The organism is Ralstonia sp. UNC404CL21Col (genome assembly GCF_000620465.1).
Taxonomy (GTDB): domain Bacteria; phylum Pseudomonadota; class Gammaproteobacteria; order Burkholderiales; family Burkholderiaceae; genus Ralstonia; species Ralstonia flatus.
Genome location: NZ_JIBE01000007.1, coordinates 1 through 55,277, shown reverse-complemented (window position 1 = coordinate 55,277; position 55,277 = coordinate 1). Strand labels below are relative to the sequence as shown.

Annotated in this window: 55 protein-coding genes and 1 tRNA gene (1 of these 56 running past the window's edge); 23 read left to right on the top strand and 33 right to left on the bottom strand. The window is 65.6% G+C overall.

Annotated elements, in window-relative coordinates; all coding sequences use genetic code 11:
* The 3 genes from N511_RS0115850 to N511_RS0115840 all read left to right on the top strand — a co-directional run.
* On the top strand, positions 1 to 169 hold the end of the coding sequence (locus tag N511_RS0115850) for a glutathione S-transferase N-terminal domain-containing protein (protein WP_004634649.1). Its footprint begins 443 nt before the window's first position; only the last 169 of its 612 coding nucleotides appear in the window; its start codon lies beyond the left edge, outside the window; the stop codon is at positions 167 to 169.
* A 72-nt stretch (positions 170 to 241) separates the two neighbouring features.
* Entirely contained in the window at positions 242 to 739 is a 498-nt protein-coding gene (locus N511_RS0115845) for a ClpXP protease specificity-enhancing factor (protein ID WP_027680210.1), read from the top strand.
* Positions 740 to 768: 29 nt separating this feature from the next.
* Positions 769 to 844, top strand: a tRNA-Thr gene (locus tag N511_RS0115840).
* Positions 845 to 917: 73 nt separating this feature from the next.
* Here N511_RS0115840 and N511_RS0115835 read toward each other — a convergent pair.
* Positions 918 to 1,142: a hypothetical protein gene (locus N511_RS0115835; protein ID WP_051530957.1), complete on the bottom strand. Its 225-nt coding sequence runs from the start codon at positions 1,140 to 1,142 to the stop codon at positions 918 to 920.
* A 572-nt stretch (positions 1,143 to 1,714) separates the two neighbouring features.
* On the opposite strand from N511_RS0115835, the gene N511_RS0115830 reads away from it, so the two are divergent.
* From N511_RS0115830 to N511_RS0115800, 7 genes are all read left to right on the top strand, one after another.
* Positions 1,715 to 3,109, top strand: coding sequence for a carbohydrate porin (locus N511_RS0115830; RefSeq protein ID WP_027680208.1), 1,395 nt, complete (start codon positions 1,715 to 1,717; stop codon positions 3,107 to 3,109).
* 224 nt (positions 3,110 to 3,333) lie between these two features.
* The gene (locus N511_RS0115825) at positions 3,334 to 3,540 is read left to right on the top strand and encodes a hypothetical protein (protein ID WP_027680207.1); all 207 of its coding nucleotides are present in this window, start codon (positions 3,334 to 3,336) and stop codon (positions 3,538 to 3,540) included.
* A gap of 31 nt (positions 3,541 to 3,571) precedes the next feature.
* Positions 3,572 to 5,215, top strand: a complete 1,644-nt coding sequence (locus N511_RS0115820) for an Nramp family divalent metal transporter (protein ID WP_027680206.1) — start codon at positions 3,572 to 3,574, stop codon at positions 5,213 to 5,215.
* A gap of 635 nt (positions 5,216 to 5,850) precedes the next feature.
* A complete protein-coding gene (gene cyoA, locus N511_RS0115815) occupies positions 5,851 to 6,804 on the top strand; it encodes a ubiquinol oxidase subunit II (protein ID WP_102067474.1) in 954 nt (317 codons plus the stop codon).
* Positions 6,805 to 6,813: 9 nt separating this feature from the next.
* The gene (gene cyoB, locus N511_RS0115810) at positions 6,814 to 8,793 is read left to right on the top strand and encodes a cytochrome o ubiquinol oxidase subunit I (protein WP_027680204.1); all 1,980 of its coding nucleotides are present in this window, start codon (positions 6,814 to 6,816) and stop codon (positions 8,791 to 8,793) included.
* A 3-nt stretch (positions 8,794 to 8,796) separates the two neighbouring features.
* Positions 8,797 to 9,438: a cytochrome o ubiquinol oxidase subunit III gene (gene cyoC / locus N511_RS0115805; protein WP_027680203.1), complete on the top strand. Its 642-nt coding sequence runs from the start codon at positions 8,797 to 8,799 to the stop codon at positions 9,436 to 9,438.
* A complete protein-coding gene (locus tag N511_RS0115800) occupies positions 9,439 to 9,807 on the top strand; it encodes a cytochrome o ubiquinol oxidase subunit IV (protein ID WP_027680202.1) in 369 nt (122 codons plus the stop codon).
* A 51-nt stretch (positions 9,808 to 9,858) separates the two neighbouring features.
* Here N511_RS0115800 and N511_RS24315 read toward each other — a convergent pair whose 3' ends face one another.
* Positions 9,859 to 10,989: a winged helix DNA-binding domain-containing protein gene (locus tag N511_RS24315; protein WP_197032063.1), complete on the bottom strand. Its 1,131-nt coding sequence runs from the start codon at positions 10,987 to 10,989 to the stop codon at positions 9,859 to 9,861.
* Positions 10,990 to 11,113: 124 nt separating this feature from the next.
* On the opposite strand from N511_RS24315, the gene ettA reads away from it, so the two are divergent.
* The gene (ettA, locus tag N511_RS0115790) at positions 11,114 to 12,781 is read left to right on the top strand and encodes an energy-dependent translational throttle protein EttA (RefSeq protein ID WP_009241971.1); all 1,668 of its coding nucleotides are present in this window, start codon (positions 11,114 to 11,116) and stop codon (positions 12,779 to 12,781) included.
* On the opposite strand, the gene N511_RS0115785 is transcribed toward ettA, so the two are convergent.
* The 5 genes from N511_RS0115785 to N511_RS0115765 form a co-directional block, all read right to left on the bottom strand.
* Complete coding sequence (locus N511_RS0115785; RefSeq protein WP_027680201.1) at positions 12,778 to 13,002, bottom strand: CDGSH iron-sulfur domain-containing protein; 225 nt, start codon at positions 13,000 to 13,002, stop codon at positions 12,778 to 12,780. The genes ettA and N511_RS0115785 overlap by 4 nt on opposite strands.
* Before the next feature lie 9 nt (positions 13,003 to 13,011).
* On the bottom strand, positions 13,012 to 13,500 hold the full coding sequence (locus tag N511_RS0115780) for an aminoacyl-tRNA deacylase (RefSeq protein WP_027680200.1): 489 nt from the start codon (positions 13,498 to 13,500) through the stop codon (positions 13,012 to 13,014).
* A gap of 158 nt (positions 13,501 to 13,658) precedes the next feature.
* Positions 13,659 to 13,970: a hypothetical protein gene (locus N511_RS0115775; protein WP_027680199.1), complete on the bottom strand. Its 312-nt coding sequence runs from the start codon at positions 13,968 to 13,970 to the stop codon at positions 13,659 to 13,661.
* A 189-nt stretch (positions 13,971 to 14,159) separates the two neighbouring features.
* Positions 14,160 to 16,748, bottom strand: a complete 2,589-nt coding sequence (gene mdoH / locus N511_RS0115770; protein ID WP_027680198.1) for a glucans biosynthesis glucosyltransferase MdoH — start codon at positions 16,746 to 16,748, stop codon at positions 14,160 to 14,162.
* Positions 16,721 to 18,307, bottom strand: coding sequence for a glucan biosynthesis protein G (locus N511_RS0115765; RefSeq protein WP_051530959.1), 1,587 nt, complete (start codon positions 18,305 to 18,307; stop codon positions 16,721 to 16,723). The genes mdoH and N511_RS0115765 overlap by 28 nt, the downstream gene beginning before the upstream one ends.
* 311 nt (positions 18,308 to 18,618) lie before the next feature.
* Between N511_RS0115765 and N511_RS0115760 the strand changes: the two genes are divergently transcribed.
* Both N511_RS0115760 and N511_RS25405 read left to right on the top strand, forming a co-directional pair.
* On the top strand, positions 18,619 to 19,359 hold the full coding sequence (locus N511_RS0115760) for a hypothetical protein (protein ID WP_027680196.1): 741 nt from the start codon (positions 18,619 to 18,621) through the stop codon (positions 19,357 to 19,359).
* 121 nt (positions 19,360 to 19,480) lie between these two features.
* Positions 19,481 to 19,651: a hypothetical protein gene (locus N511_RS25405; protein ID WP_180815289.1), complete on the top strand. Its 171-nt coding sequence runs from the start codon at positions 19,481 to 19,483 to the stop codon at positions 19,649 to 19,651.
* A gap of 22 nt (positions 19,652 to 19,673) precedes the next feature.
* On the opposite strand, the gene N511_RS0115755 is transcribed toward N511_RS25405, so the two are convergent.
* The 6 genes from N511_RS0115755 to hemA form a co-directional block, all read right to left on the bottom strand.
* Complete coding sequence (locus N511_RS0115755) at positions 19,674 to 20,297, bottom strand: UbiX family flavin prenyltransferase (protein WP_027680195.1); 624 nt, start codon at positions 20,295 to 20,297, stop codon at positions 19,674 to 19,676.
* 19 nt (positions 20,298 to 20,316) lie between these two features.
* Positions 20,317 to 20,628: a Grx4 family monothiol glutaredoxin gene (gene grxD, locus N511_RS0115750; RefSeq protein WP_009241977.1), complete on the bottom strand. Its 312-nt coding sequence runs from the start codon at positions 20,626 to 20,628 to the stop codon at positions 20,317 to 20,319.
* 68 nt (positions 20,629 to 20,696) lie between these two features.
* Complete coding sequence (prmC, locus tag N511_RS0115745) at positions 20,697 to 21,599, bottom strand: peptide chain release factor N(5)-glutamine methyltransferase (RefSeq protein WP_027680194.1); 903 nt, start codon at positions 21,597 to 21,599, stop codon at positions 20,697 to 20,699.
* A gap of 97 nt (positions 21,600 to 21,696) precedes the next feature.
* Complete coding sequence (locus tag N511_RS0115740) at positions 21,697 to 22,065, bottom strand: hypothetical protein (RefSeq protein WP_009241979.1); 369 nt, start codon at positions 22,063 to 22,065, stop codon at positions 21,697 to 21,699.
* A 179-nt stretch (positions 22,066 to 22,244) separates the two neighbouring features.
* The gene (gene prfA / locus N511_RS0115735) at positions 22,245 to 23,327 is read right to left on the bottom strand and encodes a peptide chain release factor 1 (RefSeq protein WP_027680192.1); all 1,083 of its coding nucleotides are present in this window, start codon (positions 23,325 to 23,327) and stop codon (positions 22,245 to 22,247) included.
* A 111-nt stretch (positions 23,328 to 23,438) separates the two neighbouring features.
* A complete protein-coding gene (gene hemA / locus N511_RS0115730) occupies positions 23,439 to 24,746 on the bottom strand; it encodes a glutamyl-tRNA reductase (protein ID WP_004634699.1) in 1,308 nt (435 codons plus the stop codon).
* Between the two features lie 231 nt (positions 24,747 to 24,977).
* Between hemA and N511_RS0115725 the strand changes: the two genes are divergently transcribed.
* Positions 24,978 to 25,220 carry a GlsB/YeaQ/YmgE family stress response membrane protein gene (locus N511_RS0115725; protein ID WP_027680191.1) on the top strand — a complete coding sequence of 81 codons (243 nt, stop codon included), beginning with the start codon at positions 24,978 to 24,980 and terminating at the stop codon, positions 25,218 to 25,220.
* Positions 25,221 to 25,251: 31 nt separating this feature from the next.
* Here N511_RS0115725 and N511_RS0115720 read toward each other — a convergent pair whose 3' ends face one another.
* From N511_RS0115720 to ychF, 4 genes are all read right to left on the bottom strand, one after another.
* On the bottom strand, positions 25,252 to 27,210 hold the full coding sequence (locus N511_RS0115720) for a hybrid sensor histidine kinase/response regulator (protein WP_027680190.1): 1,959 nt from the start codon (positions 27,208 to 27,210) through the stop codon (positions 25,252 to 25,254).
* A gap of 25 nt (positions 27,211 to 27,235) precedes the next feature.
* Positions 27,236 to 27,703, bottom strand: coding sequence for a response regulator (locus N511_RS0115715; protein ID WP_024972795.1), 468 nt, complete (start codon positions 27,701 to 27,703; stop codon positions 27,236 to 27,238).
* Positions 27,704 to 27,729: 26 nt separating this feature from the next.
* Positions 27,730 to 30,018 carry an ATP-binding protein gene (locus N511_RS0115710; RefSeq protein WP_027680189.1) on the bottom strand — a complete coding sequence of 763 codons (2,289 nt, stop codon included), beginning with the start codon at positions 30,016 to 30,018 and terminating at the stop codon, positions 27,730 to 27,732.
* A 312-nt stretch (positions 30,019 to 30,330) separates the two neighbouring features.
* Positions 30,331 to 31,425 (bottom strand): redox-regulated ATPase YchF, encoded by a 1,095-nt coding sequence (ychF, locus tag N511_RS0115705; RefSeq protein WP_027680188.1) that lies wholly within the window; start codon positions 31,423 to 31,425, stop codon positions 30,331 to 30,333.
* A gap of 411 nt (positions 31,426 to 31,836) precedes the next feature.
* Between ychF and N511_RS0115700 the strand changes: the two genes are divergently transcribed.
* The gene (locus N511_RS0115700; RefSeq protein WP_027680187.1) at positions 31,837 to 32,214 is read left to right on the top strand and encodes a flagellar protein FliT; all 378 of its coding nucleotides are present in this window, start codon (positions 31,837 to 31,839) and stop codon (positions 32,212 to 32,214) included.
* A gap of 31 nt (positions 32,215 to 32,245) precedes the next feature.
* Here N511_RS0115700 and N511_RS0115695 read toward each other — a convergent pair whose 3' ends face one another.
* The 3 genes from N511_RS0115695 to N511_RS0115685 are packed head-to-tail and all read right to left on the bottom strand — an operon-like array spanning position 32,246 to position 33,485.
* A complete protein-coding gene (locus N511_RS0115695; RefSeq protein ID WP_027680186.1) occupies positions 32,246 to 32,719 on the bottom strand; it encodes a lytic transglycosylase domain-containing protein in 474 nt (157 codons plus the stop codon).
* 24 nt (positions 32,720 to 32,743) lie between these two features.
* Positions 32,744 to 33,085 (bottom strand): hypothetical protein, encoded by a 342-nt coding sequence (locus tag N511_RS0115690; protein ID WP_027680185.1) that lies wholly within the window; start codon positions 33,083 to 33,085, stop codon positions 32,744 to 32,746.
* Positions 33,086 to 33,095: 10 nt separating this feature from the next.
* Positions 33,096 to 33,485: a hypothetical protein gene (locus tag N511_RS0115685; RefSeq protein WP_027680184.1), complete on the bottom strand. Its 390-nt coding sequence runs from the start codon at positions 33,483 to 33,485 to the stop codon at positions 33,096 to 33,098.
* Between the two features lie 361 nt (positions 33,486 to 33,846).
* Between N511_RS0115685 and N511_RS0115680 the strand changes: the two genes are divergently transcribed.
* From N511_RS0115680 to N511_RS0115660, 5 genes are all read left to right on the top strand, one after another.
* Positions 33,847 to 35,142, top strand: a complete 1,296-nt coding sequence (locus N511_RS0115680) for a UbiH/UbiF family hydroxylase (RefSeq protein ID WP_027680183.1) — start codon at positions 33,847 to 33,849, stop codon at positions 35,140 to 35,142.
* Positions 35,143 to 35,188: 46 nt separating this feature from the next.
* Positions 35,189 to 35,935, top strand: coding sequence for a DsbC family protein (locus tag N511_RS0115675; RefSeq protein ID WP_009241994.1), 747 nt, complete (start codon positions 35,189 to 35,191; stop codon positions 35,933 to 35,935).
* A gap of 78 nt (positions 35,936 to 36,013) precedes the next feature.
* Positions 36,014 to 37,030 (top strand): acrylyl-CoA reductase (NADPH), encoded by a 1,017-nt coding sequence (gene acuI / locus N511_RS0115670; protein WP_027680182.1) that lies wholly within the window; start codon positions 36,014 to 36,016, stop codon positions 37,028 to 37,030.
* A 68-nt stretch (positions 37,031 to 37,098) separates the two neighbouring features.
* A complete protein-coding gene (locus N511_RS0115665) occupies positions 37,099 to 38,961 on the top strand; it encodes a M61 family metallopeptidase (RefSeq protein WP_027680181.1) in 1,863 nt (620 codons plus the stop codon).
* A gap of 12 nt (positions 38,962 to 38,973) precedes the next feature.
* Positions 38,974 to 41,190, top strand: coding sequence for an FUSC family protein (locus tag N511_RS0115660; protein WP_027680180.1), 2,217 nt, complete (start codon positions 38,974 to 38,976; stop codon positions 41,188 to 41,190).
* Between the two features lie 414 nt (positions 41,191 to 41,604).
* On the opposite strand, the gene N511_RS0115655 is transcribed toward N511_RS0115660, so the two are convergent.
* From N511_RS0115655 to rpe, 9 genes are all read right to left on the bottom strand, one after another.
* Positions 41,605 to 42,396, bottom strand: a complete 792-nt coding sequence (locus N511_RS0115655) for a uracil-DNA glycosylase (protein WP_027680179.1) — start codon at positions 42,394 to 42,396, stop codon at positions 41,605 to 41,607.
* Positions 42,393 to 43,052, bottom strand: a complete 660-nt coding sequence (locus tag N511_RS0115650; protein ID WP_027680178.1) for a CYTH domain-containing protein — start codon at positions 43,050 to 43,052, stop codon at positions 42,393 to 42,395. Before N511_RS0115650 ends, N511_RS0115655 begins: the two co-directional genes overlap by 4 nt.
* Positions 43,053 to 43,062: 10 nt before the next feature.
* Positions 43,063 to 43,866 carry an indole-3-glycerol phosphate synthase TrpC gene (gene trpC / locus N511_RS0115645; protein ID WP_027680177.1) on the bottom strand — a complete coding sequence of 268 codons (804 nt, stop codon included), beginning with the start codon at positions 43,864 to 43,866 and terminating at the stop codon, positions 43,063 to 43,065.
* A gap of 1 nt (position 43,867) precedes the next feature.
* Entirely contained in the window at positions 43,868 to 44,905 is a 1,038-nt protein-coding gene (gene trpD / locus N511_RS0115640) for an anthranilate phosphoribosyltransferase (protein ID WP_027680176.1), read from the bottom strand.
* A gap of 13 nt (positions 44,906 to 44,918) precedes the next feature.
* The gene (locus tag N511_RS0115635) at positions 44,919 to 45,356 is read right to left on the bottom strand and encodes a lysozyme inhibitor LprI family protein (RefSeq protein ID WP_027680175.1); all 438 of its coding nucleotides are present in this window, start codon (positions 45,354 to 45,356) and stop codon (positions 44,919 to 44,921) included.
* Positions 45,356 to 45,925, bottom strand: coding sequence for an aminodeoxychorismate/anthranilate synthase component II (locus N511_RS0115630; RefSeq protein ID WP_027680174.1), 570 nt, complete (start codon positions 45,923 to 45,925; stop codon positions 45,356 to 45,358). Before N511_RS0115630 ends, N511_RS0115635 begins: the two co-directional genes overlap by 1 nt.
* A 16-nt stretch (positions 45,926 to 45,941) precedes the next feature.
* The gene (trpE, locus tag N511_RS0115625) at positions 45,942 to 47,471 is read right to left on the bottom strand and encodes an anthranilate synthase component I (RefSeq protein ID WP_027680173.1); all 1,530 of its coding nucleotides are present in this window, start codon (positions 47,469 to 47,471) and stop codon (positions 45,942 to 45,944) included.
* Between the two features lie 401 nt (positions 47,472 to 47,872).
* A complete protein-coding gene (locus N511_RS0115620; protein ID WP_027680172.1) occupies positions 47,873 to 48,601 on the bottom strand; it encodes a phosphoglycolate phosphatase in 729 nt (242 codons plus the stop codon).
* A complete protein-coding gene (gene rpe / locus N511_RS0115615) occupies positions 48,598 to 49,326 on the bottom strand; it encodes a ribulose-phosphate 3-epimerase (RefSeq protein WP_037027058.1) in 729 nt (242 codons plus the stop codon). Before rpe ends, N511_RS0115620 begins: the two co-directional genes overlap by 4 nt.
* A gap of 130 nt (positions 49,327 to 49,456) precedes the next feature.
* Between rpe and apaG the strand changes: the two genes are divergently transcribed.
* Positions 49,457 to 49,831 (top strand): Co2+/Mg2+ efflux protein ApaG, encoded by a 375-nt coding sequence (gene apaG, locus N511_RS0115610; protein ID WP_012436492.1) that lies wholly within the window; start codon positions 49,457 to 49,459, stop codon positions 49,829 to 49,831.
* A 6-nt stretch (positions 49,832 to 49,837) separates the two neighbouring features.
* Here the strand turns inward: apaG and N511_RS0115605 are convergent, their stop codons facing one another.
* Positions 49,838 to 50,071 carry a hypothetical protein gene (locus N511_RS0115605; RefSeq protein ID WP_027680170.1) on the bottom strand — a complete coding sequence of 78 codons (234 nt, stop codon included), beginning with the start codon at positions 50,069 to 50,071 and terminating at the stop codon, positions 49,838 to 49,840.
* A 74-nt stretch (positions 50,072 to 50,145) separates the two neighbouring features.
* Between N511_RS0115605 and mltA the strand changes: the two genes are divergently transcribed.
* Positions 50,146 to 51,300, top strand: coding sequence for a murein transglycosylase A (mltA, locus tag N511_RS0115600; RefSeq protein ID WP_027680169.1), 1,155 nt, complete (start codon positions 50,146 to 50,148; stop codon positions 51,298 to 51,300).
* Between the two features lie 16 nt (positions 51,301 to 51,316).
* On the opposite strand, the gene paaK is transcribed toward mltA, so the two are convergent.
* From paaK to paaG, 3 genes are all read right to left on the bottom strand, one after another.
* Positions 51,317 to 52,621, bottom strand: coding sequence for a phenylacetate--CoA ligase PaaK (gene paaK / locus N511_RS0115595; RefSeq protein ID WP_027680168.1), 1,305 nt, complete (start codon positions 52,619 to 52,621; stop codon positions 51,317 to 51,319).
* A 204-nt stretch (positions 52,622 to 52,825) separates the two neighbouring features.
* Positions 52,826 to 53,293 (bottom strand): hydroxyphenylacetyl-CoA thioesterase PaaI, encoded by a 468-nt coding sequence (gene paaI, locus N511_RS0115590; RefSeq protein WP_027680167.1) that lies wholly within the window; start codon positions 53,291 to 53,293, stop codon positions 52,826 to 52,828.
* 4 nt (positions 53,294 to 53,297) lie between these two features.
* A complete protein-coding gene (gene paaG, locus N511_RS0115585; protein ID WP_027680166.1) occupies positions 53,298 to 54,086 on the bottom strand; it encodes a 2-(1,2-epoxy-1,2-dihydrophenyl)acetyl-CoA isomerase PaaG in 789 nt (262 codons plus the stop codon).
* Positions 54,087 to 54,169: 83 nt separating this feature from the next.
* On the opposite strand from paaG, the gene N511_RS0115580 reads away from it, so the two are divergent.
* On the top strand, positions 54,170 to 54,946 hold the full coding sequence (locus N511_RS0115580; protein WP_027680165.1) for an enoyl-CoA hydratase: 777 nt from the start codon (positions 54,170 to 54,172) through the stop codon (positions 54,944 to 54,946).
* Positions 54,947 to 55,277 lie beyond the last annotated feature (331 nt).

Below are 55,277 nucleotides of genomic sequence, written 5' to 3'. Positions count from 1 at the left end.
GTTCTCGATGCTGGACGTGGCGATTGCGCCGCTGCTGTGGCGCCTGGACCACTACGGCATTGAAGTGTCCAAGAATGCCGCCCCGCTGATGAAATACGCTGAGCGTATCTTCAGCCGTCCGGCGTATATTGAAGCGCTGACGCCGTCCGAAAAGGTCATGCGCCGCTGATCGCCGCCGGGTCGCTGGCCGTGCCCGGGCTGAGCCTGCGCGCGGCCGCGCCCAACGGTCACTGATTTCATCATGTCGGAAACTTCCACCAAGCCCTATCTGATCCGTGCAATCTACGAATGGTGCACGGACAACGGCTTCACGCCGTACATCGCTGTCTTCGTCGACAACAACACCAACGTGCCGCGCGAGTTCGTCAAGAACGACGAGATTGTGCTGAACGTGAGCTTTGACGCGACCAGCCAGCTCGACATGGGCAACGAGTGGATCACGTTCCACGCACGCTTCTCGGGCGTGTCTCGCAAGATCGAGGTGCCGATCGAGAACGTGCTCGCCGTGTATGCGCGTGAGAACGGTCAAGGTATGGCGTTCCCCGTGGAGCGCAGCACACCGACGACACAGGCCGCGACCGAACGCGAGAACAATCCGCCGCCCAAGCTGGCCGCGGTGGATTCGGAGTCGGCACCTGCGCCGGTCCCCGCCGAAGCGGAAACGGGCCCGGAAGATGAGCCGACACCGCCAAACGTGCCGCGCATCGGTGGAAAGCCCGCGCTAAAGGTCGTCAAGTAACGCGTGTTAGGTTAGAATCGCGTTTCTTTGCCGGCTTAGCTCATCTGGTAGAGCAGTTGATTTGTAATCATCAGGTGGCGGGTTCGAGTCCTGCAGCCGGCACCAGCATCACAAAACGGCCTCCCATGCGGAGGCCGTTTTCTTTTGTCCGCCCGTTCAATTTCGCGGGCTTCACGCTTCACCCGCGCCGAACCCAAATCACCTTGCCGCCCTGGATGCCGAGGTTGCGACGTTCTTCGCGGTAGTCCATGGTGCCGGGCAAGCCCTTGCCATTGCGTTCGCTGATGCGCCAGAGGCAGCCATTCAGCAGGGCCGTGGCGTCCTGTTCGGATTTGCCGACCAGGGCGTTGTCGGAAATGGCGGCCGCCTGACAGGTGGCGGCTTGAGCGGTGTGCTCGGTCATCTTGGATTCCCCTGCGTTTCTGGGTTGCTCTGGGCCTGCTGCCGAGCAGGCCGCCATGCCGAGGGTTGCCGCAATCGTGGTGAGGAGCGTTGCCAAGCGCGTCATAAAACCTCCGTGTGATATCGCAGTGGTGAGCGCCGTCGATCAGGCGCTCGATCGTCGCAGCAGTGTACCGACACAGGCTTGCGAGGCGCCTCATGCCGGGGTGTTGCCGCCGCGCAATGGGCTGTGCGACGCCCCCGAGAAAAGGCTTGCCGCCATCAACAACACTTTGTTACTCTGCGCCCCGTCATAGCTACGGAGTCAATCTCCATGGACAGTTGTTCTAGTCGATCTTCGATCGCACATTGAACGGCTAGACAGTCTCGGCGCACCGTTTTTGCGCCTCACCACTGCCTAGCCGTATTGCACGGCGGGTAGTGGCGCTTGCGTGGGTTCTCTGCGTAAGTCCCTTCCTGAATTCGATTGTTGTATCCGGCACAGCCATGTGGCTGCGTGCGTTTGCGCGCGCCATCGCAAGGCGCGGCCGGCGTTTGCCTACGTCCGTCGGAGAAGCGGGCGGGGGAGGTCTCATGCTGTTCTTCTCGATGCTGCAGTACGTCTGGGTGGCAGCGCGTCCGCTGGTTTGGGTTCGCTTGCTGGCGGGGGCGGCGGCCGTGGTGTCGGCCATGTCGGTGGCGCACGCGGCGGATGACCTTCCGCGCATTGCCGGCGGCGACTTGGATGACCGCTTCGGCTTCCATGGCCAGACCACCTATGTGTGGCAACGCAAACCTGCGTTCGATGCTGCGTACAGCGGCGACAACAGCCTCGGTGCTGCGCGCGCCAAGAGCTATTCCTTCACGGCCACGCTCGACCTAGGGATGCGCTTATGGAAAGGCGCCGAATTTCACGTGAACCCCGAGGTCGCGCAGGGCGTTGCGTTCTCCGAGCTGCACGGCCTGGGCGGATTGCCCAACGGCGAGCTGGCGAAGACGGCCGGGACGAATCCGACGCTGTACCGCGCCCGCGCTTTCCTGCGCCAGACGTGGGGCCTGGGAGGCGACACGGAAAAGATCGACGCCGATTTCAACCAGTTCGCCAACGTCGTCGACAAGCGCCGCGTAGTGCTGACGGCCGGCAATTTTGCGGTGCCCGATGTGTTCGATGCGGTGTCATATGCGCAAGATCCGCGCACGCAGTTCATGAACTGGTCGTTCATGGCGCATCCGTCGTTTGACTATCCCGCCGATGCGCGTGGCTACAACTGGGGCGTGGCGCTGGAGTACATCGACAGCGAGAACGGTTGGGCCGTGCGCGCCGGCCGATTCCTGCAGCCGGAGCAATCGAACGGCTTGCCGCTCGACACGCGGTTCCTCAAGCATTACGGCGACATCCTGGAGCTGGAGAAACGCTACACGGTGTTCGGCCAGGAGGGCACGGTGCGCTTGCTCGGTTGGCGCAACCAGGCGCGCATGGGCCGCTTCGGCGATGCGATGGCGCTGGGGGCGGCTACCGGCGCGGCGCCAGACGTCGGGCTGGTGCGCAAGGAGCACGCCAAGTTGGGCGTGGGCGTTTCGTTCGAACAGAAAGCCGGCGACGACCTCGGCTTGTTCGCGCGCCTGAACTGGTCGGACGACAAGACCGAAACGTATGCCTTTACCGAAGTCGGCCGAAGCGTGTCGTTTGGCGGGTTGCTGAAGGGCACAGCGTGGCGCCGCCCGAACGATGTGCTGGGTGTCGCCGTTGCGGTGAACATGCTGGGGCCTGATCACCGCGCCTATCTTGCCGCGGGCGGCAGCGGCGCGTTTCTTGGCGACGGCGGCTTGAACTATGGCCACGAGCGCGTGCTGGAAGTCTTCTACAGCCTGCAGATGACCAAGGCGCTGGCGATCAGTCCAGATTTCCAGCTTATTCAGAACCCGGGCTACAACCGCGACCGCGGGCCCGCCAAGTTCTTCGGCGTACGCGTCCACGCCGAGTTCTAACCGTAGGAGGACCCATATGGACAGTCCGAGTCGACCTTACCCAACGTCTTTTTCCCACTAGGCGAGTCCGCCGCACGGTTGTTCCCTGCTGCTGACTTGCCGCCCTGGCAAGGCAGCGGTGTCTGCATCGCTCCTTGATCGCTTCGATTCTGCCGCCGCGTGTGTGCAACGCGTGCGGCCATTGCTGCGTGCCACGCGGATGCGCACGCGGCGAGGAGTGTGTCATGCGCAAATTCAATGTTCCCGCCCGCCGTTTTTCGGCGATCGCACTGCCGTTCAGCTCGGTATTCGTGCAGCCGCGCGCTGCTGCACCCGAGCGCGCCGACGCCGTGCCCGCGACCTCCAACCGCCGGGCCGGTGACGGTGGTCAGCCGCTTTCCAACCATGGCTACGCCGCAGCGGCTGTGCGTCTGTCGCGCACGTACTGGTAATCCGACAACACCCAACCCAACGGAGGTCGATATGACCCAATTCGCTTCGGGCATCGACGCACCACCCCGTCATGCCGCACTCGACGACGCTCATGTGGGCGACATTCGCGGCGCGCTCGGCACCATCGCGCATCACGATACGGGCGCCCGTCACAGCTGGCGCGCGCGTCTGCGGACGCTGCTCGCCATCCTCGGGCCTGGGCTGATCGTGATGGTCGGCGACAACGACGCAGGCGCCTTCGGTACCTACACGCAGGCCGGGCAGAACTACGGCACCACGCTACTGTGGACGCTGTTGTTGCTCATCCCCGTGCTGTACGTCAACCAGGAGATGGTGCTGCGCCTTGGCGCCGTCACGCGCGTTGGCCACGCACGGTTGATCTTTGCGCGCTTCGGTAGGTTCTGGGGCAGCTTCTCCGTCATCGACTTGTTCCTGGTGAACGCGCTGACGCTCGTGACGGAGTTCATCGGCATCAGCCTCGCGCTGGAATACCTCGGGATCCCGCGGCACTGGGGCGTGTGCGCTGCCGCAGCGCTGGTCATGCTGGCGGCATCCACCGGCGACTTCCGCCGCTTCGAGCGCTTTGCGCTGGTGCTTGTGGCCGGCAGTCTCACGCTGATCCCCGTGTTTTTGATGGTGCATCCGCCGATGGGGCAGGTGGCGCGCCACTTCTTCGTGCCGGCGCTGCCCGCAGGCGCGCCGCTGGCCGAGGTGGTGCTGCTGATCATCGCCATCGTGGGGACGACGGTGGCGCCGTGGCAGTTGTTCTTCCAGCAAAGCTACGTGATCGACAAGCGCATCACGGCGCGCTTCATCCGCTACGAGCGTGCGGACCTTTGGCTCGGCATCGTCCTCGTGATTGCGGGCGCGGTGGCGATGATCGCCTTCAGCGCCCAGGCGTTTCACGGCACGCCGGAGTTCGGCAACTACACCGACGCGCTCGGCACGGCGCAGGGCCTGGAGCGCCACTCGGGCCGCTGGGCCGGTGTGCTGTTTGCGATTGCGCTGCTGGATGCCAGCATCATCGGCGCCTGTGCGGTGTCGCTGTCGACTGCGTATGCGATTGGCGATGTCTTTGCTGTGCGGCATTCGCTGCATCGCAAGCCGACGGAGGCCAAAGGCTTCTATGCGGTCTACTTCGGCCTGACGTTGTTGGCCGCCGGGCTGGTGCTGACGCCCGGCGTGCCGCTCGGTCTGTTGACCAATGCGGTGCAATCGTTGGCCGGCGTGCTGCTGCCAAGTGCGACAGTGTTCCTGCTGCTGTTGTGCAATGACAAGGCGGTGCTCGGCCCGTGGACGAACGGCCGCGCGATGAACATTTTCACGGGCGGTGTAGTGGCTGTGCTCGTGATGTTGTCCGTCATCCTCACGGCCGCCGTGCTCTTCCCGGGCATCGGCGAATTCGAGATCGGCGCCATCCTGCTCGGCGGGTCGCTGATCGCGGTGGTGATGTCGCTGGTGCTGTGGCGCATCGAGCGGCGCACGCACCGGCCGCCGCATCCGCAGCGTGTGAGCGTGTTGGATCGCGATCACTGGACGATGCCGCCGCTCGACCATCTCACGCCCGCCCGCTGGACACCGCTCAAACGCACATGGATGTTTGTGCTGCGCGGTTATCTCGTGGTGGCGGCCGGGCTGGTGCTGGTGCGCATCGCCGGGCTGCTGACTCAATAACGCCGTAAGGGGAAAGTGGAAGCGGGCCACCTCGGTGGCTCGCCTCCATTCCACGCTAGCGCGCACATTTGGGGACAACGTCGGCTGCGCGCCACTGTGGCTGATTGTCGCAGTGCAACAACAGGCACTTTCGATTTGCTTACCCGCAAAGCCACGTAAACCCTAGCCCTACGGCTCGGACATCACTTGTCAATCGACGTCGCTTTCTATTTGCCTGAGCAGATAGCGCGATCCGAAGCGCCGTCTGGCGGTAAGATCGCGCCCGCATTCCACTTCCAACCGCGCTCCCCAACGGGCGCATGACGTAGTGCCTGCTCCGACCTTTCACGCCCCCGATCTGTCGTCCGCCGCTTTGTGCGACGCGGCGGAGTTCGACCTCGCCCATGCCCGGCATGAGCGAAGTCCGCCTCGCCAACTGAGGGCGTTGGGTTCAGCTTCTCCCTGACCGGCGCCTGATGTGATCGAAGATCCGCTGCCGCACCTCAGCTGTATTCGGGGGCGCCGGTAGTTCGGTCTTCCCTCATTTCCCGCGTTTTTCCCCTTGTGGCCGCTGTCTGGGCTGCTGGGCTCCCGTGATGTCCGGAAGCATCGCCGGCGCAATTGTGCAAGACATGAAGAACACACTCGTTCCACATATGAAGCGGCTCCTCGCCGCAAGCCTCCCGCTCCTGCTGGCGGGCTGCAACCTGACGGTCCTGGACCCGAAGGGGATGATTGCGGCTGAAGAAAAGACGCTGATCCTGGTGGCGACCGGCCTGATGCTGCTGGTGGTCATCCCCGTGATCGTGCTGACGCTGGTGTTCGCGTGGAAATACCGCGCGTCCAACACCAAGGCCCGCTACGAGCCGGACTGGTCGCACTCCAACGCCATCGAAGCCGTGGTGTGGCTGATCCCGTGCCTGATCATCATCGTGCTGGGCGTGATCACCTATAAGTCCACGCACGCGCTCGATCCGTACAAGCCGATCGAATCGGATGTGAAGCCCATCACGGTCGAGGCCGTCTCGCTCGACTGGAAGTGGCTGTTCATCTATCCGGAACTGAAGATCGCGACGGTCAACCAGCTCGCATTCCCGGCCAACACCCCGATCAACTTCAAGATCACGTCCGACACGGTGATGAACGCGTTCTTCATCCCGCAGCTCGGCAGCCAGGTGTACGCCATGGCGGGCATGCAGACCAAGCTGCACCTGATCGCCAACGAGACCGGCGTGTTTGACGGCATGTCGTCGAACTACAGCGGCTCGGGCTTCACGGGCATGAAGTTCAAGGCCACGGCCATGACGAACGAAGAGTTCGACGCCTGGGTCAAGCAGGTCCGCGCCTCGTCGCAGAACCTGACCAAGGAAGGCTACGCCGAGCTGTCCAAGCCGAGCGAGAAGGTGCCGCCGGCGGCGTACGCATCGGTCGACCCGTCGCTGTATCACAGCATCCTGCACAAATACATGGGTGACTCGGACAAGGTTCTGACGCTCGATGAGGCGCTCGAAGGCGCCAACTGCACGACGGCCACGGCTGAGGCGGCAACGCGTCCGCTGCCGGTGCAGTCCGCCCTGCCTGCGCCCAAGAGCGCGGCCAAGAATTCCTAGGAGTTGACGATGTTTGGCAAGTTGAGTCTGGAGGCCATTCCGCTGCACGAGCCCATCGTGGTCGTGACGGTGTCGGCCATTCTGCTGGGTGGCGCGGGCCTGTTCGGCCTGATCACCTATCTCAAGAAGTGGACCTACCTCTGGAATGAGTGGATCACCTCGGTCGATCACAAGAAGATCGGCGTGATGTACTGCATTCTGGCCATCGTGATGCTGCTGCGCGGCTTTGCCGACGCCATCATGATGCGCTCGCAACTGGCGGTTGCCTCGGGCGGCGGTGCCGGCTATCTGCCGCCTGAGCACTACGACCAGATCTTTACCGCGCACGGCGTGATCATGATCTTCTTCATGGCCATGCCGCTGATGACGGGCCTGATCAACCTGATCGTGCCGCTGCAGATCGGCGCGCGCGATGTGGCATTCCCGTTCCTGAACACGCTGTCGTTCTGGCTGGCTGCTGCAGGTGTGGTGCTGATCAACGTGTCGCTGGGCGTGGGCGAATTCGCTCGCACCGGCTGGCTGGCGTACCCGCCGCTGTCGGAGCTGGCCTACAGCCCGGGCGTGGGGGTCGATTACTACATCTGGGCCTTGCAGATATCGGGCCTCGGGACATTGCTGACCGGCGTGAACTTCGTCGCGACCATCTTCAAGATGCGCGCGCCGGGTATGACGCTGATGCGCATGCCGATCTTCACCTGGACCGCCCTGTGCGCCAACATCCTGATCGTGGCTGCGTTCCCGGTGCTGACCGTGGCGCTGGCGCTGTTGGGTGCTGATCGCTACCTGGACATGCACTTCTTCACGAACGATGGCGGTGGTAACGCCATGCTGTACGTGAACCTGATCTGGATCTGGGGCCACCCCGAGGTGTACATCCTGATCCTGCCGGCGTTCGGCATGTTCTCGGAAATCGTCTCGACGTTCTCGCGCAAGAAGCTGTTCGGCTACACGTCGATGGTGTGGGCGACCGCCGGTATCACCGTGCTGTCGTTCCTGGTGTGGCTGCACCACTTCTTCACCATGGGCTCGGGTGCGAACGTCAACGCGTTCTTCGGTATCGCGACGATGATCATCTCGATCCCGACGGGCGTGAAGATCTTCAACTGGCTGTTCACGATGTACCGCGGCCGCGTCGAGCTGAACTCGATGATGCTGTGGACCATCGGCTTCATGATCACCTTCGTGATCGGCGGGATGACCGGCGTGCTGCTGGCTGTGCCGGGCGCCGACTTCCTGCTGCACAACAGCCTGTTCCTGATCGCTCACTTCCACAACACCATCATCGGTGGCGTGGTGTTCGGTTACCTGGCTGGTATCACCTACTGGTTCCCGAAGGCCTTCGGCTTCAAGCTGGACGAGAAGTGGGGCAAGCGCGCCTTCTGGTGCTGGTTCGTGGGCTTCTACACCGCCTTCATGCCGCTGTACGTGCTCGGCTTCATGGGCATGACGCGTCGTCTGAACCATACCGACAACCCGGCATGGCAGCCGTGGCTGATCGTCGCCGTGATCGGCGCCGCGATCATCGCCTGCGGTATCGCTTCGCAGCTCATCCAGATCTTCGTGAGCATCCGCAACCGTCATGCGCTGGCCGATCTGACTGGTGATCCGTGGGGCGGCCGTACGCTGGAGTGGGCGACGTCGTCCCCGCCGGCGCACTACAACTTCGCCCGCGTGCCGGTCATCCGTGACATCGACGCCTTTGCCGACATGAAGGCGCGCGGCGAGGTGCTGACGCAGGTTGCACCGAGCTACGAGAAGATCCACATGCCGAAGAACACCGGCGCAGGCTTCTTCATCGGCATGTTCTCGATCGTGATGGGCTTCGCGCTGATCTGGCACATCTGGTGGATGGCCGTGCTGGGTCTGGTCGGCATGATCGGCAGCTTCATCCTCCGCAGCAACAACGACGACATCGATTACTACGTGCCCGCTCACGAGGTTCACGAGACCGAGTCGGCCTACTTCCAACGTATCGGTTCGCAGGCTTAAACCATGGCTTCCAATGTTCTAGACGGTCACGCCGCGCACGGTCACGCGCACGGCCACGACCACGCGCATGACCATGCGCACCACCACGATGCCGCAGACACCAAGGTCTTCGGCTTCTGGGTGTACCTGATGAGCGACTTGATTATCTTCGCGTCGCTGTTTGCCACGTTCTGCGTCCTGCGCGGTGCGACGGCCGGCGGCCCGACGGGCAAGGAGCTTTTTGATCTGTCGTACGTGGCGATCGAAACCGGCATTCTGCTGGTGTCGTCCATCACCTACGGCATGGTGATGATCAGCCTGCAGAACGGCCGCAAGGATCAAGTGATGCTGTGGCTCGGCATCACCCTGCTGCTGGGCGCCGCGTTCGTCGGCATGGAAATCAACGAGTTCCATCACCTGATCGCAGAAGGTGCGGGCCCAAGCCGCAGCGCATTCCTATCGTCGTTCTTCCTGCTGGTCGGCACGCACGGCCTGCACGTGGCGAGCGGCATGCTGTGGATCATCGTCCTGATGTGGCAGATCAGCCGCAAAGGCCTGACCCCGACGCAATCGACCCGCCTGTCGTGCCTGAGCCTGTTCTGGCACTTCTTGGACGTGGTGTGGATCGGCGTGTTTACCGTCGTGTATCTGCTGGGAGCGATGTAAATGGAACAGACCAACGCAACGACCGCCATCGCCCACGACGATGCGCACGGTCATTCGGCTGGCGGCGCTGGCCATGCCACCGTCAAGGGCTACCTGATCGGCTTCGTGCTGGCGGTGATCCTCACGGCCATCCCGTTCAAGATGGTGATGGACGGCGGCTACTCGCATCAGACGGTGCTGGTGACGGTGATGGCCCTGGCGGTTGTCCAGATCGTCGTGCACCTGATCTATTTCCTGCACCTGGACGGCTCGTCCGCCCAGCGCTGGAACGTGATGGCCTTCCTGTTCACGCTGCTGATCCTGGCGATTGTCGTTGTCGGCTCGCTGTGGGTCATGCATAACATGAACGCCAACATGATGACGATGTAACGAGGCCCAGCCTCCGCAGCATCGGAAGGGCGCCCCATGCGGGCGCCTTTTTTATTGCGCGAAGCGGATGGTGTGCGCAGCGCAATGGGGGGCGGCAAAGGCCAGCAATTGCGCGCCTTCCTCCTCCAATGCCCTCATGTCCGGTTTGGCCGGCTTGGCAAAAGGTGACAGCGTGAGCGTGGCTTGCTCGCGCGCCATCTCCAGCTTCCAGGTGCCGGCGACAAAGCCGTCAATCAGCAGCGTCGGCGGCAGGATGCCGTTCTTCGTGTAGATCGCCCTCCGATGGTTATCGTCGAGAATGCGGGCACGGTCTGCATGTGCCAACAGCGCGCAGTCGAGTTCCGGGAGAAAACGTACCGGCGCTGGCGTGTCGGCATCGGGCCGTGGGGCGCGCGGCAGGTCGAACAACTCGACGCCGTGCTCGTCGACGAAGGCCTTCAGTTGAGGGCGTAATGTCTCGAACGCCGCCGACAGCCGGGTGAGCCCCGACCACGCCTGCATATCGGCCACCGAGGCGGGGCCGTAGCCGGCGAGGTAGCGCAGCACCAAGGCCCCGGCCGTGGCGGCGGGTTCGACGGCCTCGCCCAGCCAGTCGGCGACGGTGGTCTGCGTCGCTTGCCCCGAGCCACGCCACAGGCCGCGTGGTGGTACCTGCACGAGCGGTTCCAGCAACGGAATGGCACGCGCGAGCGCGGTCGCATCATGCCTGGGCCACAGCGGTTGCAGGCGTTCACCTAACTGCACGGCGGTCAGCGGGCCATCCGCCAACGCGGCCCGGCCCGCCGCACGCAATGCTGCGGGGTCGATGTCGGCGATGCTCTTGCCCGCGTTGCTGAAGGCCATGCGCTGCATCTGCGCCTCCAGTAGCGGGCGCAGCGCCTGGCAGTCGCGTGCGCTGGCCAGATGCAGCGTGCAGCGGATCATCGTGCCGCGCACGGCTTGGCGAGTGGTCAACAGCTTGTCGAGCGCCTCGGTGCGAAATCCCTCGAGCCGTGACCACAAACCGTAGTGCGGCGCCTGGGGAATTTGCGATTGCATCGCCACCAGCCGCTCGATCGCCGCCAACGGCGTCATGCGACGGCGACGCAGAAGCAACTGGCGGTCGAGTAGCGCGCGGTTGAGCGCGCGGCGGGTCAGCAGCGGGGCGGGGGGCGATGAGCGAGGCATGCCGTTATCTTGCACCGGATCGCGCCGATTGTGCCGCAAACGCCGCGCCGCCTATCCGCGATTCGCGCCCGGCGCGGGCTGTCCCTTTGCTACACTCCGCGGGTTCCCAATTTCATGCGTTTCCCCCCGCTTCTACGCCATGTCACAGTACGTTTTCACCATGAACCGCGTGGGCAAGATCGTTCCGCCCAAGCGTCAGATCCTCAAGGACATCTCGCTGTCGTTTTTCCCGGGCGCCAAGATCGGTGTGCTCGGCCTGAACGGCTCGGGCAAGTCGACCGTGCTGAAGATCATGGCCGGCCTCGACAAGGACATCGAAGGCGAAGCCACGCCGATGCCCAACCTGAACATCGGCTACCTGCCGCAGGAGCCGCAGCTCGATCCCGCCAAGACCGTGCGTGAAGAGGTCGAGAGCGGCCTGGGCGAAGTGATGGATGCGCAAAAGCAGCTCGAAGCCATCTACGCGGCATACGCCGAGGAAGGCGCCGACTTCGACAAGCTCGCCGAAGAACAGGCGCGCCTCGAAGCCATCATCGCCGCCGGCTCCGGTGACAACGTCGAACTGCAGCTGGAAATTGCCGCCGACGCACTGCGCCTGCCGCCGTGGGATGCCAAGATCGAGCACCTCTCGGGCGGTGAAAAGCGCCGCGTTGCGCTGTGCAAGCTGCTGCTCTCTCGCCCCGACATGCTGCTGCTGGACGAGCCGACCAACCACCTGGATGCGGAATCGGTGGACTGGCTGGAACAGTTCCTCACGCGCTTTCCTGGCACCGTTGTGGCCGTCACCCACGACCGTTACTTCCTCGACAACGCCGCCGAGTGGATTCTCGAACTCGACCGCGGCCATGGCATCCCCTGGAAGGGCAATTACAGCTCCTGGCTCGATCAGAAAGAGACGCGCCTGAAGCAGGAAGAGTCGAGCGAATCGGCGCGCCAGAAGGCGCTGAAGAAAGAACTGGAATGGGTGCGCCAGAACCCGAAGGGCCGCCAGGCCAAGTCGAAGGCGCGTCTGGCCCGCTTTGACGAGCTGAACAGCCAGGAATATCAAAAGCGCAACGAAACGCAGGAAATCTTCATCCCGGCCGGCGAGCGTCTGGGCAATGAAGTCATCGAGTTCCAGAACGTCAGCAAGAGCTATGGCGATCGCTTGCTGATCGACAACCTGAGCTTCACGATTCCGCCGGGCGCGATCGTCGGCATCATTGGCCCGAACGGCGCCGGTAAGTCGACGCTGTTCCGCATGATCACGGGCAAGGAGCAGCCGGATTCGGGCACCATCAAGATCGGCCCGACGGTCAAGCTGGCGTACGTTGACCAAAGCCGCGATGCGCTTTCCGCAGACAAGACCGTCTTCGAAGAGATCTCGAACGGCTCGGACATCCTCACGGTGGGCCGCTATGAAACGCCGTCGCGGGCCTACATCGGCCGCTTCAACTTCAAGGGTGGCGATCAGCAGAAGCACGTCGGCACGCTGTCGGGCGGTGAGCGCGGGCGCCTGCATCTGGCCAAGACGCTCATCTCGGGCGGCAACGTGCTGCTGCTCGATGAGCCGTCGAACGATCTCGACGTCGAAACGCTGCGTGCGCTGGAAGATGCGCTGCTCGAGTTCGCCGGCTGCGTGATGGTGATCTCGCACGATCGCTGGTTCCTCGACCGCATTGCCACGCACATCATCGCGTTCGAAGGCGATTCGCACGTTGAATTCTTCCCGGGCAACTACCAGGAATACGAAGCCGACAAGAAGAAGCGTCTGGGCGAAGAAGGCGCCAAGCCCAAGCGCATCCGCTACAAGCCCGTTACGCGTTAAGCAGGCGCATCGGGCACAGGCGCGTCGAGGTTGCTGTCAAACTCGACGCGCTTGTGCGAGCCGTCACAGAACGGCTTGTTCAACGCGTGCCCGCAGCGGCACAGCCATGCCTGGCCTTCTTCTACGGCCAACTCGCGCCCGCTCTGGGTGGCGATCCGGAAGCTTCCCTTGAGGTGATACGGCCCGTTGTTGCGGACCGTGACGACAACGTCCTCGGCCACGATGTGCCCTCAGAAAAGGATGCCCTGCATGCGGTACGCGAAGTGGGCGGGTTTGGCGTCGCGCATCAGGGCCATGAACTGATCCATGTCCATATGCACCACGTTTTCGTGGTCGCCGGCTTCGAAGTAGACGTCGCCGTGGGTCATCAGGCTGCTGTCGATGTAGGTCGGCATGCCGTACGCCATGCCCACGGGCGGCACGGCGCCGGCATCGCAGTCCCGGAAGACTTCGCGCAACTCCGATTCATCGGCCAGCGTGAGATCCAGGCGGCCCGATTCCTTTTGCAACTCCGCCAGATGCAGGTGATATGTCGATGGCAACACGGCCGCGACATAGCCGAGCTTGTCTTCGAGCAGTAGCGTCTTGGCGAGACGATCGCCGGGAACGTGCGCTGCCCGGGCCGTTTCGGTGCTGGTATGGGTATGCGGATGACGAATCACCTCGTAGAGGCAACCTTTGCTGCGCAGGCAGCCGTCCAGTGTGCTGGAGATCGACATGGCGTCCTCCCTGTGCTGTGCGGCCGGCGGCGGGATTGCAGGGGCCGCTACGTCAGCATAGGTCGGTTTGCAGATTGCGCAGGCATTCGAGCGCGCAAAAGCAACGGGCCGCTCAGTGAGCGGCCCGTGTGCCAATCAGCGTCTAATCGCGCGAGGCGTTAGCGGTCCCAGCCGCGATGCCAGCCGTGATCGTGGCGCCATTCGCGTTCACGCCACTCGTGACGGCGCCATTCACGCTCACGCCAGTAGTCGCGGTCGCGGTAATAGCCGCCATAAACAACCGGGGCAGGCGCATAGACCGGGGCCGGGCGATACACCACCGGCGGCGGTGCATAAACCGGTGCCGGGGCCACATACACCGGCGCGGCAGGTACGCCGATCGCCACGCCGACGTCCACATGCGCCAGCGCCGCCGTCGAGGCGCACAGCGCGGCGCCACCCAAAACGAATGCGAGCAGTGTGCGTTTCATGATGCTTCTCCTTACGGTTGCGAGGCCGGGGCTGCGGTGCCGTCGACTTCGTGTATCAAGTTCGTGATGCCATTCTATGAACCGCCGGGCGCTTCAGGTGATACGTAAATCCTACGGATGTAACGGGAAGTAAAACGCCCCACCGGCAAGATGCGGGTGGGGCGCGGTATTTCCGTCAGGCGGCGTTGTTCAGCCTTCTGCAGCCGCCCAGGCCGCACGCTGTTCCGGGGACGACCACACCGCCAGGTGCAGCGCCGACAGCGAGAACGGATCCGACAGCAACACCAGCTTTTGCTTGCCGGTGAGCTTGTCAGGGCCGACCTCCAGCGCGTGACGCACATGGGCTTCGCGCACGGCCACGAGGCGCTTGTCTTGCGGGAAGCGCGCCGTACCAATGGCGCACATCAGCGCGTTGGTGACGGGGTCGACCACGGCTTGGCGGAAGTCCGGCATGGGCGGGGCATTGCGCAGGTGCTTGCGCGTGGCACGCAGCTCGCGCGGCGGGCGCACTTCCTCGGGGATCATGAACAGGCGCAGCCGCCGCATGCGGCGTCCCAGGCTCACGCGGCTGGAGAACACCGACAGCGGGATCGACACGATCAGCGCACCCACAACCGGCGACAGCCACCACAGGAAGCTCGGGTTCAGCCAATACACGATCGCAGCCCAGACGATGCCGATGACGGTGTGCAGGCCGTGGCGGCGCACGGCGTCGCCCCAGTGCGTTTGCGCGTCTTCGCGCGGGGGCGATTTCCAGTGCACCTTCCAGCCGAGGAACGCCGCCGTCACAAAGCGCGTGTGGAACAGCATGCGTACCGGCGCGGCCAGTACCGAGAATGCCGCTTCGATCGCCATCGACAACGCCAGGTGCACCGCCCCGCCAAAGCGCTTTGGCCCCTGAGCCCACAGCACAAGCACGCTGAGGATCTTCGGCAGGAACAGCACGGTGGCCGTGGCGGAAAACAGCGCGGCGGCCTTTTCCGGATGCCACTCCGGCCAGATCGGGAAGAGCTGGCGGGGCTGCGTGAAGTATTCCGGGGCGATCAGCGTGTGCTTGGCCAGCAGGGCTGTCGACAGGAGCAGGAACAGGAACCACAGCGGCGCCGAGAGATACGCCATCACCCCGGTGATGAAGACCGCGCGGTGCACACGGTGGAAGCCCGGCGCGCCAAACAGGCGGAAGTTCATCAGGTTGCCGTGGCACCAGCGGCGGTCGCGGCCCAGCTCGTCGAGCAGGTTGGGCGGCATCTCTTCGTAGCTGCCGTCGAGGTCGTAGGCGATCCACACGGCCCAGCCGGCGCGGCGCATCAGCGCAGCTTCGACAAAATCGTGCGACATGATCTCGCCGGAAAGCGAGCCCTTGCCCGGAATCGGCGCCAGCGCGCAGTGCTTGATGAACGGGTCCAGCCGGATGATGGCGTTGTGGCCCCAGTAGTGCGATTCGCCGAGCTGCCAGTAGTGCAGGCCGGCGGTGAACAGCGGCCCGTACACGCGCGTGGCGAATTGCTGGATACGCGCGTACAGCGTGTCGCGGCCGGCCGCGCGCGGGGCGGTCTGAATGATGCCCGCGCTGGGCGCACCTTCCATCAACTGCACGAGGCGCGTCAGGCAATCGCCGCTCATCACGCTGTCGGCGTCGAGCACGATCATGTAGCGGTACCGGCCGCCCCAGCGTCGGCAGAAATCGTCGATGTTGCCGCTCTTGCGCTTCACGCGGTGGCGGCGCCAGCGGTAGAAGATGCGACCGAAACCATCGAGCGCGCGGCAGATGTGCAGCCAGGCGTCGGCTTCGGCCGTGCGGATGTCCGGATCGCCGGAGTCCGACAGCACGAAGAAGTCGAAGTGCTCAAGGTGCCCCGTGCGCTGCAACGATTCGTACGTCGCGCGCAGCCCCGCGAAGACGCGCTGCACATCTTCATTGCAGATCGGCATGACGATGGCCGTGCGCGCATCGTCCGGAATCGTGGCGTCGGGCGTGGCACGGCGCGAGATGACGAAGCGGTCGCCGTGGAAGGCCAGCAGCAGGAAGCCCGTAATGGCCGTCCAGAAGCCCGCCGATACCCAGCAGAACAGCACCGCAAACAGCACGATGATGATGGCTTCGAGCCAGTCTGCACCGTGATACGGCAGCACCGTGCTCATCGCCCAGGTGGCGGCGACGGTCTGCGCGATCATCAGCGCCAGCAGCGTCAGGCGGCGGCGCGCACCGACGAAGCGCCAGATGCCTTTCGGGTCCGGCGAGTCGGGCGCTTCATAGGGCACCGGCTTCTTGCCGCCGTGCATCCAGCGGTCGATGGCCTTGCGCGCGCGCCAGATCGGGCCGAGCACCCATGGCCACGGCACCATCGAACGGCGCGCGGGGGTGGGGCCGGTATCCAGATGGATGCGGCCCTCGCTGTCGTGCTCAACGGGTGGAGCAGGTTGGGCGGAGGGCTCCGTCGATGCGGCATCGGCGCGCGTGGCGCCATACGCAGCATCCAGGCGCGAACCTACGGAGGCGTAGGCCGGTGCGTCGGTGTCGAGCGAAGTCGTCTGCGCGGGGTCGAGCCGGGCCAGCGCCCGATGCAGCTTGGCAAGCGCCGCTGCATCGTCGTCACCGGCTGCGATGCCCGCGTTGCGCAGCAGCGCAGCCCGCGCGTCGGCAGCCAGCGGCAGCGCCTCAAGGTAATGGTCGGCCACAGACTGCGCTGTGGCAGGGCTGGTGGAGGGGGCTGTGCCGGCAGCACCGGCAGTCTGGGCTGTCGTCACGTTCAGCCCGGAGGTAACAGGTAGCTCCACGTCTCGGAGAGTCCGGTGCCGCCGCTGCGCAGGTAGCCACGCAGTTCAACGGGTTTATCGTCGTCGACACGCTTGAGGCGCACGGTCACGCGCCAGCCGCCGGTCGCGGTGTTGGGTTGGCCGAAGATCGACTCGATCTTGCCGTTGGCATCTGCCGAAAACACCGGCTCAACCGGAGCGTTCGGCGCGAGCTTGGCCAGCGCCGGGCCTTCAAAGTCCACCACAAAGGCGATCGTATCGTCGGGCTTGCGCTCGTCGGGGCGCTTGGTCGTCCAGCCGTGCGAGCGGCGCGTCTGCGCAACCCACGCCAGCGCCGGCTTCTTGTCGGCGTCCTTCTGCCACAGCAGGCGGTATTCGAGATTGAACGGCTGCTGCGGCTTGGGCGGGTTCTCGGGCACCCAGTACGCGACCACGTTGTCATTGGTCTCGTCGGGCGTCGGAATCTGCACAAGCTCCACGCGGCCCGCGCCCCATTTGCCGACGGGCTCGACCCACGCGCTCGGGCGCAGTTCGTAGCGGTCGCCGATTTCCTGGTAGCTGGAGAACGCGCGGTCACGCTGCATCAGGCCGAAGCCGCCGGGGTTGGTCGTCCCGAACGAGCTGACCAACAGGCGCTTGGGGTTCGTCAGCGGACGCCAGATCCATTCGCCCGTGCCGGACAGCACCGACAGGCCGTCGGAGTCGTGCACCTCGGGGCGGAAATCTAGCGCAGGCGCCGGTTGGTTCTCGCCAAAGAAGAACATGCTGGTGAGCGGCGCGATGGCCAGCTTGCTCACGTTCTCGCGCATGTACAGCTGCGCCTTCACCTCGACTGCCGTGTCGCTGCCCGGCTTGATGACGAAGCGGTAGGCACCCGTCGCGCGGCGGGAATTGAGCAGCGCGTAGATCGTCAAGTCCTTGGCGTTGGAGGTGGGGCGTTCGATCCAGAAATCGGTGAAGCGGGGGAATTCCTCGCCCGAATTGAGCGCGGTGTCGATGGCCAGCCCGCGCGCGGAAAGGCCGTAGACCTGCCCCTTGCCGATGCCGCGGAAGTACGACGCGCCCAGGAACACGATGACCTCGTCCTTGTACTTGGGCGTGTTCATCGGATAGTGCACGCGGAAACCGGCAAAGCCGAGCTTCTGCAACTGCTTCGGGTCGAGCTTGACCGGGCCGTAGTCGAACAGGCGCGGATCGAAACGGATTTCGCGCACACCGGCGGGCGACACCTCGTTGATCTTCACGGGCTGGTCGTAGTACGAACCCTCGTGGAAGAAGCCGAGTTCGAACGGCAGCTTGTCGCGGCGCCAGTACGCCTGGTCGGACTTGAAGCGGATTTCGCGGTACTGGTCGTAGCGCAGCTCGCGCAATTCGCGCGGCAGGGTGTCGGCGGGCGCCTGATACGGCTTTGCGGCCAGTTGCTTGGCGCGCGCGGCCACATCGTTGAAGCCAAAGGCCAGCGCGGCATGCGCCGAAGCCAACGCCAACAGGCCGACGGCCAGTCGCGCATAGCCGGCTACCGAACGGGTGCGTGCCGCACGAGCGGCCCCCGGCGTGCGGGAGGAAACAGCGGAGGGAATGTTCAAAATGAGATCGCGTCTATGCGGCGGGCCGAGGAACGTGACGCTTCGGTCCTGCCGGTCATTCGTCTGTGCCGCCGAGATTTTACCCGCCGGACCTTTACGAGATCAAAACCGGCAACATTTTGATAATGTTTCCAGCCGGCATCGGGCCAGTATCCGCGTCAAATGGCGTGTAACCAGGCGGTTTCGAGCGGCTCAGCCATTCGGTTGACGGGAACGCAGGCCGCCTGCCGGCAGTCAGACCCGCTTTCCCGTGCGCCGGGATTCCCGCGTGGCACACTTTCGGCTCTTTTCTCAATGGAGTTCGCATGACCTGCTGGACGCGACGCGCCACTGCAACTGCTGCGCTTGCCATCTCGACCTCGTTGCTCGCGCCCGTGGCGTTTGCCGCACCCGCAGCCAAGGCGGCCCCCAAGGCCGCGGCACCCGCCAAGGCGGTGCGCGACCCTGGCGACGTGGCGGTGCTGCTCGATGCCTTTCCGCTCGGCAAGCCGCTGCGCAAGCTGCCGTCATGCGAAGACGTACGCGCCAATGGCGGCAAGGACGTCGCCGAATACTGCTCCGACGCGCTGGAATCGCATGGCCGCACCCGATCGCTCGGGATACCGCAGACATCGCGCCCGGAGCTGATGGATGGCCCGCAGGCCGTCGTGCTGATCGACCAAGACGGCAACATCGCCGGCATGTTCGTGCCCACGCGCGGCGTGGAGACCGAGCAGCGCGTCTTCCAGGCCCTGTCCGACCGCTACGGCAAGCCCGCGCAGGAGGGCAAGGCGCCGCTCAAGCTGAAGTCCGGCAAGACGGTCGATTCACTGCGCGCGCGCTGGGCGGCCCATCAGACGGTCATCACCATGTATGCGATTCCGGAAGAGCCGCAGAACGGCACCGTGGAATTCCTCTGGGCGCCGCGCGCGGGGGCCGTCATGGACCAAATGCGTGCCGAAGTCGACCCGAACGCATCCAAACCGGCTTCGGCATCTGGTGTGTCGGCTTCGGCTCCGGCCGCGGCAGCGCAGCCACCCGCCGGCAAACCAACGCCTAAGCAGTGAACTTACGGACACGCGTTCGTAGTGTTCGGTTACACGGCTTACACCCGCATGACGCCGGCGTCGCCCGCACCGGCTTATAACGTCCCCATGGCCTCACTCGCGGGGCCGAAGGACGCTAATCATGAAAATCGTGGCTCTGGCCTTGTTGGCCGCGACGCTTGGGGGTTGTGCCGTGTATCCGGCACCGGTGGCTGTGGCGCCTGCGCCGGTCTATGCGGCACCGGCTTATCCCGCCTACTACGGCGGCTATTGGGGTGGACCGTCGGTGTACTTCAATTACCACCGTCGCTGACCGGCGGTCGGCTGATCGGCGTTTAGTCCGTTGAACGCAAGCCCGGCCAGCCGGGCGCCAACGTCTGCGGCAGGCCCAGCAGGTCCAATACGCGCCCGACGGTGTGGTCGACAAGGTCGTCGATCGTCTTGGGGCGCTGGTAAAAGCCCGGCACGGGCGGGAACACGATTCCGCCCATCTCCGTGACCGCCGTCATGTTGCGCAGGTGCGCCAGATTCAACGGCGTTTCGCGCACCATCAGGATGAGGCGGCGGCGCTCCTTGAGCGTGACGTCGGCCGCGCGGGCGATGAGGTTGTCCGACAGGCCGTGCGCGACGGCCGCCAGCGTCTTCATCGAGCAGGGCGCTACCACCATCGCTTCGGCAGCAAAGGAACCGCTCGCGATGGTGGCGCCGATATCGCGGACGTTATGCACGACGTGCGCCAGCGCTTCCACTTCTTCGCGGGCCATGTGCAGCTCGTGCTGCACGTTCATCAGCCCTGCGGGCGACATCAGCAGGTGCGATTCCACGCCCGCTGATTCACGCAGGCCCTGCAGAACCTGCAGCAGCCGCACCCCGTAAATCGCGCCCGACGCGCCCGTGATCGCCACGATGATGCGGCGCACGGGTGGCGTTTGCGCGGTGGCGTTCGGGGTCTGGGTCACGCTGAAACGAGAACGCAGCTCATGCAGCCAGCAGCGGTTGCAGTTCGCCGCTCTGGTACATCTCCATCATGATGTCCGAGCCGCCGATGAACTCGCCCTTGATATACAGCTGAGGAATGGTCGGCCAGTTGGCGTAGTCCTTGATGCCCTGGCGGATTTCGTCGTCTTCCAGCACGTTGACGGTGTGCGGACGGTCCACGCCGCAGGCCTTCAGGATCTGGATGGCGCGGCCCGAAAAGCCGCACATCGGGAATTGCGCGGTGCCCTTCATGAAGAGGACGACGGGGTGGCCTTTGACGATCTGGTCGATCTTTTCGTGCGTGGTGCTCATGGGGAGACTCGATTGGGTGAGGGGCGGCAGCTGGGTTGCGGCGCTGCCATCCACATTGGAAAACCCGTCTATTTTAGCGAGGAACTCGCCCCGGCGTTTTGCCCCAGCCATTGCCCGCCGCTGCAGCGGTCGTGGCCGGCCAGATCCTGCGCGGTAAAGACGTTGGCGAAGCCGGCGCCGTTCAGTAGCGCACGCACCGGCTCGCCCTGGTCGTAGCCGTGCTCGAGCAGCAGCCAGCCCCCAGACACCAGCCGTGCAGGCGCTCCGGCGACGATGCTGCGCAGGTGGCGCAGGCCGTCATCGTGGTCGGTGAGGGCGCTGGCGGGTTCGAAACGCAGGTCGCCCTGATCGAGATGCGCGTCAGTGGCGGCGATGTACGGCGGATTGCTGGCGATCAGGTCGAAGGCGGAAGGCGCATCGGCATCGGCCAGGGCGCCATACCAGTCACCCAGCGCAGTCCGGACGTTGCTGGCGCCGAGCGCCTTGGCGTTGTCGATCGCCACGGCCAGTGCATCGGCGGAGGCATCGGTGGCCCATACGCGCGCGTCGCGCCGCGCCAGCGCAATCGTGATGGCGATGATGCCGCTGCCTGTGCCCATGTCCAGCACTGCCGGCGCATCGCGTTCTTCCAGGCGGTCCAGCGCTTGTTCGACCAGCAATTCGGTGTCGGGGCGCGGGATCAGCACGGCGGGCGTCACCTTGAAGGCGCGCCCGAAGAATTCGCGTTCACCCAGCAGATACGCCATCGGCTCGCCGGCCAGGCGCCGCGCCGCAAGTTCGCTGATGCGCGCGCGCGCAGCCACGTCGATGGCGCAGGTGTCTTGCGTGATGAGTTGCACGCGCGACAGGCCCGTCACGTGCGAGACCAGCATGCGTGCTTCCAGTGCGGGCAGGCCGGCACGGGCCAGCGCTGTCAGCGCATCGGCCACGCGAGCAAGGGTTTCGGGCGGAATGACGGGGGAAGACGACACGGCAACAGACCAGCAGCGAAGATCGGGCGCACAAAATAACACGGGCCCGGCCGATGTGGCGCGGGCCCGCGGGCGGGTCGGTGAGGTGGAGCAGCGCTTACTGCTTGGTCGCGTCCTTGACCTTGTTGGCCGCTTCCTTGGTGGCGTCAGCCGTCTTGTCTGCCGCAACCTTCGCCGCGTCGGCCGTCTTGTCGGCCGCGGTCTTGGCGGCCTCCTTGGCCTGCGCCAGCGCGCCCGAAGCGGAGACCTGCGCGTCCGAAGCCGCTTGCGACAGTTCCACCTTGGCGGCGTCCGCGGCCTTGGTCACGGCGGTGCCGGCGTTGTCGAGCGCCTGTTTGGCGGCGTCCTTCGATTGTTCCATCGCGCTCTTGGCGGCCTGGTCGGTGGCGTCGTCTTTCTTGCCGCAGGCAGCCAGGCCCAGTGCGAGGGTGGTAGCGACGGTAATGGCCAGCAGTTGGGTACGCATTGCGATTCTCCTAATCGTGATGTTGCCGCGCTTGTTGGTGAGTGCGCCGGATGCGACCGGCGATGCACTCGGCGTGATCGAGATCGATTATAGGAACGCGAGGCCGGCCCGCCATCGCGCAAAGCTGTATCAAACGCAAGTGAATGTTACGGAGAGGGCGCTTTTTAACGATTGGGCGCTCAGGCGTCTTCACCCAGGGCCGCAAGCTGCTCGGCTTGGTGCTCAGCGGCCAACGCACCGACAAGTTCGTCGATGTCGCCGTCCATGATCGCGTCGATCTTGTACAGCGTCAGGTTGATGCGGTGATCGGTCACGCGGCCTTGCGGGAAGTTGTACGTGCGGATGCGATCGGAGCGGTCGCCCGAGCCGATCAGGCTCTTGCGCGCGCTGGCCTCCTTGGCTTGCGCCTCACGCTCCTGGCGATCCTTCAGGCGCGCGGCCAGGACTTGCATGGCGCGGTCCTTGTTGCGGTGCTGGCTGCGGTCGTCCTGGCACTCCACCACCAGGCCGGTCGGCAGGTGCGTGATGCGCACGGCCGAATCCGTCTTGTTGATGTGCTGGCCGCCCGCGCCCGACGCGCGGAACGTATCGATGCGCAGATCCGCCGGATTGATCTGGATGTCGGCCAGTGCGTCGGCCTCGGGCATGATCGCCACGGTGCAGGCCGACGTGTGGATGCGTCCCTGCGCCTCGGTGGCCGGCACGCGCTGCACGCGGTGGCCGCCAGACTCGAACTTCAGGCGCGAGTACGCACCTTCGCCCACCAGCCGCGCGATCACTTCCTTGTAGCCGCCCAGGTCCGACGGCGATTCGCTCACGATCTCCACCTGCCAGCGCTGCCGTTCGGCGTAGCGCGTGTACATGCGCAGCAGGTCGCCGGCAAAGAGCGCGGATTCATCGCCGCCTGTGCCGGCGCGGATTTCCACGAAGATGTTGCGATGGTCGTTCGGGTCTTTGGGCAGCAGCAGGCGTTGCAGCTCGCCTTCGAGGGATTCCATCCGCTCGCGCGCCGCGCGGAGTTCGTCCTCCGCAAACGCCTTCATGTCCGGATCGGACGCCAGCTCCTGCGCGGTGGCGATGTCTTCCTCGGCCTGCTTCCACGCGGCAAACTGCGCGACCACGGGCTCCAGCTCGGCGTGTTCGCGCGTGAGCTTGCGGTATTGGTCGAGATTGGCGGTGGCGTCTTCACGCGCAAGCAGCGCGTTGATTTCGACGATGCGCTCGGCCAGTTGGTCGAGCTTGGACAGCATGCTGGGCTTCATTCGGGCAGTCGCGGAGGGAAACGCTGGAAGCGAAGGCGGCGCATGATACCGCGCCAGACGTTGCGCGCCCGTCGTGAAAAAACATGCGGCGCGCGTGCGATGCGCTGGCCGCTAGCGCTCGGAGTGGCTGGACTGGCGGAACAGCGCCGGCAGCAGGTCGATGAGTTGTTCGCGGCCTTCGCCCTGCGCGTGGTTGAGCGCATGCGTCGGGCCGTGGAGGAATTTCTTGGTCAGCGCCTGCGACAGCGCTTCGAGCACCAGCGCCGGATCGTCGCCACGCGCGAGCATGCGCTGAGCGCGTTCCAGTTCACCTTGGCGCAGCGTTTCAGCCTGCGCGTGCAGATCGCGGATGATCGGCACCACGCTGCGCGCATCGAGCCAGTGCATGAAGTTCAGCACGCGCGTTTCGATGATGGCCTCGGCCTGGGCCACGGCAGCCTGCCGCAGCGCGTTGCCTTCGCGCACGATGGCGCCCAGGTCGTCCACGGTGTAGAGGAACACGTCGGACAGGCGTGCGACTTCAGGTTCGATGTCGCGCGGCACGGCCAGGTCGACCATGAACATCGGGCGGTGGCGGCGCTGCTTGATGGCGCGCTCCACGGCGCCCAGGCCGATGATGGGCAGCGTGCTGGCGGTGCACGAGACGACGATGTCGAACTCGGCAAGCTTGGTCGGCAGTTCAGCCAGACGCACGGCGCGGGCATTCAGACCCTGGTTCGACAGCGATTCGGCGAGCTTTTCGCCGCGTTCCAGCGTGCGGTTGGCGATCACCACCTCGCGCGGCGTCTGCGCGGCGAAGTGCGTGGCGCACAGCTCGATCATCTCGCCGGCGCCGATGAACAGGACGCGCTGATCCGCAATCGATTCGAAGATGCGTTGCGCCAGGCGCACGGCGGCGGCGGCCATCGACACGGAATGCGCGCCGATCTCCGTCGTGCCGCGCACTTCCTTGGCCACGGCAAAGGTGCGCTGGAACAGCTGATTCAGGTACGTGCCGAGGGCGCCCGCCTCGGTGGCGGTGCGCACGGCGTCTTTCATCTGGCCGAGGATCTGCGTCTCGCCCAGCACCATCGAATCGAGCCCGCTGGCCACGCGAAACGCGTGACGTACCGCCAGCGACTGGCCGAGCGAATACACATGGGGCGCGAGTTCGCCGGCGTCGATGTTGTGGTGCTGCGCCAGCCAGCGAATCGCATGCTCGTGCGCGGTCTGCTCAGGCAGGTTGCCGTCGGTCGCGCAGTAGATTTCGGTGCGATTGCAGGTGGACAGAATGGCGGCTTCGGCCGTGCTGCGGAGGTGCGGCAGATGCTGGCGCAGCGTGCCCAGTGCGGGCTTCAGCTGCTCGAGCGGAAACGCCACCTTCTCGCGCAGGGAAAGCGGCGCAGTGTGGTGGTTGATTCCGAGGGTCAGCAACTGCATGTGGGGCGGCCGGTTAAGGAACGGCACGAATTTTGAGCACTCTGGATTATAACGCCCGGCCCCCGGATGAGCAGGAGGCAGGTCAAATCTGGTGATACGTGCAGACGAATGTCGATTATTCGTCACGTAACCGGCAGTGCGTCCATGCGGCCTTCTCCGTGGCCTTCTGCGCCGTCCTGCGCTAAGGTACGCGTCCAGTTGAATCGCTCAAGAGCAATACGGAGAACAGGCATGGGGTGGATCGGGCCGCTGTGGATCGGGCTGGCGGTGGGCGTGGCGGCGCGTTGGCTGCATCCCACAGGCAAACGCTTGGGTTGGCTCCCTGCGCTGGTGACGGGTGGGATTGGCGCGTTGGTCGGTTACTACAGCGGCCAATTCGCGCACCTGTATGCGGATGGGCAGATCATGGCGTGGACGGCCGCCGTGGTGGGCGCCATGCTGCTGCCTGCGGCATGGGGCCTGGTGCGCCGCTAGGGCAACTGCCACTGCGGCATTCTGGCGCGGCTCAGCTTGCGTCCACGCCTGCGGTTCGCGCATCGCGCGCGGCCAGATAGCCCGCCAGGAGTGTCTCCAGCCGCTTGAAATCCACCGGTTTGGTCAGGTGATCCGTAAAGCCCGCGTCACGGCACCGGGCGATATCGTCTTCCATACCGTAGCCGGTGATTGCGATCGAGGGGGCAGCCTGCCTCTCGGCGAATACGCGCACCACGTCCAGGCCGCTGCCGTCCGGCAGACCAATATCGCTGATCAGCAGATCGAACGCACCCGACTCCGCGGCTTGCATGGCCGAGCGCGCGCCGTTGGCAACGGTGACGCTGTGGCCGAGGATCTCCAGCATCTGCGACATGGCTTCGGCCGTATCGGCGTTGTCTTCTACCAGCAGCACATGCAGGCCGCGCGTCGGCTGCTTGCGCGGCATGGGCGGGGAGGGCGGTGTCTCGGGTTGCGCCATCTCGGTCGCCAGCGGCAGGGTGAGCGTGAACGTGGCGCCCTCGTGGCGGCCGGCGCTCTCGGCAATCAATGAACCTTCATGCTTCTGCACCAGCGCATAGGCAATCGCCAGGCCCAGGCCGAGCCCGCCAAAACGCTGCGTGATCGATGCATCGGCCTGTTCGAACGCCGAGAAGATGCGCGGCAGCGCTTCGGGTTCGATGCCGATGCCGTTGTCCTTCACGGACACGGCAACGGCAGAGGGCGACGGGTTCCAGACCCGCACCTCGATGGCGCCGCCTTCGGGTGTGAACTTGACCGCGTTGCGCACAAGGTTCCAGATCACTTGCTGGATGCGCGCCCCGTCGGCATACAGCCGGCTGCGGCCCGCCTCGAAGCGCGTCTTGAGCGACAGCCGCTTGGCCTGCATGTCGTTGCGCGACATCTCCAGCGTGCTTTCCAGCAGCGGATACAGGTCGACCAGCGCAAAGCTCACCGCCAGCTTGCCGCGCGCAATGCCCGTGATGTCGAGCAGGTCGTCGATCAGGCGCGCTTCCAGCTCGGCATTGCGGCGCACGACTTCGAGCTGCGCCACCACATACGCCGGCAGGTCTTGGCGCATTTCCAGCAGATGCACGGCGGTCAGGATGGGTGTGAGCGGCGTGCGCAACTCGTGCGACAGCACGGCCAGGAAGTGGTCCTTGGCGTGGTTGGCGGTCTCGGCTTCTTCCTTCGCGCGGCGCAGGGCGTCGGCCGCGATGCGCTCTTCGGTGGAGTCGCGGATGATCTTCGAGAAGCCGACCAGTTGCCCCGTCTCGTTGTGGATGGCCGTGACCACGCTCGATGCGTAGAACGGCGTGCCGTCCTTGCGCAGCATCCAGCGGTCGTCGGTGAGGCTGCCTTCGCGGCGCACGCGTTCGAGCTTGCGCTGGAATTCGCCCGCCTCGCGCGCGGCCTGCGGATACAGAATCTCCGCCGATTTGCCGAGGATGTCTTCACGCGCATAACCAAGAATGCTGCGCGACGCCGCGTTCCACGTGCGCACGATGCCCTGCGGGTCGAGCGAGAGCACGGCGTGCTCCTTGAGCGCGTTGATCAGCAGGCGGAAATGCGTTTCCGCTTCGCGCAGCGCGGCTTCGGCGGCGATGCGCTGGCGGCGTTCGGCCGCTTCGGCCAGCGCCCGCAGCAGCACCACGGGCAGGCGCTGCAGGCGCTGCTTGATGACGTAATCGGTGGCGCCGCGCTTGAGCATGTCGACCGCGTGCTCCTCGCCCAGCGCACCCGATACGAAGATGAACGGCGTTTGCGGCGCCATGCGGCGCGCAATGTCCAGCGCCTCCGCCCCCGTGAACTGCGGGAGCATGTAGTCGGCCAGGATGGCGTCGAAGGTGCGCGCGCTGAGTTGGGCGATGAAGTCCGTCTCGTTGTCGACCAGCGTCGTGTCGGCTGGCAGGTTGGCGGTTTCGAGCCGTGCGCGGGTGAGTTCCGCGTCGAGCGGATTGTCTTCGACCAGCAGCAATTGCAGATTGGGCATGGGGGCGGATGCTCCGGATGGGCGGTTAGCTCGCCGGCAGCAACGTGCGGCGTGCCCGCGTGGAGCCGGGCGGCGGTTCGTTGAGCACTGCCCAGAATACGCCCAGGTCGGCAATCGCGTCGACAAACGCCCGGAACTCCACCGGCTTGACCACGTAGGCGTTGACGCCGAGTTCGTAGCTGCGCAGCAGGTCCGTTTCTTCGCGCGACGAGGTCAGCATGACCACCGGCAGGCTCTTGAGCGCGGGCGTTGCGCGGATCTCCGCCAGCACTTCCAGCCCGTCGACCTTCGGCAGCTTCAGGTCGAGCAGCACCACGGCCGGATTACCGGGCACGCGCTGCGCGTAGAGATTGCGCGCGTGCAGGTAATCCAGTGCTTCGGCGCCGTCCCGGGTGACGACCACATCGTTGGCGAGCTGGCTGCGCTCCAGCGCCAGCAGCGTCAGCTCGAGGTCGTTCGGATTGTCTTCGACGAGCAGGATGGGTTTGAGCATGGTGACAATGAACGTAGAAAGAACGATCAGGCATCGCGGGTCGCGGGCGAGCGGAGGCCGGCTCCGGATGCCGCCAGCGGGTCGGGCGAGCGCGGCAGCGCGAAGTAGAACGTCGCGCCGCGATCAAGCTCGCCCTCGGCCCAGGTGCGGCCGCCGTGGCGATCGATGATGCGCCGCACATTGGCCAGGCCGATGCCGGTGCCCTCGAACTCATCCATGCGATGCAGCCGCTGGAACACGCCGAACAGCTTAGCTACGTATTCCATCGAGAAGCCGACGCCGTTGTCGGCAATGCGCACGATGGTTTCGGTGTCGGTCTGTTCGGCGTCGATATGGATGCGCGCCGGATCACGGTCACGCGTGTATTTCACGGCGTTGGAAAGCAGGTTGCGCATCGCCAGTTGCAGGAACGCCGGGTCGGCGCGCACCACCGGCAACGCGGCGATGTTCCATTCGATATGGCGCCGGCCCTGGTCCATCGTGAGGTCGCGCACGACGCCGCGTACGAGCTGCGCGAGGTCGACATCGGTCAGGTGCAGCGCGCCGCGGCCCATCTGCGAGAAGGTGAGCAGATCGTCGACCAGCTTGCCCGCAAAGCGCGACGACTCCGAGATCGTCTGCAGAAAGTGTCGCCCACGCTCCGAGACGTGCTGGCCCTCCATCTCGTCGAGCAGTTCGGCATAGCCGGCGATATGGCGCAGCGGTGCGCGCAAGTCGTGCGACACGGAATACGAAAACGCTTCGAGTTCGTGGTTGGCGCGGCGCAGCTCGCTCGTCAGTTCCGCAGCTTCTTCGGCGCGGCGCAGCACGATGTTCAGGACGGCGTAGCGGAACTCCGCGGCAGTTTCCACTTCGCTGGTGCGCCACGGGCGCGAAGTGTGCGCGATGTGCTGCTGCCAGTGGCGTGTGCGGCCCAGCATGTTGCGGCTGTCGTGGTCGACGGCTGCGTCCGGCGCGTCGCCCGCCCAGTGCACGGTCTGCGGCGTTTCGGGGCGGAACCACAGCACGTAGTGGCGATGCAGCTGGGAAACCTGCACGGCCAGCACGCCGCTGGCCTGCGGCAGTAGCGCGGCGCCGTCCGGATAGGTGCTGGCCAGCCGGTCGGTGTGGAACACCTCGCCGGGGTGTTCCTTGGCAAGCCATTCGGTCAGCCGCAGGATGCTCGCCTCGTCTGGCGCCGCGCCGATGCGCACACACTCGCCCTGACGCACGATGGCCGCGCCGCTGGCTGACGCAAAGCCCAGCAGATCGGCGGGGTGCTCGAGCAGGCCTTCGTGGAAATGGTCCCGGTCGGCCATCGCCGCCAGCAGGCGTACCAGGATGCGTCGCAGTTCCAGGCGGTGCGCGATCTCCGCGCGGTCTTCCTTCGCTTCGATCTGCAGCGACAGAATCTGCGCCAGGTGTTCGCACGCCGTGCGCACTTCGAACGACAGCGAACACGGCGTGGCATGGTGACAGACGATCAATCCCCAGAGATCGCCGCGCACGGTCAGCGCCAGCGTGAGGGAAGCCCGCGCGCCCATGCCGCGCATGGTTTCGCGCTGTGCTTCGGACGCGGCGCGCAGGGCTGCGTAGGCCAGATCGGTCGCCCGTCCGGTGGAGGGATGCAGCGGCGGCACTAGACCGACGGGCGTGTCGTCGACGTCCGCCACCAGACGCAACGGGTTGTGGCTATACAGACTGCGCAATTCCGGCGTCATGCCGGCGCCACGCAGGTGTGTGCCGGCCAAGGTGTCATAGGCAGCGTCACGCGCTTCGGCGAGCGCCTGCAAGGAACCATCGCTGTCGATCCGGTAGATCGTGACGCGGCCAAAATCGGTGAGGCGGCGAACCTCGCGCGCGGCCACGTCCGTCAGCGCATCGACCGTGTTGACGGCCTGCAGGCTGGCGACGAACGTGCGCACCAGCGGGTACATCGACGCAAACGCGCCGTCGGCCGCATGCACGGCGGGCTCCAGCTCCAGGATCAGCGTGCCCTTGTGCCGGTGCACCACCGCGTCGAGCGCGTGCCCGTGCGGCGTCTGCAGCGTGCCGATATAGAGCGGATGGCCGTCGATGCTATGCGTAGCCACGGCGCGCTCCAGCACCTCACGGCCCGCGCTGCCGGTCACACGTTCGACGGGCCCTTGCAGCGCGGAGGCCAGCGGTATCCCCAGCGCAGTCTCCAGGTTTTCGCTGACCTGATGGATGCACAGATCGGGTTCGGACAGGCACAGCAACACACCGCGCGACTGGATGGCAGCGTTGCTGCCGATGCCGGGCGAGGCGTCGATGTCGTCAACTGCAGACAAGGGCGGGGGCGATTGCGAACTCATGGCGTTGGGCGAGTGCGCCGTCCCAAGTGCCTCGGCTGAACGTGCCAGGCGGGAGCGGCGGGCTGCCCCGGGCGTCGAGCCTGCCGGGGTTCAGCGTATCCGCCGTGGGCTACGCAACCGGCGTGCCAGGGACGCGAAAGTGGCGCAGTGACGCCCGTTGGCGAGCATCAAAGTCGCAGGGGCGATTTCGCTCGCGTGTAAAAAAGTGATGCCGGGCCGCCTCAACCTTACAACCGCGGGGCCACATTTTCAGGCGCGCGGCCATGAAAAAAGCCCCGCAGGCGAGGCGGGGCTTTTAGGGACCAGTGCGGGTCAGACGTTGAACAGGAAGTGCAGCACATCGCCGTCCTTGACGATGTATTCCTTGCCTTCTGCGCGCATCTTGCCGGCTTCCTTGGCACCTTGTTCACCCTTGTACTGGATGAAATCCTCGTACGAGATCGTCTGGGCGCGGATGAAGCCGCGTTCGAAGTCGGTGTGGATGGCGGCCGCGGCGCGCGGGGCCGTGTCGCCGATGTGGATCGTCCAGGCGCGCACTTCCTTCACGCCGGCGGTGAAGTAGGTTTGCAGGCCGAGCAGCTTGAAGGCCGCGCGGATCACGCGGTTCAGGCCCGGCTCTTCCATGCCGATGTCGGCCAGGAATTCGGCCTTGTCGGCGTCATCCAGATCGGCGATTTCGGCTTCGATGGCGGCGCACACGGCCACCACGGGCGAATTCGTCTGCGCAGCGTAGTTGCGCACGGCGTCCAGATGCGGGTTGTTCTCGAAACCGTCTTCGCGCACGTTGGCCACGTACATGGTCGGCTTGGCGGTGATCAGGCACAGCGGCTTGAGCGTCGCCCACTCGTCCTCGGTCAGGTTCAGGCCACGCACGGGCTTGGCTTCGTCCAGCACCTTCTGTGCTTTTTCCAGCACGGCGACCAGCTTGGCGGCTTCCTTGTCGTTGCCGGACTTGGCGGCCTTGGTGTAGCGCTGCAGCGCCTTTTCGACCGTACCCAGGTCAGCGAGGGCCAGTTCGGTGTTGATGACTTCGATGTCGGCGATCGGGTCGACCTTGCCGGCGACGTGGATCACGTTTTCATCTTCGAAACAGCGCACCACGTGCGTGATGGCGTCCGTCTCGCGGATGTTGGCGAGGAACTGGTTGCCCAGGCCCTCACCCTTGGAGGCGCCCGCCACCAGGCCCGCAATGTCGACGAACTCGACCACCGCCGGCAACACGCGCTCGGGCTTGACGATGTCGGCCAGCGCCTGCAGGCGAGCGTCCGGCACTTCCACCACGCCGACGTTGGGCTCGATCGTGCAGAACGGGTAGTTCTCGGCGGCGATGCCGGCTTTGGTCAGGGCATTGAACAGGGTCGACTTACCGACGTTCGGCAGACCGACGATGCCGCATTGGAGGCTCATGGTGAAAAAGGCTCTGAATCAAGGGGTTGCGTGACGCGGGAGGAGGCGGCAGCACAGTGGAATCCGGGCTGTGCGCGTCGTTCACGGAAAGGCGTGATTGTAACCGCTCCGGGTGCGTTCTCGCCCCGGAATGAAAGCGCATTCGGTCGGGCAAGGCGCTCGGCGGCTCGCGGTGTGAAGGCGTTACGGCCTCGTTACGCGTTACGTTCCAGAAACGTAACAACTTCGCCCCGAGCGGCTGTTTTTCAGGCCTGCGATGCCCGCCGCCGGACGCTCTCCGTATCCTGCGAACCCAAGCCAGCAAAGGCTTTGGCGGCATTTCCGGGCGGGTGGGAGGCGGTTCGGCACCGGCCGGGCATGCCTATTGCACTGGCTTGCTCCAAACAACAACATTTGACTCTGGAGCACAGAATGTCCTGGACCGTCGCCACCGCCGCTCGCCCGATCCATACGGTTTCCGACAGCGCCGGCTTGTTCGCCTGCTACGAGGCCATCGCCAGCCTGTCCGAAGACATGGTGGATGCTGCAGAACGCGGCGACTGGGACGAAGTGAGCTTGCTCGAGCGCGAATGCGCGGCCCACATGGAGCGCCTCGGCCACGGTCTGCGCCCGGCCTTGTCCCAGGAAGAGGTGCAGCGCAAGCGCGACCTGATGATGCGCATCCTGGCCAACGACGCCCGCGTGCGTGCGCTGGTCTGCCCGCGTCAGGATGAACTGATGCGCCTGGTCAGCGGCGAGCGCCGCGCCATCGGCGCACGTCAGGCCTACGCCGCCGTCTCGTACTACTGAGCGGCAGCCCGGTTCCGGGGCCGGACCCGATTCAGCGGTCGGCCCGCAATTCCCCCCACGACATCAGCACCCGCTGGATGCTCCGCGCATAGGCGTCGCGGTGGACGGGCGTCTCGGAGTGATACGCGCCGATGGCCCGCCACGTGTTTCCATGGCGAACCATTTTTTGCTTGAGCAGCCAGGCCGCCACGAACACGTTGACGCAGGCGTCGGTCAGCGCATGGCGCGGTACGCCGTAGCGCGCCAGCGTGCCGAAGTGAATCGAGTTGATCTGCGCCTGGCCAATGTCGACCGAGCCATCGGCGTTGCGGTGGATGGCGGCCGGGTCGCCCTTCGATTCGAACCACACGATCGCGCGCAGCACCGTCGGGTTGACGCCCTGATAGGTGCCGGCCTGTTCGAAGCAATCGCCTGACGCTGCGTGCGCCGCCACGCTGGAAGCCGCCAGCAAGAGTGCCGCGGCAAGGCGGCGCCAGTTCAAGCAAAGAAGGCGGGCGAGGGGCATGACGGCTCCGGCGGCAATCGTGGATTACTTCTGCAGGGCCACTTCAAGCTGACGCTCGATGCCGGCCAGATACGTGTGCGAGGCCTCCGACACCACCATGCGCGGCACGGGCTCGGTTGCCTTGCGCCACTGCGTGGTCACAACCTTGCGCTTGCCGCCGCGCGTGTGTGCCGCGGGCTGGGGCTCGATTTCGCCGCTACCGCCGCCGGGCGGCAGCATCGCCAGCGAGGGCAGGGGCGGATAGACGCGGTCGGGCGCCGCGGCCGTCGCCGGCATCAGTGCATCGGGCGGGGCGGCAAAAGCCGAGGCGGCCGGGACGCTCAGCAGGCCGACGGTGAGCGGGAAGAGCAGATGGGTCATACGCATGACGTTCCTCTTAGTCCTGCGTGCGGATCGTCACGCTGTAGGGCTGGCTGGCGCTGACGGTCAGGTTTTCCAGGCGCACGTAGCTGGCACGCTGGGCCGGCACGCCGTTCCACAGCGCCTGATTCAGATAGCGGAAATCCTGGGCCAGTGCGGCCACCTGGATCGTCGCCGGCCGTTTTTGCGCAGCGGCAAGCGCGCCCGCCTTGGTCAGCACGGCGGTCAGTTGCGGGTCATGCGCGCCCAGCGCGTCGGGCGGGATGGCGAAGGTCATGACTTCGCCCGTGGGCGCGGTGCGGGCCACGGGGGCGGGGGGCTGGGCGGGCATCTGCGCACAGCCGGCCAGTACCAGCAGCGCGGCCAGCATCAGCGATACGGCGGAGCGTTCGGAACAAGTCCACATGGCGATGAGAAATGCGTGGATCGGACCCGCACTGTATCGGCGGGGCACGTCCTTCAAAACGTCGAATTACCCGGCTTTTATCGTCCATCCCGGCGGATGACTTGAGTGCTTGCGCGAAGGTGTAAATGGCGTCACATCAGGGTTTGCGGGCAGGAGACGTGTTTGCCATATTTGCGGCGCAGGTCGCACATATGCGTCCTGAATATGCGGCGGACGCATCAGTGATCTAAAGCGGCTTATGTGCCTCTTTGACTCGATAGGCGTAAACCCCGAGCCCAGAGGCAGCGGCGCTTGTATCCCGCGCGACACTTTTGCGCGCCCGCAAGGCCGCAACACCCCCCGCCGCTATAATCGGCTCACCATGAATACACCCGCGTTTTCCTCTTCCAAGGCGGCTTCCCGGGAGGCTGCGCCCTACCACTTGGCCGTGGTGGGCGGCGGCATCGTCGGGCGTGCCTGCGCCCTGCGGCTGGCGCAGATCGGCTTGCGCATCGCGCATATCGCACCGCCCGCGCCAGCCGCCGCGCCCGCCGGGCCGGACGCCTGGGACGCGCGTGTCTACGCGTTCTCGTCCAGCTCCCAGGCGCTGCTGGACCAGTTGCGCATCTGGCCGGCGCTCGACATGACGCGCGTGCAGCCGGTGCACGACATGCGCATCTTCGGCGATGACGCTGCCGCGCGCGGCGAGCACGCCCACCCCGACCTGCACTTTTCCGCCTACGCAGCCGGCACGCCGCAATTGGCGTGGATTGCCGAATCGTCGCTGGTCGAGCGCGCGCTGGAAACGGCGCTGCGCTTTGCCCACACGGTGCAGACCTTCCCGCATGCCGCCACCGGTTTCGAAATGGAAGCCGACGCCGTGCGGCTGACGCTGGCGGACGGGCAGACGATCCGCGCGGAATGCGTGATCGGCGCCGACGGCAAGCATTCGTGGGTGCGCGAGCAGGCCGGCATCCAGGCCGAAGCGAAGCCGTATCGCCAGCTTGGCGTGGTCGCCAACTTCCAGGCCGAACACTGGCATCAGGACACCGCGTGGCAATGGTTCCTTGGCGCCTCCGCCGAGCAGGCCGCCGCCACGGATGACGCCGCCCCGGTACGCGGCGAGATTCTCGCGATGCTGCCGCTGCCCGATCGGCGCGTGTCGATGGTGTGGTCTGCCAGCGAGGACCACGCCCGCGAATTGCTCGCGCTGTCGCCCGAGGCGTTGTGCCGCGCGGTGGAAGCTGCGGCGGGTGGCGCCATCGCCGCTCGCTTCGGACGCTTGTCGAACATCACGCCTGCGCAGGGTTTTCCGCTCGTGCTGCAACACGCCAGCCGGGCCGTCGCGCCGCGCGTGGCGCTGGTAGGCGATGCGGCCCATGTGATCCATCCGCTGGCCGGCCAGGGCATGAACCTCGGGCTGCGGGATGTGTCCGAAATCGGTCGCGTGATGGCGGAACGTGAAACCATGCGCGATCATGGCGATCTGAGGTTGCTGCGCCGTTACGAACGTGCCCGCCGCGAAGATCTGCTTTCGCTCACGGCCGCGACGGACGGTCTGCACAAACTGTTCGCCCTGCCGGGCGCGCTGCCCCGCACGGTACGCAACGCGGGGATGCGCATGGTGGGCATGACGCCATTTATCAAACGCTTGTTGATCAAGCACGCACTCGGCTGAGGCCATCTCAGCGGATTTGTGGTTTTTCGGGGTTCCAGGAGTCGTTATGTCGTTTCGTATTCGGGTGGCGGCCATCGCCTCTGCGGTGGCAGTGGCAGCCATTGGCGCCGGCTATGTATTGAGCGCCGGTGCCGCCGAGCCCGCCTTGGACAAGGTCAAGGCCACCGTGCAGAAGGCCCTGGGCCCGAACGTGGAGATCAAGAGCGTCACCAAGTCGCCGCTGGCCGGCCTGTACGAGATCAACCTCGGCAGCCAGGTCGTCTACAGCGATGCCACCGGCCGCTACGTGCTCAACGGCGACCTGCTCGACACGCAGACCGCCACCAACCTCACACAAGAGCGCCTGGCCGAGCTGAACCGCGTGAAGTGGTCCGACTTGCCGCTGGACCGCGCCGTGAAGTGGGTCAAGGGCAACGGCGCCCGCAAGATCGCCGTGTTCTCCGATCCGAACTGCCCGTACTGCCACAAGCTGGAGCAGATGCTCACGCAAGTCGACAACGTCACCGTCTACACCTTCCTGTTCCCGATCCTGTCGGAAGACTCGAACACCAAGGCCAAGCAGATCTGGTGCTCGGCTGACCGCGCCAAGGCCTGGCGTGACTGGATGACCGCCAAGACCGCCCCGGGCGGCGCCGGCACCTGCGATACGCCGCTCGAGGCCAACCTGAAGCTCGGCCAACAGCTCAACGTGACCGGCACGCCGGCCATCATCTTCCCGGATGGCTCGCGGGCGCCGGGCCTGATCGATGCGGCCACGCTGGAGCGCAAGTTCGCCGCGCTCAAGAAGTCGTAATTCGCACGAAGGAAGCGCCGGTCGATCCGGCGCTTTTTCTTTGGGCGCTTGCATTCACCTCACCTTCGGAGACTTGGCATGTCGTTTCGCGCGCTGATGCTGGAAAAGCAGGATGGCGGGCCCCTGGCCCACATCGTCGACCTCGATGACGCAGCGTTGTCCACACCCGAAGCGCTGGCCAACGACGTGACCGCCGGTGACGTGCTGGTCCGCGTGGACTGGTCGACCATCAATTACAAGGACGGCCTGGCCATCACCGGCAAAGGCCCGGTCGTACGCAAGTGGCCGATGGTGGCCGGTATCGACGGCGCGGGCGTCGTGCTCGATTCGTCGCATCCGGATTGGCGGACCGGCGATGCGGTGGTGCTCAACGGCTGGGGCGTCGGCGAGACGCACTGGGGTTGTCTTGCCCAGCAGGCGCGGCTTTCCGGCGACTGGCTGGTCGCATTGCCGGCGGGGCTCGATGCGCGGCAGGCCATGGCGATCGGCACGGCCGGCTACACGGCGATGCTGTCCGTGCTGGCGCTGGAGCGTGCCGGCGTGAAACCCGGCGACGGCGAAGTCCTGGTGACGGGCGCCTCGGGCGGTGTGGGCTCGATCGCCATGGCGCTGCTCGGCAAGCTGGGCTATCGCGTGGTGGCGTCGACCGGCAAGACGAACGAGGCCGATTTCCTGCAGGCGCTGGGCGCGACGGATGTCGTCGACCGCGCCGAGCTTGCCGCCCCGGGCAAGCCATTGCAGAAAGAGCGCTGGGCGGCAGTGGTCGATTCGGTGGGCTCGCACACGCTGGTCAACGCCTGCGCACAGGTGCGCTATGGCGGCGTGGTCACGGCCTGCGGGCTGGCGCAGGGCATGGATTTTCCGGCCACGGTGGCGCCGTTCATCCTGCGTGGCGTGACGCTGTGCGGCATTGACAGCGTGATGGCCCCGCGCGCGCTGCGCCAGACCGCGTGGCAGCGTCTGGCCGCCGATCTGCTGCCCGATCGCTTGGCTGCCATCACGCGCGAAGTGACGCTGTCGGAGGCCATCGACGCCGCCCACGACATCATGGCCGGCAAGATGCGCGGGCGCGTCGTGGTCGACGTCAACCGATAGGCTGGCAGGCGGGGTTTGCGGACGATTTGCCATCGGCAGCGTGGGACGGCAACGCTACAATGTCCGCCATGAAGCCGATCCGCTACACCATCGCCCCCGCCGCGCCCGAGGCGCACGTTTTCACCGTCACCGTCACGGTTGACGCGCCCGACAGCCAGGGCCAGCGCTTTTCGCTGCCGGCGTGGATTCCGGGCAGCTACATGATCCGCGAGTTCGCGCGCAACATCGTGCGGATCGAGGCGTCGTCCGCCCACAGGCCGGTGCGCCTGACCAAGGTCGACAAGCACACGTGGTGGGCCGCGCCGTGCACCGGGCCGCTGACGATTTCCTACGACGTCTATGCGTGGGACTTGTCGGTGCGTGCCGCGCACCTGGATGCCACGCACGGCTTCTTCAACGGCACGTCGGTGTTCCTGCGTGTGGAAGGCGCGGATGACCAACGTTGCCTGGTCGACATCCAGCCGCCTGCCGGAGAGGCCTACCGCGGCTGGCGTGTCGCCACCGCGCTGCGCGAAGCGACCGGCCGCGTCCAGGGCAAGGCCGGCGCCAAGCGCTACGGTTTTGGCTGGTACGAAGCGGCCAATTACGACGAGCTGATCGACCACCCCGTCGAAATGGGCACGTTCGAGCTGGTGTCGTTCGAAGCCTGCGGCGCACAGCACGACGCCGTCTTTACCGGCCGTGTGCCGAACCTCGATCTGGAACGCATCGCCCGCGATTTCAAGCGCATTTGCGAAGCGCAGATCCGCCTGTTCGAGCCGCAGACCGCCACGGCGCCGTTCCTCGACAGCAACCGCCGCTACGTCTTCATGACGATGGTGACCACCGACGGCTATGGCGGCCTGGAACACCGCGCCAGCACCGCATTGATGTGTGCGCGCGCCGATCTGCCCGTCACTGGTCGCGATGAAACCACCGAGGGCTATCGCACCTTCCTGGGTCTCGTCAGCCACGAGTATTTCCACACCTGGAACGTCAAGCGCATCAAGCCGGCCACCTTCGTGCCGTACGCGCTCGACCGCGAGGTCCACACGCCGCTGCTGTGGCTGTTTGAAGGGTTCACGAGCTACTACGACGACCTGATGCTGGTGCGCTCGGGCCTGATCTCCGAAGCGCAGTATCTGGAGATGCTCGGCAAGACGTGGAATGGTGTGCTGCGCGGCAGCGGCCGCCTCAAACAGAGCGTGGCCGAAAGCTCCTTCGACGCCTGGACGAAGTACTACCGCCAGGACGAAAACGCGCCCAACGCCATCGTCAGCTACTACACCAAGGGCTCGCTGGTGGCGCTGGCGCTGGACCTGACGATCCGCACGCAGACCCACGGCGAACGTTCGCTCGACGACGTGATGCGTGCCCTGTGGGTAACGTATGGCCGCGACTTCTACGCCGCCGGCCACGCGCAGCGCGGCGTGACCGAAGCCGGGCTCATCACCCTGATGGAAGAGACCACCGGTGTGCGCCTGCGCACGCTGGTCCGCCAGTTGACCGAGGGGCGTGACGACCCGCCGCTGCCGGCGCTGTTCAAGGCGATGGGCGTGAGCGCCACGCGCAAGGCGGCAGACCCGGCGCTTGCCCTGGGCGTCAAGACCGGCACCGAGAACGGCTACGTCAAGCTGCAGCAGGTGTTTGACGGCAGCCCGGCACAGCAAGGCGGTCTGTCTGCCGGCGACCTCGTCGTCGCGCTGGACGGCCTGCGTGTGCCGACCGGCCAGCTCGACAAGATGCTCGCGCGCCACCGCGCCGGCGACACCGTCCCCGTGCACGTGTTCCGCCGCGACGAACTGATGCAGCTCGACGTCACGCTGGCTGCGGATGCCACGCCGCAGTTCACGCTGGCGCTCGCGTCCGAGCCTTCGCCGTTGCGCTCGGCATGGCTGGGCAAACGGGCAGCGGCGCGCAGCACGCGTGCGGCACGCGGCAAGTCAGCCTGACGCCGTAGCCCGATGGACTACGTCCACGATCCACGCACGTTCCTCTACAGCCATTACGTTTCGCGCGGCATCCGTACTGCCACCGGCGTGATCGGCCTGACGCTGCTCGCGCTGCTGGTGATGGACCTGCAGGGCGCGATGGTGGTGTCGATCGGCGCGCTGTGCACGAGCCTCATGGATTTGCCCAGCCCGCTGCGGCACAAGTTCAACGAGATGATGGCGTGCGTGCTGCTGACGACGGCCGTCACGTTTCTCGTGGCGGTGGCAACGCCGTACGCGATCCTTCCGGCGGTGATCGTGGTGGTGAGCTTCCTGGCGGGGCTCATGGTGGCGTACGGCAACAAGACGATGCCGCTGCAGTTTGCGGCGCTGTTCGTCATGACGCTCACGTTCACCGAGGAATTCGCCTTCCGCGAAGCCGTGGAGCACACACTGCAGTTCTTCCTCGGCGCCATCGGCTATATGGCGTTTGCGATGGCGGTGGCGTGGGGCCAGCGCCGCCGTATCAAAGAGCAGGTGTTGGCCGAATGCCTCTACGAACTGGCTGTCTACGTGGAACGCAAGGCCGGCTTCTACGACGCGTCCAAGGATTTCGACGAGCAGTTCAATGCGCTCGTGCGCCAGCAGATTTCGGTGGCCGACAAGCAGCAGGTGGCGCGCGATTTCGTCTTCCGCGACAACCGCACCGCCAGCGATGGCCGTCTCGTGCAGATCCACATGCGGATGCTGGACATCTACGAGTATTTGCTGTCGTCCAATACCGACTACCCGCTGCTGCGCCAGTGGCTGGCCGACGCCGAGGTGATGCGTCTGCTGCGCGACGTGATCGAACGCATGCGCATGGACATCGAAGGCGTGGCCTATGCCGTCGGCCGTGACAGGCCGTCGCCCACGCCGCTGTCGTACGACCGCGAAGTGGCCGCCATTGAAGACGCGTTGCACGAACTGCAGCAGAACCATCACGGCGTGCCGATGGAGGCGATTGCCGCGCTCGAAGAGTCGGTGGCGACGGTGCGGGGCGCGATCCGCCTCATGGCGCAGCTGCACGCTGCCACCGCCACGCCGGTCGAGCTGTCGCAGGTGCTGCTGCGCCCCGACATGACGCCGTTTCTCACGCGCCAGAAATACGAGTTGCGGCTGGTGCTGGAAGAGCTGACGTGGCGCTCGCCCGTGCTGCGTTTTGCGCTGCGCATTTCCATGGCCGTGGCGGCGGGGCTGTGGATTGCCGACCATCTCCCGTATAGCTCGCACGGCTACTGGGTCTTGCTGACCATCGTCGTGATCCTCAAGCCGACGTTCAGCATGACGCGCCAGCGCAACTTCGACCGGGTGCTCGGCACGCTGATCGGCTGCGTGATCGCAGCGGTGATCCTGCGCTTCACCCATTCGACGTGGATCCTGATGGGCGTGCTGTACCTGTCGACGGCCGCCAGCGCCGCGTTCGTCACCGTGCGCTACCGCTACACGGCCATTGCGGCGTGCGTGCAGGTGCTCATCCAGATCAACCTGCTGTTGCCCGGCAGCAAGGGCGCCATTGGCGAACGCCTGGTCGACACGCTGATCGGCGCGGCCATCGCCACCGCGTTCAGCTATGTCCTGCCGAGCTGGGAATACCGCAACCTGCCCAAGCTGGTGGACGACGTGCTGCGCACCAACCGCCGCTTTATCGAGGCCGCGCGCGACTTGCTGCTCGGCACGCTCAAGGACGACTTCGCCTATCGCGTGCAGCGCAAGCAGTTCATGGAATCGCTGACCGGGCTCATCGCAGCCTTTGCGCGCATGCTCGACGAGCCCAAGAGCCGGCACCGCGCCGTCGACAACCTGAACCGCTTCATCGTGCAGAACTACCTCGTGGCGGCGCACGTCGCGGCGGTGCGCATTCTTGTGCGGCAACGCGCGCAGGAACTGGACGAGGCCGATACGCGGGCGCTGGTCGAGCAGACGGCAGAAGCCGCGCTCGAAAGCCTGACGCGCGCCAAGGAGCGCTTCGACCAGGCCGTCCATGAAGGTGGGTGGGGCGTGCGCCCGCGCGACACGCAGGAGCTGGGCGCAGCCGACTTCGCCGATCAGTCGGCACGCTCCCGCATGGTCGACGCTGCGGCCGAATCGGAATCGCTGTCGGCGATGCACCTGCTGGAGCGCCGTCTGCAGGCGCTGCGGGCTGACACGTCCAAGATCGCATTGCGCTGCGGCGCGCTCGGGCGTGCGCTGCGTATTTCGAAGGACTAGCGCGGCCGGGCTGAGCCTCGGACCGTCGACGACGGGGCTCAAAGAGCCGAAGTCCACCGACAGACAGTCGAAATCCAGCGTTTAAGCGTCAAAGGTCAGCGTCAGAGGGTCGAAGTCGAGCCTCGGAGGGCCGAGGACGGATCTTGAAGACTCAAACGCGAGCCGAAAAAAGTCGAATTTGAGCCTCGGAGAGTCGAGCGCGACCCTCAGACAGTCGAAGACGACCTTCGGAGCGTCAACGGTGGGCCTCGGAGAGTCAAAGCGTCGGACCTCGGAGAGTCGAAGCCGGGCCTCGGAGAGTCGACTTCGAATGTCGGAGACTCGAAGTCGGGCCTTGGAGCGCCGAACTCGGCCCTCAGACAGTCAAAGCCGACGCTCGGTGGCTCATCGATGGGGCTGCGTGGCCCGCGCAGTTCACGCGGCCTGCGGTTTCAGCCAGTCGATGGTCGGCTGGTGCTGCGCCGCCAGCCAATCATTGGCCGTCTTGAAATGCCCGCACCCCAGGAATCCGCGATGCGCTGACAACGGCGACGGGTGCGGCGCCTCCAGCACCAGGTGCCCGTCCGACAGCAGCGCCCGTTTGGCCTGTGCGTGGCTGCCCCACAGCATGAACACGCGCTTGTGGCCGACGCGCGCGAGTTGCTCCAGCAGGCAATCGGTGATGCGTTCCCACCCGCGCTTGGCGTGGCTTGCCGCCTGGCCTTGCTCGACGGTGAGCACCGTGTTCAGCAGCAGCACGCCTTGCTGTGCCCAGCCTTCCAGGTTGCCGGAGGTGCTCGGCAGCTTGCAGCCGAATTCCGCTTCGATTTCCTTGTAGATATTGCGCAGGCTGGGCGGCACGCGCACACCGGCCGGCACCGAGAACGCCAAGCCATGCGCCTGCGGAATCTCACGGCCATCGACGGTGCCCGTGCCGTGGTACGGATCCTGGCCGAGGATGACGACGCGCACATCGTCCACTGACGTCAGGTGCAGGGCACGGAAAACGTCCGTCGGAAAGATCGGTTTGCCGGCTGCGCGCTCGCCATCGACAAAGGCGCATAGCTCCGGCCAGTTGGTCTGCGCGATACACGGCGTGAGGATTGCCTTCCAGTCGGCGGGCAGGGCGTCGAACTGCTGGGCCAGCGGGGTGAAACCGACGGCGGTCGTGTCTGCTGCCGGTTCGTCGAAGAGGGCGGCTTGCGCCGGATGGGCGCGTCGCGTCACGGCTGGCCCCCAGTGGCTTTCGCGCACAGTTGGTAGCCGCGTTGCGCCTTGCTGATGTCGAGTGGCGCGAGGCCGGTCACAGCGGCGCGCAACTTCTGCGTCCAGGCGTGCAGGCGTTCGGCAATCGCGTCTTCGGTGAGCGTGCTGCCCGCGGCGGGCTTCCACTCCAGTTCCAGTTCGTCGATCGGCTCGCGTGCCTGGGTGCCGGGGATGAGGATGGCCCCGGCATCCAGCGCGATCTCGATCTCACCGCCATCCGCTGCGACATGCCACAGGCGGCGCGTGAAGTCGGTGCGGAACAGCGGGGCGAGCGCAGCCGCATGCGGGCGGACATAGTCGGCGGCTTCGGCGGCGTTGTTGGCAGCGAAGGCATCGACGGACAGTGCGTCGTTCTGCAGCGGCACCTCCCATTCGTGGCGGGCGCTCAGACCGGACGTACTCACGGCTGCGGTCTTCAGCGTTTGCAGCCATTGGCTGCCCTGACGGCGCACGCGCAATGCGGCACGGCTGCGCGCCAGCGCCTGGTCGGGTGTGTCGTAGTAGACATTCGCCAATTCCACCGAGCCGGCCGCCTGCGCATTGGCGTCCAGCCAGCCGACCAGTGCGTCGTGCGTGCCGGCCGATACGGCCAGCTTCAGTTCAATCTCGCGGGCCATGGTGCGGCACTCAGGCGAACAGGCGGGCCAGTTCGGCGCCCGGGTCGTCTGCACGCATGAAGGCTTCGCCGACGAGGAACGCGTTGACGGCGGCGGCGCGCATCTTGCGCGCGTCGTCCGGCGTGAGGATGCCGGATTCCGTGACGACGATGCGGTCGTCCGGCATGTGCTTGAGCAGGCCGAGCGTGTTGTCGAGCGACGTCTCGAACGTGCGCAGGTTGCGGTTGTTCACGCCCACCAGCGGCGTTTGCAGACGCAGCGCGCGGTCCAGTTCGTGGCCGTCGTGCACTTCCACCAGCACGTCCATGCCGAGTTCCAGCGCGCACGCTTCGAGTTCTTCCATCAGGCCCTGGTCCAGCGCGGCCACGATCAGCAGGATGCAGTCCGCGCCCCACGAGCGCCCTTCGTACACCTGGTACAGATCCACCATGAAATCCTTGCGCAGCACCGGCAGCGTGCAGGCGGCGCGCGCCTCACGCAGGTAGTCGGCGTGGCCTTGGAAGAACTGCTCATCGGTCAGGACGGAGAGGCACGCGGCGCCGTGTTCCGCATAGCTGCGGGCGATGTCGGCGGGCTTGAAGTTCGGGCGCAGCACGCCCTTGGACGGCGACGCCTTTTTCACTTCGGCGATGACCGCCGCGTTGCCGGCGGCGATCTTGTCGCGCATCGCCCTGGCAAAGCCGCGGGCGCCGAGCGTGCTGTCGGTGCGGTTGGCTTCGGCTTCGGCGCGCACGCTGGGCAGGTCGCGGTGCTTGCGGGCGGCGGCCACTTCTTCGGCCTTCACGGCCAGGATTTTCTGCAGGATGTCGGACATATCAGGCTTTGAACTGGTTGGTGACGCGCACGAGTTCATCGAGCTTGGCGCGCGCGGCGCCCGAGGCGATGGCTTCGCGGGCCAGCTTCATGCCGTCGCCGATCGAGCCGGCGATGTTGGCTGCGTACAGTGCAGCACCCGCGTTGAGCGAGACGATCTCGCGCGGCGTGCCGGGCTTGTTCTCGAGCGCTTCGATCAGCATGGCTTTGGACTCGTCGGCGTCGGCCACCTTTAGGCTGCGGTTGGAGACCATCTGCAGCCCGAAGTCTTCCGGATGGATTTCGTATTCGGTGACGACGCCGTCCTTGAGTTCCCCGACCAGCGTGGCGGCGCCGAGTGACACCTCGTCCATGCCGTCCTTGCCGTAGACGACCACCGCGTGCTTGGCGCCCAGGCGCTGCATCACGCGCACCTGAATGCCGACCAGGTCCGGATGGAACACGCCCATCAGGATGTTCGGCGCGCCGGCCGGGTTGGTCAGCGGCCCAAGGATGTTGAAGATCGTGCGCACGCCCAGTTCCTTGCGGATCGGGGCGACGTTCTTCATGGCCGGGTGGTGGTTGGGCGCGAACATGAAGCCGATGCCGACCGTCTCGATCGATTCAGCCACCTGCTCAGGCGTGAGCATGATGTTCACGCCTAGCGCCTCCAGCACATCGGCGCTGCCCGACTTGGAGCTGACGCCGCGTCCGCCATGCTTGGCGATACGTGCGCCGGCCGCCGCCGCCACGAACATCGAGGCGGTGGAGATGTTGAACGTGTTGGCGCCGTCGCCGCCCGTGCCGACGATGTCGACAAAATGGTCGGACACCTCAGCGGGCACGTCGACCTTGGTGGCGAATTCGCGCATGACGGTGGCAGCGGCCGCGATTTCGCCGATGGTTTCTTTTTTGACGCGCAGCCCCATGGTGATGGCTGCGGCCATCACGGGCGACATCTCGCCGCGCATGATGAGCCGCATCAGGTGCAGCATTTCGTCGTGGAAGATTTCCCGATGTTCGATACAGCGGACGAGCGCTTCTTGCGGAGTGATGGACATGGTCGTTCCGTATTCAGTTGGGCGCAGCCGTTGCCGCAGCCGGGGTGACCGGCTGTGCGGCGTCGCGCAAGGCGCCGATGCGCTCGCGCGAGAGATCGGCCTCGCATGCGGCTTCAGCCAGTTCGGCATCGGGCGCATTGCGGGCCAGGCGGCGTTGCAGGTCGCATTCGGCCTGCCGGTAGAGTTGGTGTGCGCGCACGGTGCGGTCGAATGCCATGGCGACGCCGCGGTCCGTGCCTTTGTTGGCAGCGATACGGGCGCGGAGTGCGGTGCGGCGTGTCGATTCGGCCGACGCCAGTTCCGTCTGTGCCGCCTTGCGTGCGGTCTGCACGCATTGGGCGACGTTGCCGGCCTCGGGCTGGGCGGCCCGGCAGGCCTCCAGCGTGCCAGCCATCGCCGGCAGGCTTGCCATCATCGCCAGCGCCAGCGCCATCGCGCACGCGCGGCGCATCAGAAGCGTTCCTTCAGGAAATTGCCGAGCAGCGCGTGGCCGTGTTCCGACAGGATCGATTCCGGGTGGAACTGCACACCTTCCACCGGCAGCGTCTTGTGGCGCACGCCCATGATTTCGCCGTCTTCAGTCCAGGCGGTAATTTCCAGGCAGTCGGGCAGCGTTTCGCGCTCAATGGCAAGCGAGTGATAGCGCGTCACCTTGAAATGCCGCGGCAGGTTGGCGAACACGCCCACGCCGGTGTTTTCGATGGTGCTGACCTTGCCATGCATCACTTTCTGCGCGCGGATCACGCGGCCGCCAAACGCATCGGCAATCGCCTGGTGTCCGAGGCACACGCCCAGGATGGGCACGCGTCCCGCAAAGTGCTTGAGCGCCGGAACCAGGATGCCGGCTTCCGTCGGCGTGCACGGGCCGGGCGACAGGCAGATGCGCTCCGGGTTCAGCTTTTCGATCTCTTCGATCGTGATCTCGTCGTTGCGCACCGTGTGCACATCCTGGCCGAGTTCGCCGAAGTACTGGACGATGTTGTAGGTAAAGGAGTCGTAGTTATCGAGCATCAAAAGCATGGTGGTCTCCTTAACCTCAGAAATCGGCGTCGAGGCCGTCTTGCACTTGCTCGGCCGCACGCAGCACGGCGCGCGCCTTGTGTTCGGTCTCCCTCCATTCGGCATCCGGGTCCGAATCGGCCACTACGCCGGCGGCGGCCTGCACATAGAGATTGCCGTCCTTGATGATGCCGGTGCGGATCGCGATCGCCAGATCCATCTCGCCCGAGAACGAGAGGTAGCCGACGGCACCGCCGTAGATGCCGCGCTTGACCGGCTCCAGCTCGTCGATGATCTCCATCGCGCGCACTTTGGGCGCGCCCGACAGCGTGCCCGCCGGGAAGGTCGCGCGCAGCACGTCCATGTTCGTCATGCCGGGTTTCAGGCGGCCCTCGACGGAGCTGACGATGTGCTGCACGTGCGAATACTTCTCGATGACCATCTGATCCGTCACCTTGACCGAGCCGATCTCGGCAATGCGGCCGATGTCGTTGCGCGCCAGGTCGATCAGCATGACGTGCTCGGCGATTTCCTTCGGGTCGTTGAGCAGCTCGGTGGCGAGTTCTGCGTCGCGCTCGGGCGTGTTGCCGCGCGGGCGCGTGCCGGCCAGCGGGCGGATCGTCACGATGCGGGCGGATTCGTCGGCGCCGTTGCCGTTGGTGGATGCCGGGATGCGGCGCTCTTCCTGGCGCACCAGGATTTCCGGCGACGCGCCGACGATCTGCATGTCGCCGAAGTTGTAGAAGTACATGTACGGCGACGGGTTCAGCGAACGCAGCGCGCGGTACAGCGACAGCGGCGCATCGCGGAACGGCTTGACCAGGCGCTGGCCGATCTGCACCTGCATCATGTCCCCGGCAGCGATGTATTCCTTGGCCTTGAGCACGGCGGTGATGTAGTCCGCCTTGTCGAACTCGCGGATGGTGTCGGTGCGCACCGACGGCGATGTCACCGGCACATCCACCGGCTGGTGCAGCTTGGTGCGCAGCGCGCGCAGGCGCTGCTTGGCGTGCGAATACGCCTCGGGCTTCGACGGATCGGCGTAGACGATCAGGTAGAGCTTGCCGGACAGGTTGTCGATCACGGCCAGCTCTTCGCAGAGCATGAGCTGGATGTCGGGCAGCTGCAGATCGTCGGGCGGGGCGGTCTCGGCCAGGCGGGGCTCGATAAAGCGCACGGCGTCGTAGCCGAAATAGCCGGCCAGGCCGCCGCAGAAGCGCGGCAGGCCCGGGCGCAGCGCCACCTTCTGGCGACGCTCGAAGGCGGCGATGAAGTCCAGCGGATTGCCTTCGTTCGTTTCCACCACCTTGCCGTCGGTGACGACTTCCGTGCGATTGCCCTTCACACGCAGCAGCGTGCACGCATGCAGGCCGATGAAGGAGTAGCGCCCGAAGCGCTCGCCGCCCACCACCGATTCCAGCAGGAACGTGTGCGTGCCGCGGTCGTGCGATTGCGCCAGCTTCAGATACAGCGACAGCGGCGTCTCCAGGTCGGCCAATGCCTCGGCAATCAGCGGAATGCGGTTGTAGCCCTGGTCGGCCAGCGATTTGAATTCGAGTTCGGTCATGAGCGGTCAGGTCGATTCGCCGGGCGGGCAGGTGCTCGCCCGCCGGCATGCGTTCGGTCCACGGCAAACGCAAGAGCGTCGATGATGCCGTCGGAACGTTAGCAGAACATCAGGGATGGGAACGCGCGAACGTCGTAAAAGCGACCGTGCGATCCCGCAAGGGTCGTCCGCAGCCGATAGCGGGCAGGCGGAAGACCGGCGGGCGGTCAGCGTTTGGGGCAGGAGACGCGAGGGTGGCTTGGGCGGCGCGCTCATGACGCGCCAGAATGCCGAAACCGGGGAAGAACGATCAGCAGCCGTGCAAACGCTTACGCCCGGACGAGGGCGTGCCAGGGCCGCCAGGGCCAGGCCCCCCGGTCACCACCAGCGTCGACGCGTTTGCGATTCAGGAACATGGATCGTCAGTTGGAAGCGGCAGAGACTGTGTTGTGTGGCTCTGCATAGGGCCGGATCAACTCGGCTGCCGCAAAAAGTGTGTCGACTATAGCATCGGCTCCGGCGTCCTGTATAGGCTGGCCGTGGTTGTAGCCATACGGCACCGCAAGCACCCGCATGCCGGCCGCGCGAGCCGCCCGGGCGTCGTTTTCCGAGTCGCCGATGGCCACGATTTCAGCCGGCCTCAGGCCAAACGCCTCCGCCACGCGCAGCATCGGATAGGGGTCGGGTTTGCGGTACGGGAACGCATCGCCGGGGTAGACCAGGTCGAAGCTGGCATCCAGCCCCAGCTGCGCGAGCAGCGGCTGCGTGAAATCGTGTGGCTTGTTGGTCACGCATGCAAGCGCCAGACCAAGGTCGCGCAATGCGGCCAGCCCTTCGCGCACGCCGTCGTAAACACTTACGTACTGGCCGTTGATGGCGATGTACGCGCGCTGATAGGCCTCGAGAGCCTCCGCAAAGCGGCTGTTGGCCTGGGCAGGCGGCAGGCGTGCGTCGAGCACGCGCCGCACGAGGTTTTCCGACCCCTTGCCGACATAGCCCACCACTTCCTCGGCCGGCATGTCCGGCGTGGCGCCCAGCGCCTTGAGCATGGCGTTGATGGCGGCGTGGAAGTCGCCGGCCGTGTCGACCATCGTCCCGTCCAGATCGATGATGACGCCTCGGACTGCTCCGGCCGGCAGCGTGCCCGTCATGCCGTCACGCCAGCCAGGGCCTGGCGCAGCGCGCCAACGGTGCCGCGGTAGCCGCCATCCGCATCCGGCTTGCCGAACACCGCCGAGCCGGCCACGAAGGTGTCGGCGCCGGCCTTGGCAATCTCGGCGATGTTGTCGGCTTTCACGCCGCCGTCGATTTCCAGCAGGATCTTCCGGCCGGTCTTTTCCTGGTATGCGTCGAGCTTCTGGCGCACCGCGCGCAGCTTGTTCAGCGCTTCGGGAATGAACGATTGGCCGCCAAAGCCCGGGTTGACCGACATGATCAGCACCATGTCCAGGCGATCCATCACGTGATCGAGATAGTGCAGCGGCGTGGCAGGGTTAAAGACCAGGCCGGCCTTGCAGCCGTTGTCGCGGATCAGCGCCAGCGAGCGGTCGATGTGCTCGGAAGCTTCCGGGTGAAAGGTGATCAGGTCGGCGCCGGCCTTGGCGAAGTCCGGAATGATGCGATCGACCGGGCTGACCATCAGGTGCACGTCGATCGGCACCGGCTTGCCATCCTTTTGTGCGTGCGGCCTAATCGCCTCGCAGACCAGCGGGCCCACGGTCAGGTTCGGCACGTAATGGTTGTCCATCACATCGAAGTGGATCCAGTCGGCGCCCGATTCGAGCACGCGGCGCACTTCTTCGCCCAGGCGGGCAAAGTCGGCGGACAGGATGGACGGGGCGATGCGGAAACCGGACGGATCGATGGCGACGGACATGATGGGAGACGGATAAGGCGCGCGCAGGCGCAAAGGAGGTCGCTATTTTAGCCGGATCGACCGTCCGCTCGCGCCTTGCCGGTGCCACGGCCATGCCGCACAATGGGCGCCATTCTTATTGTGGATCGTCATGCCGAGCTACGAACTCACCGTCCAGGTCCGGACGCGCTACCTGCCGGAGCAATCCGAGCCGGAGCAGGGCAGCTACGCCTTCGCCTACACCATCACCATTCGCAATACCGGCGACGTGCCGAGCCAGCTCATCTCACGCCACTGGGTGATTACCGACGCCGAAGAGCAGGTGCAGGAAGTGAACGGCCTCGGCGTGGTCGGCCATCAGCCGCTGCTGCCGCCGGGTGAATCCTTCGAGTACACGAGCTGGGCGACCATCAAGACGCCCGTGGGTACGATGCGCGGCGAATATTTCTGCGTGGCCGAAGATGGCCACCGTTTCGAGGCGCCCATCCCCGAATTTGCGCTGGTGATGCCGCGCATGCTGCACTGATCGGAATCAGGGCGCGTCGGAATTGGCGGCTTGAGAATCTTTTGGCGCTGCGTCGGTCGATTGCGAAGGCTTGGCAGCGTCGCTGTGGCGTGACGGGTGCTCGGGCGGCGCACGCAGCGGGCGCGGATGCTTCTTGGCGCCCGACATCGTCCAGACCACGATGAAGATCAGCAGGAACAGCGCCACGCCGGCCTCCAGGCCGAACAGCATCATCGGATGGTTTTCAAAGAATTGGCTCATGGTCGACGGCGGGAAGCTCGGGTGCGAGGCATTGTAGCCAAGCCCGCGGCCGCACCGGACAGGATGAAACACGCATGACAGCAGCAACCTTGGACGCATTGACACCAGCCCGCAACGATCTGCGCCGCCGATGGGCTGCCCGGTTTGGTTCCTTTGCCGCAGCCCTGGTCGCAGCAATGCTGGCAGCCTGCACGAGCGGGCCGCCGCCGCGCGTCGAAACGCCGCAAGCGCCCACAGGCACGCTCGGCGGGCATCTGGCCCCCGCTACCTGGGCCGATGTGTCGGGCTGGACCGCCGATGACCTTGCCTCCGCCTGGCCCGCCCTGCAATCGAACTGCCAGGCGATGAAGCGCCGCGCCGATTGGTCGCGTGTCTGCACCGCCGGCCTGATGGTCGATGCCGGCGACCCGATTGCCATGCGCGTGTTCTTTGAAGACAACTTCACGCCGTATCGCGTGGTGAAGGACGACGGCACCGACAGCGGCCTCATCACCGGTTATTACGAACCGCTGCTGCGCGGCTCGCGCACCCGCCACGGTGTCTATCAGACGCCGCTGTACCGCATGCCCGCCGCGTGGCGCGGCAAAACGCTGCCGGCCCGCGCGCAGTTGATCCGCAGTCCGGCGCTGCAGGGGCAGGAAATTGTCTGGGTGGACGATCCGGTCGAAGCGGCGTTCCTGCAGATTCAGGGTTCGGGCCAGGTCCAGCTGGAAGAGGGCGGCATCATGCGCCTGGGCGTGGGCGGCACGAACAACCAGCCGTTCCGTTCATTTGCGCGCTGGCTGCTCGACATGGGCGAAATTACGCCGGTGCAGGCCACCATGCAGGGCATCAAGGCCTGGGCGCGCGCCAATCCGAGCCGCGTGGAAGAGATGCTCAACATCAACCCGCGCTACGTGTTCTTTGCCGAGACGCCCGGCAACACGGGCGGCCCGATCGGCAAGCTGGGCGTACCGCTCACCGACGAACGCTCGATCGCAGTCGATCCGACGTACATTCCGCTGGGCTCGCCGGTGTTCCTGTCGACGACCAAACCGCTGTCGACTGATCCAATTCAAAAGCTCGTTTTTGCGCAGGACGTGGGTTCCGCCATTCGCGGCGCCGTGCGTGCCGACTATTACTTCGGCCATGGCGATGCCGCCGGCGACCTGGCCGGGCGCATGAAGCAGGCGGGGCGCCTGTGGGTGCTCGTGCCGAAGGGCGGCAGCGTCGGCGTCGCCACCCGCTAAAAAGAGGCGAGGCGGGCTAAGCGCGCCGCAAGTCCACCACGCGGCGTGCCTTGCCGACCGAGCGCTCGATCCCGCCGCTCGCCAGAATCTCGATCGCGGCGGTCACACCGATCAACGACTTGATGTCGCGCGCCAGTTGGCTGCTAGCGGAGTTGGCCGCGTCCGCCGATGCGCCGAGCGCCGCCTCGATCCGTACCGTCAGCGTATCCAATGGTCCTTCCTTGCCGAGCACGCACTGGTAGTGCGGCGACAGCGTCGCATGCTTCAGGATCAATTCCTCGATCTGCGACGGAAACACGTTCACACCGCGCACGATCATCATGTCGTCGCAGCGCCCGGTGATTTTTTCCATGCGCCGGAAGCCCGGTCGCGCCGTGCCGGGCAACAGGCGCGTCAGATCGCGCGTGCGATAGCGCACCACCGGCATCGCTTCCTTGGTCAGCGACGTGAAGACCAGTTCGCCGAATTCGCCGTCGGGCAGCACCTCGCCGGTGTTCGGATCAATGATCTCCGGATAGAAGTGGTCTTCCCAGACGGTCGGGCCGTCCTTGGTTTCCGCGCATTCGCTGGCAACGCCCGGCCCCATGACTTCCGACAGGCCGTAGATATCAACCGCTGAAAGCCCCATGCGCGCTTCGATGGCGCTGCGCATTTCGGGGGTCCAAGGCTCGGCGCCGAAGATGCCGATCTGCAGGCTCGACGCGGCCGGGTCCATGCCCTGGCGCTCGAACTCGTCGGCAATCGCCAGCATGTAGCTGGGCGTGACCATGATGATCTGCGGCTGAAAATCGCAGATGAGCTGCACTTGCCGCTCGGTTTGTCCGCCGCCGAACGGGATGGCCGTCAGCCCCGCACGCTCCACGCCGTAATGCGCGCCCAGGCCCCCGGTGAACAGGCCGTAGCCGTAGCTCACGTGGACCTTGTCGCCGCGCCGGGCGCCCGCCGCCCGGATCGAGCGCGCCACCAAGCCGGCCCATGTATCGATGTCCGCCAGCGTGTAGCCGACAACCGTGGGTTTGCCGGTCGTGCCCGACGACGCGTGGATGCGCGCGATCCGGTCCTGCGGCACCGCAAACATGCCGAACGGATAGTTGTCGCGCAGATCAGTCTTGGTCGTGAACGGAAACTTCGCCAGATCGGCAAGCGACTGCAAATCCGACGGATGCACGCCCGCCGCGTCGAACTTGGCCCGGTAGGCGGGCACGTTCTCATACGCATGCGCGAGGCTGCGCCTCAGGCGTTCAAGCTGCAGAGCCTGGATGGCGTCACGGCTGGCCGTCTCGATCGGATCGAGCGGCAGGTCGGTCGAGCGGGGGCGCATGTGGTCTCCTCGGGGCGCCGTCGTGCGAACCTGCTCACGATCCTACTGCGCGTCCCGATCTTGGCCCTGCGATGCTCACCGTACCCATGTACGGTTGCGCTTCTCGGGCCAACCTCGGGCCGCTCGCTACGGATCGTGAACAGGTTCTGAGGCGTCCTCTAATGGTGATGCGGTCTTGTGGGTGGGCTTTATATCGGGGTCGAACTAGGATTCTGGGCTGCCAGGGACCGGAATGACCTGGCCGCGAATCTGTGCAGACTTGCCGCGAAACATGGCGACCACTTCGCCGGCCTGGTTTGTCACGCGTACGTCGTAGATGCCGTGGCGGCCGGACAAGACCTGCTCGGTCGCCTCGGCCGTGAGCGTCTCGCCGCCATGCGCCGGGCGCAGGAATTCGACGCTGCACCCAGCCGCCACCGTGTTGTGGTTATGGCTGTTGCAGGCAAACGCGAAGGCCGAATCGGCCAGCGTGAAGATCAATCCGCCATGACAGGTGCGATGCCCGTTGAGGAATTCGGGCCGCACTGCCATCGACAGCCGGGCATAGCCGGGTGCGACCGCCTCCACGCGCATGCCGAGCCAGCGCGTGCAGGCATCGGCGTCGAACATGCTTTTGCAGGCGGCTTCAGCCAGCGCCTGCGCATCGTGGAGGGTCGTTTCCGTCACGCTGATGTCCTTATTCGCCAGTGAAATGGGCTACGCGCTTGTTCAGAAAGGCGTCCACGCCTTCTGCGTAGTCGCGCGAGTTGCCGAGTTCGCGCTGCAGGTCTCGCTCCAGGTCCAGTTGAGCGTCCAGCGACTGTGTGGGCGCCGCGTGCATGGCGCGCTTGATGGCGGCCAGTGCACGGGTCGGCTGCTTGGCCAGATGGTCGGCCATGCAATTCACTTCGGTCATCAGAATCTTGGCGTCGTGATAAACGCCCCAGATCAGACCCCAGGCGAGCGCCGTCTTGGCGTCGAGCTTTTCCCCCAACATCGCCAGCCCCATCGCCCGCGCCACGCCGATGCGCTGCGGCAGGAACCACGTTCCGCCCGAATCCGGCAGCAGCCCGATCTTTACAAAGGCCTGGAGGAAGCACGCATTCTCGGCGGCCATCACGATGTCGCACGCCAGCGCCAGGTTTGCGCCGGCGCCGGCAGCCACGCCGTTCACCGCGGCAATCACCGGCAAGGGCATGGCACGCAGACGGCGCACCAGCGGGTTGAATTGCTCGTCGATGAGTTGGCCCAGATCGGTCATCTGCCCAGGCGTGACATTGAGTTCGGAGAGATCCTGGCCCGCGCAGAAACCGCGTCCCGCTCCGGTCAGGATCAAGGCGCGGGCGCGCTGGCGCTCCACCTTGTCCAGCGCTTCGCGCAGTTCCCGGTGCATGCCGGCCGTGAAGCTGTTGAGCTGATCGGGCCGGTTCAGCGTGATGGTGGCCACGTGTTCATGCCAGTCAAGCAGAATGGTCGGGCTGGTCATCTTGTCTCCTCCTCGGTCATCGGTTCATTGATTAACCGACCGGTTGGTCGGCTAATATTACATCCATTCCAACTGGAGCTTCCATGTCCTACGAAAACATTCTGGTCGAAACGCGCGGTCGCGTTGGTCTTGTTACGCTCAATCGTCCGAAGGCGCTCAATGCGCTCAACGATGCGCTCATGGACGAACTTGGCGCCGCGCTGCTCGCCTTCGATGCCGACGCCAACGTCGGCGCCATCGTCATTACCGGCAGCGAAAAGGCGTTCGCCGCCGGTGCGGATATCGGCGCCATGGCCGATTACGACTTCGCCACCGTCTATAAGAACGAATACATCACGCGCAACTGGGAAACCATTCGCCGCATCCGCAAGCCGGTGATCGCCGCGGTGGCCGGCTACGCGCTCGGCGGCGGCTGCGAACTGGCCATGATGTGCGACATCATCTTCGCCGCCGATACCGCCAAGTTCGGCCAGCCGGAAATCAAGCTCGGCACCATGCCCGGCGCAGGCGGCACGCAGCGCCTGCCGCGCGCAGTCTCCAAGGCCAAGGCCATGGACCTCTGCTTGACGGCCCGCATGATGGGCGCCGAGGAAGCCGAGCGCGCCGGCCTGGTCTCGCGTGTCATTCCCGCCGGCAAGCTGCTCGACGAAGCCATCCAGGCCGCAGAAACCATTGCCGGCTTCTCGCTGCCCACCGTCATGATGATCAAAGAGTCGATCAACGCGGCCTACGAGACCTCGCTCAGCGAAGGCGTCCATCTGGAGCGCCGCCTGTTCCACGCCACGTTCGCCACGGAAGACCAGAAGGAAGGCATGCGCGCGTTCGTCGAGAAGCGTGCCGCCACGTTCAAGCACCAATAAGGAGAGTCCAACCGGGTGACCTCGGGAATACCCGAGTAACGGCATCGGGTATCTCGGGCCGCGTCTTGCGAGTCCTTTGCGGCCGCAATCCCATGCGTAGACTGGGCTGGCGGCTATTCTTCACGAACGCGTCATCAGCCTGTCACGACAAAGGTGTTGCCAAGCTCCGGGAACCCGCCTATAGTTCGCCCCTCGCTGCAAAACACAGCGCCGAAACGCAAGTGGCGGTGGTGATGTTGAGTGGTGGAGAAGCAGGTGTGGAGCGGGTTTGCGGTCGATCGGGTGGTAGGTGATCGGCGGTGGATCGAGTGGTAGTTGGCAGCGAGTTGAT

What these genes read in the sequence shown, in the direction of transcription:
- N511_RS0115845 (WP_027680210.1), top strand. Translation starts at nt 242, where the DNA reads ATGTCGGAAACTTCCACCAAGCCCTATCTGATCCGTGCAATCTACGAA.
- N511_RS0115835 (WP_051530957.1), bottom strand. Translation starts at nt 1,142, where the DNA reads ATGACCGAGCACACCGCTCAAGCCGCCACCTGTCAGGCGGCCGCCATT.
- N511_RS0115830 (WP_027680208.1), top strand. Translation starts at nt 1,715, where the DNA reads ATGCTGTTCTTCTCGATGCTGCAGTACGTCTGGGTGGCAGCGCGTCCG.
- N511_RS0115825 (WP_027680207.1), top strand. Translation starts at nt 3,334, where the DNA reads ATGCGCAAATTCAATGTTCCCGCCCGCCGTTTTTCGGCGATCGCACTG.
- N511_RS0115820 (WP_027680206.1), top strand. Translation starts at nt 3,572, where the DNA reads ATGACCCAATTCGCTTCGGGCATCGACGCACCACCCCGTCATGCCGCA.
- cyoA (WP_102067474.1), top strand. Translation starts at nt 5,851, where the DNA reads ATGAAGCGGCTCCTCGCCGCAAGCCTCCCGCTCCTGCTGGCGGGCTGC.
- cyoB (WP_027680204.1), top strand. Translation starts at nt 6,814, where the DNA reads ATGTTTGGCAAGTTGAGTCTGGAGGCCATTCCGCTGCACGAGCCCATC.
- cyoC (WP_027680203.1), top strand. Translation starts at nt 8,797, where the DNA reads ATGGCTTCCAATGTTCTAGACGGTCACGCCGCGCACGGTCACGCGCAC.
- N511_RS0115800 (WP_027680202.1), top strand. Translation starts at nt 9,439, where the DNA reads ATGGAACAGACCAACGCAACGACCGCCATCGCCCACGACGATGCGCAC.
- ettA (WP_009241971.1), top strand. Translation starts at nt 11,114, where the DNA reads ATGTCACAGTACGTTTTCACCATGAACCGCGTGGGCAAGATCGTTCCG.
- N511_RS0115780 (WP_027680200.1), bottom strand. Translation starts at nt 13,500, where the DNA reads ATGTCGATCTCCAGCACACTGGACGGCTGCCTGCGCAGCAAAGGTTGC.
- N511_RS0115775 (WP_027680199.1), bottom strand. Translation starts at nt 13,970, where the DNA reads ATGAAACGCACACTGCTCGCATTCGTTTTGGGTGGCGCCGCGCTGTGC.
- N511_RS0115760 (WP_027680196.1), top strand. Translation starts at nt 18,619, where the DNA reads ATGACCTGCTGGACGCGACGCGCCACTGCAACTGCTGCGCTTGCCATC.
- N511_RS25405 (WP_180815289.1), top strand. Translation starts at nt 19,481, where the DNA reads ATGAAAATCGTGGCTCTGGCCTTGTTGGCCGCGACGCTTGGGGGTTGT.
- grxD (WP_009241977.1), bottom strand. Translation starts at nt 20,628, where the DNA reads ATGAGCACCACGCACGAAAAGATCGACCAGATCGTCAAAGGCCACCCC.
- N511_RS0115740 (WP_009241979.1), bottom strand. Translation starts at nt 22,065, where the DNA reads ATGCGTACCCAACTGCTGGCCATTACCGTCGCTACCACCCTCGCACTG.
- prfA (WP_027680192.1), bottom strand. Translation starts at nt 23,327, where the DNA reads ATGAAGCCCAGCATGCTGTCCAAGCTCGACCAACTGGCCGAGCGCATC.
- hemA (WP_004634699.1), bottom strand. Translation starts at nt 24,746, where the DNA reads ATGCAGTTGCTGACCCTCGGAATCAACCACCACACTGCGCCGCTTTCC.
- N511_RS0115725 (WP_027680191.1), top strand. Translation starts at nt 24,978, where the DNA reads ATGGGGTGGATCGGGCCGCTGTGGATCGGGCTGGCGGTGGGCGTGGCG.
- N511_RS0115720 (WP_027680190.1), bottom strand. Translation starts at nt 27,210, where the DNA reads ATGCCCAATCTGCAATTGCTGCTGGTCGAAGACAATCCGCTCGACGCG.
- N511_RS0115715 (WP_024972795.1), bottom strand. Translation starts at nt 27,703, where the DNA reads ATGCTCAAACCCATCCTGCTCGTCGAAGACAATCCGAACGACCTCGAG.
- N511_RS0115710 (WP_027680189.1), bottom strand. Translation starts at nt 30,018, where the DNA reads ATGAGTTCGCAATCGCCCCCGCCCTTGTCTGCAGTTGACGACATCGAC.
- ychF (WP_027680188.1), bottom strand. Translation starts at nt 31,425, where the DNA reads ATGAGCCTCCAATGCGGCATCGTCGGTCTGCCGAACGTCGGTAAGTCG.
- N511_RS0115700 (WP_027680187.1), top strand. Translation starts at nt 31,837, where the DNA reads ATGTCCTGGACCGTCGCCACCGCCGCTCGCCCGATCCATACGGTTTCC.
- N511_RS0115695 (WP_027680186.1), bottom strand. Translation starts at nt 32,719, where the DNA reads ATGCCCCTCGCCCGCCTTCTTTGCTTGAACTGGCGCCGCCTTGCCGCG.
- N511_RS0115690 (WP_027680185.1), bottom strand. Translation starts at nt 33,085, where the DNA reads ATGCGTATGACCCATCTGCTCTTCCCGCTCACCGTCGGCCTGCTGAGC.
- N511_RS0115685 (WP_027680184.1), bottom strand. Translation starts at nt 33,485, where the DNA reads ATGTGGACTTGTTCCGAACGCTCCGCCGTATCGCTGATGCTGGCCGCG.
- N511_RS0115680 (WP_027680183.1), top strand. Translation starts at nt 33,847, where the DNA reads ATGAATACACCCGCGTTTTCCTCTTCCAAGGCGGCTTCCCGGGAGGCT.
- N511_RS0115675 (WP_009241994.1), top strand. Translation starts at nt 35,189, where the DNA reads ATGTCGTTTCGTATTCGGGTGGCGGCCATCGCCTCTGCGGTGGCAGTG.
- acuI (WP_027680182.1), top strand. Translation starts at nt 36,014, where the DNA reads ATGTCGTTTCGCGCGCTGATGCTGGAAAAGCAGGATGGCGGGCCCCTG.
- N511_RS0115665 (WP_027680181.1), top strand. Translation starts at nt 37,099, where the DNA reads ATGAAGCCGATCCGCTACACCATCGCCCCCGCCGCGCCCGAGGCGCAC.
- N511_RS0115660 (WP_027680180.1), top strand. Translation starts at nt 38,974, where the DNA reads ATGGACTACGTCCACGATCCACGCACGTTCCTCTACAGCCATTACGTT.
- N511_RS0115650 (WP_027680178.1), bottom strand. Translation starts at nt 43,052, where the DNA reads ATGGCCCGCGAGATTGAACTGAAGCTGGCCGTATCGGCCGGCACGCAC.
- trpC (WP_027680177.1), bottom strand. Translation starts at nt 43,866, where the DNA reads ATGTCCGACATCCTGCAGAAAATCCTGGCCGTGAAGGCCGAAGAAGTG.
- trpD (WP_027680176.1), bottom strand. Translation starts at nt 44,905, where the DNA reads ATGTCCATCACTCCGCAAGAAGCGCTCGTCCGCTGTATCGAACATCGG.
- N511_RS0115635 (WP_027680175.1), bottom strand. Translation starts at nt 45,356, where the DNA reads ATGCGCCGCGCGTGCGCGATGGCGCTGGCGCTGGCGATGATGGCAAGC.
- N511_RS0115630 (WP_027680174.1), bottom strand. Translation starts at nt 45,925, where the DNA reads ATGCTTTTGATGCTCGATAACTACGACTCCTTTACCTACAACATCGTC.
- trpE (WP_027680173.1), bottom strand. Translation starts at nt 47,471, where the DNA reads ATGACCGAACTCGAATTCAAATCGCTGGCCGACCAGGGCTACAACCGC.
- N511_RS0115620 (WP_027680172.1), bottom strand. Translation starts at nt 48,601, where the DNA reads ATGACGGGCACGCTGCCGGCCGGAGCAGTCCGAGGCGTCATCATCGAT.
- rpe (WP_037027058.1), bottom strand. Translation starts at nt 49,326, where the DNA reads ATGTCCGTCGCCATCGATCCGTCCGGTTTCCGCATCGCCCCGTCCATC.
- apaG (WP_012436492.1), top strand. Translation starts at nt 49,457, where the DNA reads ATGCCGAGCTACGAACTCACCGTCCAGGTCCGGACGCGCTACCTGCCG.
- N511_RS0115605 (WP_027680170.1), bottom strand. Translation starts at nt 50,071, where the DNA reads ATGAGCCAATTCTTTGAAAACCATCCGATGATGCTGTTCGGCCTGGAG.
- mltA (WP_027680169.1), top strand. Translation starts at nt 50,146, where the DNA reads ATGACAGCAGCAACCTTGGACGCATTGACACCAGCCCGCAACGATCTG.
- paaK (WP_027680168.1), bottom strand. Translation starts at nt 52,621, where the DNA reads ATGCGCCCCCGCTCGACCGACCTGCCGCTCGATCCGATCGAGACGGCC.
- paaG (WP_027680166.1), bottom strand. Translation starts at nt 54,086, where the DNA reads ATGACCAGCCCGACCATTCTGCTTGACTGGCATGAACACGTGGCCACC.
- N511_RS0115580 (WP_027680165.1), top strand. Translation starts at nt 54,170, where the DNA reads ATGTCCTACGAAAACATTCTGGTCGAAACGCGCGGTCGCGTTGGTCTT.